60 protein-coding genes and 2 tRNA genes (1 of these 62 cut by a window edge) are annotated in these 55,852 nt (G+C 56.8%); 39 read left to right on the top strand and 23 right to left on the bottom strand.

Annotated features, from left to right (window positions below; all coding sequences use genetic code 11):
• Positions 1–199, top strand: the end of a protein-coding gene (locus B2590_RS18625) for a helix-hairpin-helix domain-containing protein (RefSeq protein WP_127401313.1). The gene continues 572 nt to the left of window position 1, outside the view; 199 of the gene's 771 nt are visible here — the last part of the coding sequence; its start codon lies off the left edge, out of view; it ends in the stop codon at positions 197–199.
• Positions 199–2,475 carry a selenide, water dikinase SelD gene (selD, locus tag B2590_RS18620; protein ID WP_127401315.1) on the top strand — a complete coding sequence of 759 codons (2,277 nt, stop codon included), beginning with the start codon at positions 199–201 and terminating at the stop codon, positions 2,473–2,475. Before B2590_RS18625 ends, selD begins: the two co-directional genes overlap by 1 nt.
• Here the strand turns inward: selD and senB are convergent.
• Entirely contained in the window at positions 2,465–3,442 is a 978-nt protein-coding gene (senB, locus tag B2590_RS18615) for a selenoneine biosynthesis selenosugar synthase SenB (RefSeq protein ID WP_036207298.1), read from the bottom strand. The two genes, selD and senB, sit on opposite strands and share 11 nt — an antisense overlap.
• A gap of 176 nt (positions 3,443–3,618) precedes the next feature.
• Between senB and B2590_RS18610 the strand changes: the two genes are divergently transcribed.
• The 4 genes from B2590_RS18610 to B2590_RS18595 all read left to right on the top strand — a co-directional run bounded on the left by B2590_RS18610 (position 3,619) and on the right by B2590_RS18595 (position 7,399).
• Entirely contained in the window at positions 3,619–4,488 is an 870-nt protein-coding gene (locus tag B2590_RS18610; protein WP_075194872.1) for a putative selenate ABC transporter substrate-binding protein, read from the top strand.
• Positions 4,488–5,138 (top strand): phosphonate ABC transporter ATP-binding protein, encoded by a 651-nt coding sequence (locus B2590_RS18605; protein WP_036207303.1) that lies wholly within the window; start codon positions 4,488–4,490, stop codon positions 5,136–5,138. The genes B2590_RS18610 and B2590_RS18605 overlap by 1 nt, the downstream gene beginning before the upstream one ends.
• A gap of 25 nt (positions 5,139–5,163) precedes the next feature.
• Positions 5,164–6,630: a PhnE/PtxC family ABC transporter permease gene (locus B2590_RS18600; RefSeq protein WP_085680623.1), complete on the top strand. Its 1,467-nt coding sequence runs from the start codon at positions 5,164–5,166 to the stop codon at positions 6,628–6,630.
• A gap of 163 nt (positions 6,631–6,793) precedes the next feature.
• Positions 6,794–7,399 carry a hypothetical protein gene (locus B2590_RS18595; RefSeq protein WP_286811745.1) on the top strand — a complete coding sequence of 202 codons (606 nt, stop codon included), beginning with the start codon at positions 6,794–6,796 and terminating at the stop codon, positions 7,397–7,399.
• A 19-nt stretch (positions 7,400–7,418) separates the two neighbouring features.
• Here the strand turns inward: B2590_RS18595 and B2590_RS18590 are convergent, their stop codons facing one another.
• Positions 7,419–7,736, bottom strand: a complete 318-nt coding sequence (locus B2590_RS18590) for a hypothetical protein (protein WP_286848040.1) — start codon at positions 7,734–7,736, stop codon at positions 7,419–7,421.
• A gap of 70 nt (positions 7,737–7,806) precedes the next feature.
• The gene (locus B2590_RS18585; RefSeq protein WP_286811743.1) at positions 7,807–8,289 is read right to left on the bottom strand and encodes a hypothetical protein; all 483 of its coding nucleotides are present in this window, start codon (positions 8,287–8,289) and stop codon (positions 7,807–7,809) included.
• 122 nt (positions 8,290–8,411) lie between these two features.
• On the opposite strand from B2590_RS18585, the gene B2590_RS18580 reads away from it, so the two are divergent.
• The 3 genes from B2590_RS18580 to B2590_RS18570 are packed head-to-tail and all read left to right on the top strand — an operon-like array spanning position 8,412 to position 10,594.
• A complete protein-coding gene (locus B2590_RS18580; protein WP_286811742.1) occupies positions 8,412–9,332 on the top strand; it encodes an ABC transporter ATP-binding protein in 921 nt (306 codons plus the stop codon).
• 27 nt (positions 9,333–9,359) lie between these two features.
• Positions 9,360–10,121 carry an ABC transporter permease gene (locus B2590_RS18575; protein ID WP_036207335.1) on the top strand — a complete coding sequence of 254 codons (762 nt, stop codon included), beginning with the start codon at positions 9,360–9,362 and terminating at the stop codon, positions 10,119–10,121.
• Entirely contained in the window at positions 10,118–10,594 is a 477-nt protein-coding gene (locus tag B2590_RS18570) for a DUF192 domain-containing protein (protein ID WP_286811741.1), read from the top strand. The genes B2590_RS18575 and B2590_RS18570 overlap by 4 nt, the downstream gene beginning before the upstream one ends.
• Positions 10,595–10,599: 5 nt before the next feature.
• Here B2590_RS18570 and B2590_RS18565 read toward each other — a convergent pair whose 3' ends face one another.
• Positions 10,600–11,391 (bottom strand): enoyl-CoA hydratase, encoded by a 792-nt coding sequence (locus tag B2590_RS18565; RefSeq protein WP_286811752.1) that lies wholly within the window; start codon positions 11,389–11,391, stop codon positions 10,600–10,602.
• Between the two features lie 40 nt (positions 11,392–11,431).
• On the opposite strand from B2590_RS18565, the gene B2590_RS18560 reads away from it, so the two are divergent.
• The 4 genes from B2590_RS18560 to B2590_RS19310 all read left to right on the top strand — a co-directional run bounded on the left by B2590_RS18560 (position 11,432) and on the right by B2590_RS19310 (position 16,646).
• Positions 11,432–12,898: a patatin-like phospholipase family protein gene (locus tag B2590_RS18560; RefSeq protein WP_286811740.1), complete on the top strand. Its 1,467-nt coding sequence runs from the start codon at positions 11,432–11,434 to the stop codon at positions 12,896–12,898.
• Positions 12,899–12,902: 4 nt separating this feature from the next.
• The gene (locus B2590_RS18555; protein ID WP_286811739.1) at positions 12,903–13,775 is read left to right on the top strand and encodes a DMT family transporter; all 873 of its coding nucleotides are present in this window, start codon (positions 12,903–12,905) and stop codon (positions 13,773–13,775) included.
• Between the two features lie 129 nt (positions 13,776–13,904).
• The gene (locus B2590_RS18550) at positions 13,905–16,088 is read left to right on the top strand and encodes an OsmC domain/YcaO domain-containing protein (protein WP_286811738.1); all 2,184 of its coding nucleotides are present in this window, start codon (positions 13,905–13,907) and stop codon (positions 16,086–16,088) included.
• A gap of 363 nt (positions 16,089–16,451) precedes the next feature.
• On the top strand, positions 16,452–16,646 hold the full coding sequence (locus B2590_RS19310; RefSeq protein WP_414673582.1) for an Arm DNA-binding domain-containing protein: 195 nt from the start codon (positions 16,452–16,454) through the stop codon (positions 16,644–16,646).
• On the opposite strand, the gene B2590_RS18545 is transcribed toward B2590_RS19310, so the two are convergent.
• From B2590_RS18545 to B2590_RS18530, 4 genes are all read right to left on the bottom strand, one after another.
• Positions 16,613–17,404: a hypothetical protein gene (locus B2590_RS18545; RefSeq protein ID WP_286811737.1), complete on the bottom strand. Its 792-nt coding sequence runs from the start codon at positions 17,402–17,404 to the stop codon at positions 16,613–16,615. The two genes, B2590_RS19310 and B2590_RS18545, sit on opposite strands and share 34 nt — an antisense overlap.
• Positions 17,405–17,703: 299 nt before the next feature.
• A complete protein-coding gene (locus B2590_RS18540; RefSeq protein ID WP_286811735.1) occupies positions 17,704–19,062 on the bottom strand; it encodes a hypothetical protein in 1,359 nt (452 codons plus the stop codon).
• 172 nt (positions 19,063–19,234) lie between these two features.
• Positions 19,235–19,321: transfer RNA gene (locus B2590_RS18535), tRNA-Leu, on the bottom strand.
• A 78-nt stretch (positions 19,322–19,399) separates the two neighbouring features.
• Positions 19,400–20,032, bottom strand: a complete 633-nt coding sequence (locus B2590_RS18530; RefSeq protein ID WP_286811734.1) for a class I SAM-dependent methyltransferase — start codon at positions 20,030–20,032, stop codon at positions 19,400–19,402.
• Between the two features lie 181 nt (positions 20,033–20,213).
• Between B2590_RS18530 and B2590_RS18525 the strand changes: the two genes are divergently transcribed.
• Genes B2590_RS18525 through cydC form a run of 4 tightly spaced genes read left to right on the top strand, consistent with a single transcriptional unit; the run spans position 20,214 to position 25,925 of the window.
• A complete protein-coding gene (locus tag B2590_RS18525) occupies positions 20,214–21,644 on the top strand; it encodes a cytochrome ubiquinol oxidase subunit I (protein ID WP_286811733.1) in 1,431 nt (476 codons plus the stop codon).
• A gap of 2 nt (positions 21,645–21,646) precedes the next feature.
• A complete protein-coding gene (gene cydB / locus B2590_RS18520; RefSeq protein WP_036207368.1) occupies positions 21,647–22,648 on the top strand; it encodes a cytochrome d ubiquinol oxidase subunit II in 1,002 nt (333 codons plus the stop codon).
• Complete coding sequence (gene cydD / locus B2590_RS18515) at positions 22,649–24,319, top strand: thiol reductant ABC exporter subunit CydD (RefSeq protein ID WP_286811732.1); 1,671 nt, start codon at positions 22,649–22,651, stop codon at positions 24,317–24,319.
• Entirely contained in the window at positions 24,312–25,925 is a 1,614-nt protein-coding gene (gene cydC / locus B2590_RS18510) for a thiol reductant ABC exporter subunit CydC (RefSeq protein WP_286811731.1), read from the top strand. The genes cydD and cydC overlap by 8 nt, the downstream gene beginning before the upstream one ends.
• Before the next feature lie 5 nt (positions 25,926–25,930).
• Here cydC and B2590_RS18505 read toward each other — a convergent pair whose 3' ends face one another.
• Positions 25,931–27,172: a saccharopine dehydrogenase family protein gene (locus B2590_RS18505; RefSeq protein ID WP_036207377.1), complete on the bottom strand. Its 1,242-nt coding sequence runs from the start codon at positions 27,170–27,172 to the stop codon at positions 25,931–25,933.
• A 27-nt stretch (positions 27,173–27,199) separates the two neighbouring features.
• Positions 27,200–27,625 carry a hypothetical protein gene (locus B2590_RS18500; RefSeq protein ID WP_036207380.1) on the bottom strand — a complete coding sequence of 142 codons (426 nt, stop codon included), beginning with the start codon at positions 27,623–27,625 and terminating at the stop codon, positions 27,200–27,202.
• Between the two features lie 125 nt (positions 27,626–27,750).
• Between B2590_RS18500 and B2590_RS18495 the strand changes: the two genes are divergently transcribed.
• Positions 27,751–28,080 carry a hypothetical protein gene (locus tag B2590_RS18495; protein ID WP_036207383.1) on the top strand — a complete coding sequence of 110 codons (330 nt, stop codon included), beginning with the start codon at positions 27,751–27,753 and terminating at the stop codon, positions 28,078–28,080.
• Positions 28,081–28,088: 8 nt separating this feature from the next.
• Positions 28,089–28,553, top strand: a complete 465-nt coding sequence (locus B2590_RS18490) for a hypothetical protein (RefSeq protein ID WP_036207386.1) — start codon at positions 28,089–28,091, stop codon at positions 28,551–28,553.
• Positions 28,554–28,594: 41 nt separating this feature from the next.
• On the opposite strand, the gene B2590_RS18485 is transcribed toward B2590_RS18490, so the two are convergent.
• Together B2590_RS18485 and B2590_RS18480 are read right to left on the bottom strand one after the other, a co-directional pair.
• Complete coding sequence (locus tag B2590_RS18485) at positions 28,595–29,536, bottom strand: electron transfer flavoprotein subunit alpha/FixB family protein (RefSeq protein WP_036207389.1); 942 nt, start codon at positions 29,534–29,536, stop codon at positions 28,595–28,597.
• Complete coding sequence (locus B2590_RS18480) at positions 29,537–30,286, bottom strand: electron transfer flavoprotein subunit beta/FixA family protein (protein WP_036207392.1); 750 nt, start codon at positions 30,284–30,286, stop codon at positions 29,537–29,539.
• 418 nt (positions 30,287–30,704) lie between these two features.
• On the opposite strand from B2590_RS18480, the gene B2590_RS18475 reads away from it, so the two are divergent.
• A complete protein-coding gene (locus tag B2590_RS18475; RefSeq protein WP_286810014.1) occupies positions 30,705–32,357 on the top strand; it encodes an electron transfer flavoprotein-ubiquinone oxidoreductase in 1,653 nt (550 codons plus the stop codon).
• Positions 32,358–32,424: 67 nt separating this feature from the next.
• On the opposite strand, the gene B2590_RS18470 is transcribed toward B2590_RS18475, so the two are convergent.
• From B2590_RS18470 to B2590_RS18445, 6 genes are all read right to left on the bottom strand, one after another.
• Positions 32,425–32,886 carry an FKBP-type peptidyl-prolyl cis-trans isomerase gene (locus B2590_RS18470; protein ID WP_007152117.1) on the bottom strand — a complete coding sequence of 154 codons (462 nt, stop codon included), beginning with the start codon at positions 32,884–32,886 and terminating at the stop codon, positions 32,425–32,427.
• A 203-nt stretch (positions 32,887–33,089) separates the two neighbouring features.
• Positions 33,090–33,659 carry a DUF1285 domain-containing protein gene (locus tag B2590_RS18465; protein ID WP_041333372.1) on the bottom strand — a complete coding sequence of 190 codons (570 nt, stop codon included), beginning with the start codon at positions 33,657–33,659 and terminating at the stop codon, positions 33,090–33,092.
• A 74-nt stretch (positions 33,660–33,733) separates the two neighbouring features.
• The gene (locus tag B2590_RS18460) at positions 33,734–34,183 is read right to left on the bottom strand and encodes a SixA phosphatase family protein (protein WP_036207403.1); all 450 of its coding nucleotides are present in this window, start codon (positions 34,181–34,183) and stop codon (positions 33,734–33,736) included.
• Positions 34,184–34,210: 27 nt separating this feature from the next.
• Positions 34,211–35,278 carry an NAD(P)H-dependent glycerol-3-phosphate dehydrogenase gene (locus B2590_RS18455; RefSeq protein ID WP_286810015.1) on the bottom strand — a complete coding sequence of 356 codons (1,068 nt, stop codon included), beginning with the start codon at positions 35,276–35,278 and terminating at the stop codon, positions 34,211–34,213.
• Positions 35,279–35,354: 76 nt separating this feature from the next.
• The gene (locus B2590_RS18450) at positions 35,355–35,846 is read right to left on the bottom strand and encodes an STAS domain-containing protein (protein ID WP_036207409.1); all 492 of its coding nucleotides are present in this window, start codon (positions 35,844–35,846) and stop codon (positions 35,355–35,357) included.
• Positions 35,847–35,860: 14 nt separating this feature from the next.
• Positions 35,861–37,069: a PP2C family protein-serine/threonine phosphatase gene (locus tag B2590_RS18445; RefSeq protein WP_085680588.1), complete on the bottom strand. Its 1,209-nt coding sequence runs from the start codon at positions 37,067–37,069 to the stop codon at positions 35,861–35,863.
• Positions 37,070–37,183: 114 nt separating this feature from the next.
• Between B2590_RS18445 and B2590_RS18440 the strand changes: the two genes are divergently transcribed.
• A complete protein-coding gene (locus tag B2590_RS18440; protein WP_036207414.1) occupies positions 37,184–38,650 on the top strand; it encodes an HD domain-containing protein in 1,467 nt (488 codons plus the stop codon).
• A 7-nt stretch (positions 38,651–38,657) separates the two neighbouring features.
• Here the strand turns inward: B2590_RS18440 and B2590_RS18435 are convergent, their stop codons facing one another.
• Entirely contained in the window at positions 38,658–39,671 is a 1,014-nt protein-coding gene (locus B2590_RS18435; protein ID WP_286810016.1) for an NAD(P)/FAD-dependent oxidoreductase, read from the bottom strand.
• A 117-nt stretch (positions 39,672–39,788) separates the two neighbouring features.
• On the opposite strand from B2590_RS18435, the gene B2590_RS18430 reads away from it, so the two are divergent.
• From B2590_RS18430 to B2590_RS18385, 10 genes are all read left to right on the top strand, one after another.
• Positions 39,789–40,745, top strand: a complete 957-nt coding sequence (locus tag B2590_RS18430; RefSeq protein WP_075195778.1) for an acyl-CoA desaturase — start codon at positions 39,789–39,791, stop codon at positions 40,743–40,745.
• Positions 40,742–41,209: a nuclear transport factor 2 family protein gene (locus B2590_RS18425; RefSeq protein WP_286810017.1), complete on the top strand. Its 468-nt coding sequence runs from the start codon at positions 40,742–40,744 to the stop codon at positions 41,207–41,209. The genes B2590_RS18430 and B2590_RS18425 overlap by 4 nt, the downstream gene beginning before the upstream one ends.
• Positions 41,206–42,006 carry an SDR family NAD(P)-dependent oxidoreductase gene (locus tag B2590_RS18420; RefSeq protein ID WP_286810018.1) on the top strand — a complete coding sequence of 267 codons (801 nt, stop codon included), beginning with the start codon at positions 41,206–41,208 and terminating at the stop codon, positions 42,004–42,006. Before B2590_RS18425 ends, B2590_RS18420 begins: the two co-directional genes overlap by 4 nt.
• The gene (locus tag B2590_RS18415) at positions 42,003–43,268 is read left to right on the top strand and encodes an NAD(P)/FAD-dependent oxidoreductase (protein WP_286810019.1); all 1,266 of its coding nucleotides are present in this window, start codon (positions 42,003–42,005) and stop codon (positions 43,266–43,268) included. Before B2590_RS18420 ends, B2590_RS18415 begins: the two co-directional genes overlap by 4 nt.
• Before the next feature lie 2 nt (positions 43,269–43,270).
• The gene (locus B2590_RS18410; protein WP_185906440.1) at positions 43,271–44,194 is read left to right on the top strand and encodes a DUF1365 domain-containing protein; all 924 of its coding nucleotides are present in this window, start codon (positions 43,271–43,273) and stop codon (positions 44,192–44,194) included.
• Positions 44,182–45,450 (top strand): SAM-dependent methyltransferase, encoded by a 1,269-nt coding sequence (locus B2590_RS18405; protein ID WP_286749015.1) that lies wholly within the window; start codon positions 44,182–44,184, stop codon positions 45,448–45,450. Before B2590_RS18410 ends, B2590_RS18405 begins: the two co-directional genes overlap by 13 nt.
• The gene (locus tag B2590_RS18400) at positions 45,447–45,968 is read left to right on the top strand and encodes a DUF2878 domain-containing protein (protein ID WP_151982263.1); all 522 of its coding nucleotides are present in this window, start codon (positions 45,447–45,449) and stop codon (positions 45,966–45,968) included. Before B2590_RS18405 ends, B2590_RS18400 begins: the two co-directional genes overlap by 4 nt.
• A complete protein-coding gene (locus B2590_RS18395; protein ID WP_036207432.1) occupies positions 45,965–46,696 on the top strand; it encodes a hypothetical protein in 732 nt (243 codons plus the stop codon). Before B2590_RS18400 ends, B2590_RS18395 begins: the two co-directional genes overlap by 4 nt.
• Before the next feature lie 107 nt (positions 46,697–46,803).
• Entirely contained in the window at positions 46,804–47,616 is an 813-nt protein-coding gene (xthA, locus tag B2590_RS18390) for an exodeoxyribonuclease III (protein ID WP_126812573.1), read from the top strand.
• Positions 47,617–47,638: 22 nt separating this feature from the next.
• Positions 47,639–48,268 (top strand): TetR/AcrR family transcriptional regulator, encoded by a 630-nt coding sequence (locus B2590_RS18385; RefSeq protein WP_036207437.1) that lies wholly within the window; start codon positions 47,639–47,641, stop codon positions 48,266–48,268.
• Between the two features lie 22 nt (positions 48,269–48,290).
• On the opposite strand, the gene B2590_RS18380 is transcribed toward B2590_RS18385, so the two are convergent.
• Entirely contained in the window at positions 48,291–48,710 is a 420-nt protein-coding gene (locus B2590_RS18380) for a phasin family protein (protein ID WP_036207441.1), read from the bottom strand.
• Positions 48,711–49,127: 417 nt separating this feature from the next.
• Between B2590_RS18380 and B2590_RS18375 the strand changes: the two genes are divergently transcribed.
• Genes B2590_RS18375 through B2590_RS18365 form a run of 3 tightly spaced genes read left to right on the top strand, consistent with a single transcriptional unit; the run spans position 49,128 to position 51,450 of the window.
• Positions 49,128–49,559 carry a TIGR01244 family sulfur transferase gene (locus tag B2590_RS18375; protein ID WP_036207444.1) on the top strand — a complete coding sequence of 144 codons (432 nt, stop codon included), beginning with the start codon at positions 49,128–49,130 and terminating at the stop codon, positions 49,557–49,559.
• Between the two features lie 45 nt (positions 49,560–49,604).
• Positions 49,605–50,714, top strand: coding sequence for a ferrochelatase (hemH, locus tag B2590_RS18370; protein WP_036207446.1), 1,110 nt, complete (start codon positions 49,605–49,607; stop codon positions 50,712–50,714).
• 1 nt (position 50,715) lies between these two features.
• Entirely contained in the window at positions 50,716–51,450 is a 735-nt protein-coding gene (locus tag B2590_RS18365; RefSeq protein WP_036207449.1) for a 5-oxoprolinase subunit PxpA, read from the top strand.
• A 57-nt stretch (positions 51,451–51,507) separates the two neighbouring features.
• Here the strand turns inward: B2590_RS18365 and B2590_RS18360 are convergent.
• A tRNA-Ser gene (locus tag B2590_RS18360) sits at positions 51,508–51,598 on the bottom strand.
• Positions 51,599–51,817: 219 nt separating this feature from the next.
• Here B2590_RS18360 and B2590_RS18355 point away from each other — a divergent pair.
• The 5 genes from B2590_RS18355 to B2590_RS18335 all read left to right on the top strand — a co-directional run bounded on the left by B2590_RS18355 (position 51,818) and on the right by B2590_RS18335 (position 54,034).
• On the top strand, positions 51,818–52,513 hold the full coding sequence (locus B2590_RS18355) for a Bax inhibitor-1/YccA family protein (RefSeq protein ID WP_007152095.1): 696 nt from the start codon (positions 51,818–51,820) through the stop codon (positions 52,511–52,513).
• 115 nt (positions 52,514–52,628) lie between these two features.
• Positions 52,629–53,045, top strand: coding sequence for a sulfurtransferase complex subunit TusD (gene tusD, locus B2590_RS18350; RefSeq protein ID WP_075195783.1), 417 nt, complete (start codon positions 52,629–52,631; stop codon positions 53,043–53,045).
• Between the two features lie 7 nt (positions 53,046–53,052).
• Entirely contained in the window at positions 53,053–53,403 is a 351-nt protein-coding gene (locus tag B2590_RS18345; RefSeq protein ID WP_091644653.1) for a DsrE family protein, read from the top strand.
• Positions 53,404–53,435: 32 nt separating this feature from the next.
• Positions 53,436–53,717, top strand: a complete 282-nt coding sequence (gene tusB / locus B2590_RS18340; RefSeq protein ID WP_091644655.1) for a sulfurtransferase complex subunit TusB — start codon at positions 53,436–53,438, stop codon at positions 53,715–53,717.
• Positions 53,717–54,034, top strand: coding sequence for a TusE/DsrC/DsvC family sulfur relay protein (locus B2590_RS18335; RefSeq protein WP_036207462.1), 318 nt, complete (start codon positions 53,717–53,719; stop codon positions 54,032–54,034). Before tusB ends, B2590_RS18335 begins: the two co-directional genes overlap by 1 nt.
• Here the strand turns inward: B2590_RS18335 and B2590_RS18330 are convergent.
• Together B2590_RS18330 and B2590_RS18325 are read right to left on the bottom strand one after the other, a co-directional pair.
• Positions 54,029–54,358 carry a hypothetical protein gene (locus tag B2590_RS18330; RefSeq protein WP_075195785.1) on the bottom strand — a complete coding sequence of 110 codons (330 nt, stop codon included), beginning with the start codon at positions 54,356–54,358 and terminating at the stop codon, positions 54,029–54,031. The two genes, B2590_RS18335 and B2590_RS18330, sit on opposite strands and share 6 nt — an antisense overlap.
• 48 nt (positions 54,359–54,406) lie before the next feature.
• Positions 54,407–55,573 (bottom strand): hypothetical protein, encoded by a 1,167-nt coding sequence (locus B2590_RS18325; protein WP_041336538.1) that lies wholly within the window; start codon positions 55,571–55,573, stop codon positions 54,407–54,409.
• Positions 55,574–55,852: the final 279 nt, after the last annotated feature.

The raw sequence follows: 55,852 nt of genomic DNA, 5'->3' as shown, positions 1-55,852 counted from the left end.
TCCAAAGCCGAAGGACAAGAGCGACCTGACCCAGGTTAAAGGTATTGGGCCGGCCACCGCCCGCAAAATGAAGGAAGCCGGTATCACCTCGGTTGACCAGATCGCCAATCCGTCTGACGCGGACAAAGAAAAGCTTCAGGCATTTTCAAGCGTGAAAGGCTTTAACACCTTCAGCGACGAAGCCAAGAAAGTTATTTAATGCAACAATCCGAACAGCCTGTTTTACGGGACATTGTCCTGATTGGCGGCGGACACAGCCACGTAGGCGTTCTCAAGCGCTTTGCCATGAACCCAGTGCCTGGTGTCCGCCTTACCCTCATCTGCAGGGATACCCATACACCCTACTCCGGAATGCTTCCCGGGTATGTGGCTGGGCATTATTCCTACGACGACGTCCATATAGACCTCAGCAAACTGGCCGAGTTCGCGGGCGCGCGCTTCTACCGCGATGAAGTTGTTGGCATCGACCGCCATCGAAAACGTGTGGTCTGCCGCTCCCGACCGGACGTGCCTTACGACATTCTGTCGGTGAATATCGGGTCCGCTCCCAAGGTCGGTGACGTCAGCGGCGCAACTGAACATGCAGTGCCCGTCAAGCCTATCAACGGATTCAACAATCGCTGGCTGTCATTATTGTCGCGGCTGGAAAACCATGACGGCCCGATGACCGTTGCTGTGGTCGGCGCAGGTGCAGGTGGCGTTGAACTCACACTGGCCATGCAGTTCCGGCTACGAAATGAGCTCGAAAAGCGCGGCCACGACCCGGACCAGTTGCACTTTCATCTGTTTGATGCAGACCAGCAGATCCTGCCTACCCACAACGCCAGGGTGCGTGCGGTATTCGCTGACACACTCGCAAGCCGTGGGGTGAAGGTCCACCTGGGATCCGCAGTCTCAGAGGTCGAGGCCAATCGTTTGACCACGGAGTCCGGCGACACCCTGTCGGTTGACGAAGTGCTCTGGGTCACCCGTGCCGGCGGCCCCGAGTGGCTGCGGGATACCGGCCTGGCCCTGGACGACGGTGGCTTTATCCGGGTGACGGACACCCTGCAGACAGAAACCGACAACGATATCTTCGCGGCGGGTGACATTGCCAACGTTGTAAATCACCCCCGGGAAAAAGCCGGCGTATTTGCCGTTCGTCAGGGCCGGCCACTGGCGGACAACCTCCGCCGCCATGCCCTCGGAAAGCCCGCGAAGCCATTCCGGCCGCAGAAAAAATGGCTGGCGCTGATCAGTACCGGCGACAAATTCGCAGTGGCCTCCAGAGGTGACCTGTCGTTGGCCGGTTCTTGGGTCTGGCGCTGGAAAAACAGCATTGATAGACGCTTCATGGCGAAATTCAATGATCTTCCCGCCATGGAAGAGAACGCCGCCCTGCCCGACACCGGCGCCGCACAAAACCCCGAGGAAGCGTCCCAGGCCATCTCCGCGGTGGCCATGCGTTGCGGTGGCTGCGGTGCCAAGGTGGGCAGTACCGTGCTGTCACGGGCCCTCGGCGAGCTGCGACCAATAGAGCGGGATGACATCCTGATTGGTCTACACGCCCCAGACGACGCCGCCGTACTGACCGTCCCACCCGGAAAGGCGGTGGTTCACACCGTCGATTTCTTTCGCGCCTTTATTGACGACCCCTATGTGTTCGGCCGGGTTGCCGCCAATCACGCCCTGGGCGACGTGTTTGCCATGGGCGCCGAAGCTCAGAGTGCCACCGCCGTAGCGACCGTGCCCTACGGCATAGAGTCCAAGGTGGAAGACGTGGTTTACCAGATGATGTCCGGCGCCGTGGAAGTGCTGAATGAAGCTGGCTGCGCGTTGGTAGGCGGCCATACGGGTGAAGGCCGTGAGCTGGCACTGGGCTTTGCCGTCAACGGGTTGATTGATCCGGATGACGTCATGAGCAAGGGCGGCCTGCGGGCCGGAGACGTTCTGCTGCTGACCAAGCCTATCGGTACCGGGACGCTCTTCGCTGCCCACGCCAAACTTGCCGCGAAAGGCCGCTGGATTGATTCTGCCCTGGCCTCAATGATGCAGTCCAACAAAGACGCGGCCCAGTGCCTGCGCCGATATGGTTCACGAGCCTGCACCGACGTAACGGGTTTTGGTTTGCTTGGCCATCTGGTTGAGATGACGCGCCCCTCTGGCGTTGATGCGGAGCTCGATCTCACGGCAATACCGATTTTGCCTGGCGCTGAGGAAACTGCAGCAGCAGGTATCCTCAGCTCCTTGCAGCCGGCCAACATTCGTCTCCGGCGTGGTATTCGAGACCAGGAAAAGTGGGTCAACCATCCTCGCTACCCATTGATCTTCGACCCGCAGACCGCCGGCGGACTGCTGGCCAGCGTGCCCGCTGACCAGGCGGATGCCTGTATCAGTGAGCTGAAAGCAATGGGCTATCCCCACACTGCCATTATAGGGCGGGTGTTGCTGCAGGATGAGAGCGGCCCCATCGAGCCCATCACACTCAGGGATTGAGACGGTCGCCTTTGGCCCTGGCCTTCTCAATCGCAGTGAGCAGGGCCGCTTGCTCAGCTTCAGGAACAAAGCAAGAGGCGAGTTCGGTGACGCGATCGGTCAGTTCCCCGAGATATTCGGGGGATTGTTCCGCCCACAGTAACACCTTCGCAAGATCAGCCTCGTCGCCTACACGGAAGTACCCCGGGTAATCTTCACCCAGTAGGCCAATATTGCCGGAGATGTCCGACGCGATAACCGGCAGCCCTGCACGACAGGCTTCGGATACGACATTAGCGCCTCCTTCCATCACCGAGCTGATAACCATGGCACGGCAACGGTTCATAAGCTGATGGGTGGACGGTCTGTCAATTTCGCCAAGCCACTGAAAACGCGGATTGGCCTCCTGTTCGGCTATGGCTCGCCGAGCCCAGTCATGGCTGTGAGCCTTGCCTGCATTCAGCACCCGGATGGTCGAACCTGGCGGCAATGTCCTCGCCGCGATTGCGGCCCTCAGAGGGTCCTTCTCCTCGCGCAGGTGTCCGATAACACAGACATCGAAATGCCTGGTATCGACGCCTGCATTACCCCCGGGCCGATCGGCGGACTGCAACACCGTCACCAGCTTTGGCACGAAACGCTCGGGAATATCCCGGCCAACACGATGGTGGAGCCCCACAAGGCAATCCGCGAGGGCCATGGAATGGAGGGTTTGCTCCGGGTAGCGGTACTGGTGGTCGTATATGTCCGTGCCCGTAAGCACAACGATTATCGGCGTTTCCGGGTTACGGTCACGGAAGCGAAGAACGGCCTCATGGCTCCTCCAGGCGTGCAGGGCAATGTACAGGTCGCAGGGCTCGTTGTTGTATTCGGTCACAACGAAAACCCGGTGTCCGGCCTGCTCAAGCAACCGGCACCATCGGTCCGCCGTGGCCCGATTACCAGCCCTGGAGCCCGGTAGCGCCGGGGTATTCAGGATGATTTTCATGAGTGTCGGTTTCCATCAAGATTTTCATTTTTTGCCGGATACCCCTAACCTGATTGGCTCATAGAATCGTATAGCTGTTCAGAGTTGCAGTAAATCACGGTATTCTGGATAGCTTCGGGCTTCCCGTCCGGACATGTGACCCCGCTAAATTCAGCTCCAGACACAAGGAAATTCAAATGGCTTTGAAATTGATACGGAAATTCGCTGTCGCCAGCTTACTGACCTTGCTCTCTTCAGCAACCGTTTCAGCCCAGACACTCGTCTTCACGGCCATTCCCGATGAAGACGAAACCAAACTGGTGGAACGCTTCAGGGGTATCGCCGATTACCTGGCAGGAGAGTTGGACGTAGATGTTCGCTATATCCCTGTCAAATCCTACGCCGCCGCGGTTTCAGCCTTCCGCAACAACCAGGTCCAGCTAGCCTGGTTCGGCGGGCTTTCCGGCGTGCAGGCCCGCGAATTGGTTCCCGGCTCTGAAGCGATTGCCCAGGGCGTGGAAGACAAAGCGTTCTACACTCATTTCATTGCCCACAAAAGTACCGGACTTGACGAGATGGAAACCCTGTCCGACGAACTCCGGGGGAAGACCTTTACCTTCGGTTCCAAGGGGTCAACCTCCGGTCGCCTGATTCCGGAGTACTATATTCGCGAATCCTTTGATGACAGCCCCGACGACGTCTTCAGCCGTGTAGGCTTCAGTGGCAATCACACCCGCACCCTTCGTCTCGTAGAGGCGGGCACCTACGATGTTGGTGCGATCAACTTCTCAGTGTGGGACAAGGAAATGGAAAACGGCAACATTGATACAGACGCGGTGAAGGTCATCTGGACAACGCCGTCGTACCCGAACTATCAGTGGAGTGTTCGCGGCGACGTCAACGAACAGTTCGGTGAAGGTTTCCAGAAACGGCTTCAGGAAGCCCTGCTTGCGATGGACGACCCTGAATTGCTTGAAAGCTTTCCCCGTAGTGGTTTCATCCCAGTCTCCAATGACGCTTACGAGCCGATCCGGGTAGTTGGAAAGCAGATCGGAATCATCGATTAATGTCGGGATTCGATCTATCCGGCCTGACGGCGTCTTTTGGTGGAGAGCGGGTGATTGGCCCGCTCTCCCTCAGTGTCAGGGAAGGAGAGCGCGTTGGCCTGGTGGGCCGCAGCGGCGCCGGAAAATCCACTCTGATCCGTCTTGTCTATGAGCAGGTGGAGCGCCTGGCAGCATTGGTCCCCCAGGACCTGGGACTGGTCAACGCGTTACCGGTATTCCACAACGTGTACATGGGCCGCCTCGATGCCCACGGCAACTGGTACAACATGGTTACCCTGGTTCGGCCATTCACCCGGGACAGCCGTGACGTCAAAAGCCTATTGTCGGAACTGGGGATGACCGAGAAAGCCTGGATGCCCACCGCATCGCTGTCCGGCGGACAGCGCCAGCGCGTGGCCATCGCCCGTGCCCTTTACCGGCAGTCAGGACTTTTGTTGGCGGACGAGCCTGTCTCTGCCCTGGATGGGCCGCTTGCCCACCAGGTTATGACGTTATTGAGAGAGCGCTTCAAGACCAGCGTTATCGCACTCCATGATGTCGAGCTCGCACTGGAATACTGCACCCGTATCGTGGGTATCCAGGACGGGCAGATCGCGCTGGACGAGTCGAGCGAAAAGCTCACACCGGCCGACATTGCGCCACTCTACTGACTCAACCGGCCCAGATTCCACTCCTATGCTGTCTTCGCCAACCGTCAAAACCAGCCTGATCTTTATCGCCATCGCCCTGGTAGGCCTGGTGTTTGCCGATATCGCTATCACGGCAGCCAATCCCTGGAAAGATCTTGGCCGGTTCTTCCTGGGCGTGATAACACCGGATTTTTTCAGTACCGAAGGGCTGGCAACCGCCCTGCTTCGGACGGTTGCCTTTGCCTTCGTTGGCGTCGCTCTCGGCAGTATCAGCGGCTTTCTTCTGGCGCTTGTTTATCGCTGGATGCCGGTTCGGATTCTGTGCGCGTTTGTGCGGGCGATACATGAGCTGTTCTGGGCGCTTATTTTCCTGCAATTTTTCGGCTTCCATCCGCTGACAGGCGTTCTAGCCATCGCTATCCCCTACGCCGGTATCTTCGCCAAGGTCTATTCGGAGATCCTGGAAGAAGCCGACCCGGAACCCGGTCGCCTGTTACCGCCCCGTACGGGCGTTGTTTCGGCCTTCCTGTACACCAAAATACCGGATTGCTGGGTGCAGCTGCGAACCTACACCGCGTACCGGCTGGAATGCGGCTTGCGCTCCAGTGCCATCCTTGGCTTTGTTGGCTTGCCAACCCTCGGCTTCTACCTGGAATCGGCCTTTTCTCAAGGCCACTATTCCGACGCCGGCGCCATGCTGATCCTTTTCTACGTGCTGATAGCCACCATGCCGCTCTGGGTAAAGCCGAAGCTGTTGCCCGTTTATATCGTTGGCGCACCGTTTTTTCTTGGCGAAGGTCTCCCGATTGTCTGGAGTAACGTCGGCCGGTTTTTCACCCAGGACATCGTGCCGTCACCACTGCGCGGAGAAGAAGGCTGGGCCGGCATGGGCGCGTGGCTGGGGGACATGTTTGTCAATCAGGCCATGCCGGGCATCTGGAACACGGTAATCCTCACCCAGGTGGCCCTGGTTGCAACCGGGATCATTGCACTACTGGCCTTCCCGTTGATATCGACTCACTTCGGCGGGCCTGTTCGCCGTACCTCGGGGCATGTCTTCCTGGTGATCATGCGTTCCACGCCGGAGTACATCCTGGCGTATATCCTTTTGCAGCTATGGGGCCCGTCCATGCTGCCCGCCGTTGTTGCGCTGGCATTGCATAACGGGGGCATCATCGGCCATCTGATTGGCCGGCAATCCAGCACCATCCGGTTACGCCCGGATGCGCCGATTGGTCTTAATCGGTATACCTACGAACTGGTGCCCAGGGTCTATCGTTCATTCCTGGCGTTCCTGTTCTACCGCTGGGAAATCATCATGCGGGAGACTGCGATCCTCGGCATACTGGGCATCTACACCCTGGGTTTCTACGTCGACAGCGCCATCCAGAACATCCAGTTTGATCGCGCGATGGTGCTGATCCTGATCACTGCATCCCTGAACATTGGTGTCGATATATTAGGCCGCTTTATCCGCAGGAAACTCGCCCTGCAGACCATGCCTACCTGCTAGCTGCCTACCGCGTCACAGTTCCATGGATTCCTGCCGCTTTTGGCCCGGCTTCCCTTCGTGCTCAGAATACATTTGGTTACACTTCAGATAACGGATGTAACAATCTCCACCAGAACACCGCTCATCCAGGGTTTGAACAGGGTTTGAGCAAGAGGGAACACCTATGATTAGCAGCTTTATTATGCTGTTCGAAGTCGGGCTGATCGCGCTGCTGCTTTTACTGGTCTTTCGCATGCTTACCCTGGCCCGGAACGATCCGTTCGTGCCGGCGTCCGTGGTGACAATGGTGGCTGGACACCAACATTCGGCCCAGCCTCCACTACCAGAGGCTCAACAGAAACGCTCCGTTGCCGCTCCGCAACCAACCCGCTCAGCTCCCTCAGACACCTGTGGATTGATCACCCAGATGCATATCCTGCTGAGTCTTCAGGACCGGGATTGCCGGGAACATGGGCTGGTTCTGGAAACCGCGCCCCATGCGGTTCGGGAATACGCCGTCGTCTGGTTGTATGGCGCTGCCTGCGCCCTGTGTGAAAAACCGCAACGGCATTCAGATGCGCTGCTTGATCTGGTCAGCAAACTGGCCAGCCGAAAAATCGGCATACGGCAACCCGAAGCCGTCCAGGCGCTATCAACGATGACCGGCAGTTCGACCTTGCTGGCCTTTTTCAGAGGTGGTGTAAGCGGTGCAGAGCACTGGAGCGGGCATCGCTATGTTCCGCAGGAACACAGCCTCTACTCAACGGTTACGTCGAACGCCTTTATTTGACGTTTACAGGAGGACCCGCTCAACCGCGGGCTTTGGGGCGGGTAGCAGACTCTTGCAGCGTCCAGTCAACGCCGAGGTTCACGGTGTCTGTGGTATCCGGGTTATCGGCCAGGCTGCCAGCCACCTCTGGCCGGGAAAAGCACCCGTCGTCCAGACGCTCCATCGACTCCACATCCACGGAACGTACTACATAGCTTATGCCATTGCTGATGACCCTGGTGCGATGGCTGAGCCCAAAGATGAAACGGCAATAATCCAGTTTGAGCTGAAGCAGATCCTGTTCCGCTTTCTGGATCTTTCTCAGCAGAACTTTCTGTACGCTATCACCGTAATCCATATACTCTTCCCTGGGCGATGTGTGGTGGTCTGCTGATTTTACACAATCCTGACACACTGTCATCCCATCGTCAGACGCGGCCCTTGGCTACAAACGTCAGTTTTACGGGCATCACGAAGGCGTGATCCATCCCGGCCTGAAGGTCGATCCGCCAGGTCATGCTAGGGTCGGTGGTGCAGAAAGGTGCGGTAAACCGCGCTTCCCAGAGCTGGCCCTCACCATCGGGCGACATCCCCGCCTTGGTCATGGGAACCGGATACTCCCCCAGGTACATGGACTCGCCCCGCAGCACAGCCAGCATCCGGGGCTGATTCCCGTTGGTCTTCACCGTTAAATGGTATTCCGTGCCCTGGGCCTGAACACCGCTTTTTTGCAACCGCGCATGCCAGCTCTTGCCCTTATGTGCCCAGTGGCACGTAGTATTGAGGAGATCGCACTCAACCGCGCCCTGATCGGCCTCGGCGACATCTTCAGACATCAACCAACGCGGGCCAAAAATGCCCAGCGCAACGACGCCAGCAATGGCAAGCACAGCAACAAGCGCTTTCAACACATCCACTCCTCCACGGTTAAGCGGGCATTATGGGGATAATCGCTAACAAGGCAAAGCTTTCTAAATCATCACCGGTCATGAGAAAATACCGCGCTTTGATTCACCACCAACAGGACAAGCCAGTGCAACCGGACATCTCCGTCAAGCACCTCAACAAAGTCTATGCGGATGGTTTCAGGGCCCTCAACGACATCAACCTCGACATCGAACGGGGAGAGATCTTCGCCCTGCTCGGCCCGAACGGCGCCGGCAAGACCACACTGATCAGCATTATCTGTGGCATTGTGAACCTCTCCGATGGCGAAGTGAACGCCGCCGGCTACGACATCGTGAAGGATTATCGCAAAGCCCGGGAGAGCATCGGCCTGGTTCCCCAGGAGCTCAACACCGACGCCTTCGAGACCGTTTGGGACGCTGTCTCCTTCAGCCGGGGCCTGTTCGGCAAGGCGCCTGCACCGGACCATATTGAGAAAGTCCTGAAAGATCTGTCGCTGTGGGACAAACGCAATAATCGCATCATGTCCCTGTCTGGCGGCATGAAGCGTCGCGTGATGATCGCCAAGGCGTTGTCCCACGAACCCCGCATCCTCTTCCTTGATGAGCCCACCGCCGGTGTAGACGTGGAGCTGCGCCGGGACATGTGGGAAATGGTGCGCAAGCTGCGGGAAAATGGCGTCACCATCATCCTCACCACCCACTACATCGAAGAAGCCGAGGAGATGGCCGACCGCATCGGCGTTATCCGCCAAGGAGAGATCATCCTGGTTGAAGACAAGTCCCGGCTGATGAGCAAACTGGGCAAGAAAGAGCTTCGCCTGCACCTGCAGAACCCGCTGGAGAAAATCCCCGGTGAACTCACGCTGGAGCCGGTGCACCTTTCCGATGATGGCTACGAGCTGATCTACACCTTCGACTCACAACAGGAGCAGGCTGGCGTAGCGCGCCTGCTGCGAACCCTGGGCGACCTGGGCATCGAATACCGGGATCTTCAGACCAGGGAAAGCTCCCTGGAAGAGATTTTTGTTGGCCTGGTGCATGAATAAAACCAACCGGTATGCGGGAGTAACGCAATGAACCTTTACGGTGTCCGAGCAATCTACAACTTTGAAATGGCCCGCATGCGCCGCACCCTGATGCAGAGTGTCGCCTCGCCGGTAATCTCCACCTCTCTGTACTTCGTGGTGTTTGGCTCCGCCATTGGCAGCCGCATGGGCGACATCGACAACATCAGCTACGGTGCCTACATCATTCCGGGCCTGGTAATGCTGTCGCTGCTGATGCAAAGCATTTCCAATGCCTCGTTTGGTATCTACATGCCGAAGTTCTCCGGCACGATTTACGAGCTCCTGTCGGCACCGGTCTCCTATCTGGAGGTCGTTCTCGGCTACGTCGGTGCCGCCGCCACCAAGTCGGTCATACTTGGCGTCATCATATTGCTTACCGCCAAACTGTTTGTGGACTACGACGTGCTGCACCCCTTCTGGATGTTCGCCTTCCTGGTGCTTACCTCCATCACCTTCAGCCTGTTCGGTTTCATAATCGGCATCTGGGCGGACGGGTTTGAAAAACTGCAGATTGTTCCGCTGATGATCGTGACACCACTGGTGTTTCTCGGGGGCACGTTCTACTCCATCGAAATGCTGCCGGAGATCTGGCAGACCATCAGCCTCTTCAACCCTGTGGTGTACCTGATCAGCGGCTTCCGCTGGGCGTTCTACGGCGTGTCTGACGTGCATGTGGGCATCAGTGTGGGTATGACACTGCTGTTCCTGACGGCGTGCATGGTCGCGGTGTGGTGGATCTTCAAGACCGGCTACCGGCTGCGTTCGTGAGAGCCCTGCTGGTTTGCCTGGCGCTGCTGTTCTCCGGTTGCCTGGCAGCACTCCCAGACAATGACGACCTGCCGGTGGAGAGGGCATGCCTGATCTCCGCCGGGCAGGCGGTGCCCATTACCGTTGAAGTGGCACGCACGCCGGCCGAACGCAGCCGCGGGCTGATGGACAGGGAGAGACTGGCCCCAAACGCCGGCATGCTGTTCGTCTATAACAACCAGCGCCGTGCCGACCACGGCTTCTGGATGTACCGAACGCTGATTCCACTGGATATTGCCTATCTGGACCGTGACGACACCATCGGTGCCATTCGCCCTATGGTGCCCTGCCCATCGGACCAGGGCCGGGACTGTCCAACCTATGAGGCCGGCGTCCCGTTTTATCGGGCCCTGGAAATGAACCTGGGCTATTTCGAAAGCCAGGGGATTGGCGTGGGAGATCGGCTCTCCCTGAATGCATCAGACTGCCGTTAGCCGCCCTACTCGTCTTTCCATTCCGGTTTGCGCTTGTCCAGAAACGCACAGATGCCTTCGTGGGCATCTGCAGCCTGCAGGTTCTTTGCCATCACTTCCGACGTAAAGTCGTAGGCCTCGGCCAGCCCCATCTCCAGTTGTTGATAGAACGCCTCCTTGCCAATCTTCAGGGTATGGCCGGATTTGCCGGCAATGGTCGCGGCCAGGCGGTAGACGGTTTCGTCAAGAACCTGCTCATCCACCACACGGTTGACCAGCCCAATCTGTTCCGCCTTCAGCGCACCGACCATCTCACCGGTCAACAGCATTTCCATGGCCTGCTTGCGGGATACGTTGCGGGACAACGCCACCATGGGCGTGGAGCAAAACAGGCCAATGTTCACGCCCGGCGTGGCAAAACGCGCGGTATCCGCTGCCACCGCCAGATCGCAACTGGCCACCAGCTGGCAACCGGCAGCGGTCGCCACGCCAGCCACACGGGCAATCACCGGTTTTGGCAGGTTCACAATCTGCTGCATCACCTTGCTGCACTGGTTGAACAGTTTCAGTTGGAACTCATGACTGTCGAGCTGCTCGCGGATCTCCCGCAGGTCATGCCCGGCGCAGAACACCTGCCCTGCAGCCGCGATGACCACCACCCGCGTGTCCACGTCATCCGCAACAGATTCCAGTTCGGCGGAAAGCGCTTCCAGCATGGCCATGGACAGGCTGTTTCGGCTCTCCGGCTGGTTCAGCGTCAGTGTGGTGATTCCGTTTTCGGAGTATTTCTTTACCAACACCTCGGTTTGCTCGATCATCATGCCCCCTACTTCGTTTTCCTGATGTATCCTTTATCCCATGAGAGATACAAAGAAACAACGCCGGGAACTGGAAAAGCAACTCACCGAAGCCTCCTCCTACAAGCACTGGCTCGCCACCGCCACAAACCTGGATGAACTGGAGGGAACACTGGCGTGGCGGGAAGAGGATGGCTGCGAACTGCTCCACGAAGCCCTGATTCGCGACCACATCACGGCCATGAAACGCTGCCGCGACAAAGGCGATACCCGAGCGCTGACGCGGGTACTGCAGGAAAGCCTTTATCGCCACCTGGGTGAGATTGGCAACCCTGACCTCTACGCCATCGCCTGGAGCGGTACCAAAGTTCTGGTCAGTGAGTTCCTTGATGAAGTGGAACGTTCCATGAACTTCCTCTGCGACAACCCCATGCCGGGCGTATCCGACCAGCAAAAGCTGCGCCTGTTCCGGGATGCCGAGCGAGTGTATGGCCGCCCGGCCCTTATGTTGAGTGGTGGCGCCGCCTTCGGGATCTATCATATTGGTGTCACCCGCGCACTTTGGCAGGAAGGCCTGCTTCCCGACGTGATTGCCGGCTCCAGCATGGGGGCGATTGTCGCCGGCGCCATCTGCACCCGCAACAATCGCGAGCTCGAACGCTTTTTCAACGAACCCGGGGAGATCCACCTGGATGCCTTTCGCTGGCTCGAACCCAAACGCATCTGGCGAAAGCGTCATGCCATGGACCAGTTCCAGCTGCTCCACCACATTCGCACCAACATCGGCCGTACCAGCTTTCAGGAAGCGGCTGAACGAAGTGGCCGCACCCTGAATATCTCCGTATCGCCGACCCGCACTCGCCAGAAACCCCGCCTGCTGAACAATCTGGCCTCACCGGAGGTACTGGTGGATTCCGCCATCCTGGCATCCTGTGCCGTGCCTGGCATCTATCCCCCGGTAACACTTCAGGCCAGGGACAAGGACAGGGGGAAAACCGGGGGCAAGCCCTATATGCCCACGGAGCGCTGGATCGACGGCAGCGTTCATGGCGACCTGCCGCTGATGCGCATGGCGCGGCTGCATAACGTTAATCGCACCATTGTCAGCCAGGCGAATCCCCACGTGTTGCCCTTTATCAGCCATCACCACCAGCGCGGCCCGGGCGCCTCTGCCAAACAGGCTGCCGCATCGCTGATGCACGCCCAGGTAGCGACAACGCTTCAGCTCACCCGCAACAGCTGGTCATCAACGGTACTGCGGCCTTTACTGGAGCAGGCCCACGCCATGGCCACGCAGACCTACCTGGGGGACATCAACATACAGTTCCCGTTCAAGCCGCTGCTGTATCGCAAGATATTGTCCAACCCCAACAAGGAAGACCTGGAAATGTTCATCCGGCTTGGAGAACAGGCTACCTGGCCGAGAATGGCCATGATTCGAGATCAGACACGCATCAGCCGCACCTTCAGCGACTGCATCACCCGGCTTGAGAAAGCCTGCGCCGCCAACGACAACGCAGCGGGGTAGCGGCTTGCAGACGACCCGACTCAAAGGCCTGACCATTGCCACACTGGGTGTGCTGTTCATAGTGCCGGACGCCCTTCTGGTGAAAATCACCTCCGTGGAGCCGGTGGTGTTTCTGTTCTGGCGCGGGCTGCTGCTTGCGTTCAGCTTCCTGGTGATCAGTTCGGTACGCTATCGCGCCCGCCTGGGGACGGAGATCCGTCGATGCGGCTGGAAAGGGGTGTTCTGCGCGGTCGCCTTCGGGTTAAGCCAACTGGGTTTTGTGATGGGCATGAAAAACACCGCCGCTGGCAACGTGCTGGTCATCCTCAACACCTCACCGGTCATTGCCGCACTCATCGCCTGGCTGGTCTGGAAAGAAGCCCTGCCGTGGCGAACCTGGGTGGTCATCCTCGTCTGCGTGGCGGGCGCCACCCTGATGGCCCTGGGCGAATGGGGCCGTGGTGACCCGTTAGGGCTGATCATGGCGGGCGTTGCGGCGACCGCTCTGGCGCTGAATCTCAACGTGGCACGCTCAAAGCCGGACAGCGATATGAGCCTTGTACTGATGTTCGGCGCGCTGCTCGTTGCCGGCGCAGCAGCCCTGGCGGGCGGCGCAGTGATGCTCTCACCCAGGGATGCCGTATTCATCGCCCTGCTCTGCCTGTTCTTCCTGCCGGTGGCCTGCGTGCTCATCCAGATTGGCCCACGCTACATACCGGCCGCAGAAGTCAGCCTGATGCTGTTGCTGGAAACCATACTGGGCTCTTTTCTGGTGTGGCTGTTCCTCGGTGAGGTTCCCACCACCCTGAGCCTGATCGGCGGCGCCATTGTCTTCTCCGCACTGATGGTCCATGGCTGGATAGAGGTGAAACGGTATCGGCAAACCCGTTTGGCTTGACACATCCGTTGATGTACGGACATTCCCATCCGATTTGTAAGCCACCCAAGACGCAGGGCGGCAAAAACTGGATAATGGCCCTCCGGCTTTTGAAAGCCCGCTCAATTCTGCAAACCCGGTACGCTGTTCATGGAAATCAAAGTTAATTTTCTCGAAAACCTCAGGCTTGAAGCCAAGTTTGACGATTTCACCGTGGTCACGGACCAGCCCATTCGCTACAAAGGCGACGGCTCGGCCCCCAGCCCGTTCGATTATTTCCTGGCGTCATCGGCGCTCTGTGCGGCGTACTTTGTGCGGGTTTACTGCAAGGCGCGGGACATTCCCACGGAAAACATCCGCCTGTCGCAGAACAACATTGTCGACCCGGAAAACCGCTACAACCAGATTTTCAGAATTGAGGTGGAACTGCCGGAAAACATTTCCGACAAGGACCGCCAGGGCATCCTGCGCTCGATTGACCGCTGCACCGTGAAAAAAGTGGTGCAGACCGGCCCCGAGTTCCAGATTGAAACCGTCGAAAACCTCGACGAAGACGCCCAGGCCCTGCTGATGGCCCCGGATGGCGACACCAGCACCTACATCGAGGGCAAGGACCTCCCGCTGGAACAGACCATCGCCAACATGAGCGGCATACTGGCCGACTTGGGCATGAAGATCGAAATCGCCTCCTGGCGCAACATCGTGCCCCACGTGTGGTCGCTGCACATTCGCGATGCCGCCTCCCCGATGTGCTTCACCAACGGCAAGGGTGCTACCAAGGAAAGCGCGCTATGCTCGGCATTGGGTGAGTTCATCGAGCGCCTGAGCTGCAACTTCTTCTACAACGACCAGTTCTTCGGCGAAGACATCGCCAACAGCGATTTCGTCCACTACCCCAACGAAAAATGGTTCAAGCCGGGACCGGACGACGAGCTGCCCGACGGCATCCTCGACGACCACTGTCTGGCCATCTACAACCCGGAAGGCGAGCTCTGCGGGTCTAACCTGGTCGACACCAATTCCGGCAAGACCGACCGGGGTATCGTGTCGTTACCGTTCGTACGCCAGTCCGACGGCGAAACGGTGTATTTCCCCTCCAACCTGATCGAGAACCTGTTCCTCAGCAACGGCATGAGCGCGGGCAACACCCTGCCAGAAGCCCAGGTACAGTGCCTGTCTGAAATCTTCGAGCGCGCCGTCAAGAAGCAGATCATTGAAGAGGAAATGGCGCTGCCGGACGTGCCGCAAAGTGTGCTGGATAAATACCCGCACATTGTTGAGGGCATCAATGCTCTGGAAGCACAGGGCTTCCCGATCCTGGTGAAAGACGCCTCCCTGGGCGGCCAATTCCCGGTTATGTGCGTGACACTGATGAACCCGCGAAACGGCGGCGTGTTCGCCTCTTTCGGCGCGCATCCGAGTTTCGAGGTGGCGCTGGAACGCAGCCTGACCGAACTGCTGCAGGGCCGCAGCTTTGAAAACCTCAACGACGTACCGGCGCCCACCTTTAGCACCCAGGCAGTGACGGAGCCCAACAACTTTGTCGAGCACTTTATCGATTCCACGGGCGTGGTGTCCTGGCGGTTCTTCAGCGCCAAATCCGACCTGGAGTTCTGCGAATGGAACTTCTCCGGCACCAACGAAGAAGAAGCCAGCACCCTGTTCGGCATTCTGGAAGACCTTGGTAAAGAAGTGTACGTGGCGACCCATGAAGACCTGGGCGCGCCGGTATGCCGCATCCTGGTACCCGGCTATTCCGAGGTCTACCCGGTAGAGGATCTGGTGTGGGACAACACCAACATGGCCCTGGACTACCGCGAAGATATCCTCAACCTCCACGCCCTCAGCGATGATCAGCTGGCCGACCTGGCCGAGCGCCTGGAAGCCAGCCAGCTCGACAACTACATGACCATCATCAGCCTGATTGGCATCGAGTTCGACGAGAACACAATTTGGGGCCAACTCACCATTCTGGAACTGAAACTGCTGATCTGCCTGGCCCTGCAATGGCACGAAGAAGCCCAGGAATTTGTCGACATGTTCCTGCAGTTCAACGACAACACCGTGGAGCGCAACCTGTTCTACCGTGCCGTTAACACCGTTCTGGAAATCACCCTGAGTGACGAACTGGAACTGCCCGACTACCTGCCCAATCTGCAGCGCATGTTCGGCGAAGACACCATGGCCGCCGTGGTTGGCTCAGTCAGCGGCGAAGTACGCTTCCATGGCCTGACACCCACAAGCATGAAGCTGGAAGGTCTGGAGAAGCATCAGCGGTTGGTTGATAGTTATAAGAAGTTGCATGCGGCGCGGGCGGCTAAAGCGGGCTTGTAACAGGTGTCGATGTATGGTGCTCCGGGCCGGAATCGAATCGGCACGACCGTGAGGTCGAGAGATTTTAAGTTATTAGAGTTTTTCTTTGAAGAACTTAGATTAGGTTTGAATAAGCACTATAAAACAGTGCCTTGGGAAGCATTTCTAAAAATCGTTGTTTGCGGTTGTTTGAAGAAATCCACTAGAATTTGACCGATTTTGTCTACATAGTGTCGACATGAAGACACAAGGGACTTTCTGACGAATTCGAGTGGGGCCCCGACCTGTGCGAATAACCAAGAGCTTTGTCGATAAAGTGCCCCTCCCTGACATCGGCCAGGACGGCAAATCCACCCAAGCCTTTTACAGGGATTCGGTCTGCGAGTGACCAACGGCGGTGCAAAATCCTTCATCGTGGAAAAGCAAGTCGATGGCCGGGTGAAGCGAAAGACCCTGGGCCGGCATGGCAATCTGACCGTCGAGCAGGCCCGGAAGGAAGCCCAAAAGTTCCTTGGAGTTCTGTCAATAACTGTACGACTTAGACATCACACCGCAACCATCTTATGTTCTTTTTTCTGATGAGCATCCATGAAGTGGCCGATAATCTTTTTGTAACACGTGAGGAAGGGATCGCCAACTGGTTCCTCGGTTACTGGTTTCTCATTGTAAACGTTACCAGGCTCAGCTTGGCTTGCTACAACCAGTATTAGCCCGTCAATGGCTAAATCAATTGAATCCAAAAGATCGGGCGAGAGGAGAGATACCAAACCTACCTGATCTCTCAAGTTTTCAAAACCATCGATAAATTCTTCTAATTCTTTTTGAGAAAGTTTGGAAAAATCTTTGAACCTAAGTTCATTTTCCAATATCGCTTTATCCAACGGCCCAATTGTTCTTGGGAAAATAATCTCTCGAAGCCAAAAATTATCCCGTTTCGAGCTCCTTTTTTCACTTTTCTTAGCCAAAATATCGTAAAAAATTTTGCAAATAGATAGGACGAATCCCATTAGCCCCAGAAAGCTCGTTAACGAAATCCCTTCTTCCTTCTGTTTAGATTTTCCAGAAACTGCTTTTTCAAGACTAGCGAGAACCTTATTGTTCTGCTGAATGACGGATACCAAAGATTTTGATTCTATAGCCTCTCGCTTAAAAATCCCACCGCTCGGCATATCATTTAAATCACTAATCATGCTAGAAAGAGAAGGAACTCCCTTCAACTTCTCGGCGCTATCGATTTCAATATCTACAGGACCAGCAACTACGTGCGTTTGAAAAAAAACCAAAAAACATGCAAACCAAATTACTGCGAGCTGCTTATCGACTGAGTCCGTAATCATTTTGACTTAAAGTCCTTTTCACTGCGCTTTTTAATTGGTTTTGAAATCTCGGAGGTAAATTTGAGATATCGACATATTCGAAAAACTTATCATAATCTCTGATCTTCAAAATATCTTGCGCGAACAGCCCTAAGAAAAACGAGCTATTCACTGAAATCGTATTTTCAGGGACCTTAAAGATAATCCTAGCAGTTTCGGGATCTAACCTGTCTATCTTAAAATATTCCCGCGCTGCTCGACCGTTAGGCCTACCTATAAAAACTTTGCCGCTAAGTTTCGTCAAATCAACAGGAACCGACTTAGTCATTTTCGAGTTCTTCCGTAGCTGTATCTGGTAATATAAATTGAATCGCTATCAACGTGCCGGGAAAATAAGCTTTTTTTAGCTTTTTTACATAATTCGGATCTGGGGGCAGTGAAAGATTATTTTCTCTATTGAAAGCGATTATCGGTTGACCTCGACTTTCCACCAGACGATATTTACCGTCAAACCTTATATGATTGTGTCCGGATAGAATGCACATTTTTGCATGCTCACCACCTCTCTTATTACCTTCTTCTGATATCATTTGGAAAAATTCAATTAGATCGACAGTTCCCTGACCACGAGTACTATCATCTTCGCTATTTTTACTACTAACCCTGCCCTGCAATGCAAATAGCGTTGTTAGACTATCCTTATCCCAATTTTTTCCGAATAGGGCTTTATTCTCATGTTGCGCAATATATTTGTTCAGACTTCCACGTGCGTAATCGTCTTCGGGTAACTGATCAAAAGTGTCTGAAATAGTATTTCCAAAATTGTATATTACGGCCTCGCACATTCGTTCTTCGTTCTGCTTATCCAAGTAACCGTAGATCTCCCATTCTCCGGTTCCTGAGTGCTCTTGAGCATTGGCTAAGATTTCACCAACATACTCAACGAGCTCCTGCGAGGCATCTTCGGTAAGTTGATAATCCGCCTCCATCAAGCAGTCGTTGATGTGGTCAACAAACCCTTGAGTCGCTCTCGTTTTACTGTCTAGTGAGCCAATTCGTATTGAGTCTTCTTTTGCTCCTCGTTTGTGAAACAGTACAATTTTCTCCGCTTCAGCTGCATCGTCATCAATTTTCTCCCCGTCAACCTCCAGCGCTTTAACAAGACCAATAGTTTTCACCTTCCGCGCCAAACAATCTTGACTGGGGTAGTTGCCTTTGATTTCAAAACTTTTCCCGTGGGCGCTATGGAGATCCATGCAATATTTTCCAATTCTCCCCAGCAAAATCTCTGCTGCTAGGTCATGCTCACAGATATCCGAGTGCCGTACTCCTGCCCATTCAACATCGGTATCATACAAGGCAGGTTCCAAGCCTTTAAAAACCTGAATGCTTTCCTCTGGATTATCAATGATGGAAAACACTTGGGGTAATCTTATCTCTGTAGAAAGCATGCCCGACGATTTATCCAGATGTCCCCTGCTTGGCGCATCAGAGCCAGTTACTAATTGAGAAATGTAGTGGCCTTCTTTTCTCAGCTGTGTAGTCATTTCATCCCTGGTCTCGAAAAACTTCGCCCGTTTTTTTCTTGATTTATCCTTACGGTATCGGGACAAGCGTCGCAGATGCTTTTCCGAGCGTTTCTCGTGATAGAACCGATCAAGGTCTTTCCTTTTTTTCATTCATGCTTCCAGGCTGTGAGTTTCAGGACCGCCGCCACCCATTCGATGATGATCGTTAAGTCTAAGGTCTTTGTCTAGGAGCAACTAGAGGGATTTGTCTACATAGCGTCTACATAAACCATCGGAGAAGTTAGCAGGCGACTCCTAACTTGGCATAAGGCATTGAATTAGCTGGTGCTCCGGGCCGGAATCGAACCGGCACGACCGTGAGGTCGAGAGATTTTAAGTCTCTTGTGTCTACCAATTTCACCACCGGAGCATTCGGAGGGAGATTTTAGGGGCAGGATTGTATAAGGCCGCGCCCGGTAACGCAATTGGGATTGCGGTGGAGGTGTTTTTAGCTAGGTTGCTGAGGCTTCCGCGCCCTGCCCTTGTAGATATAACCAGCGAATTTCGGGGCCTTAGGCACGTATAGGTTTTCCAGTTCGGTGATCTCAAACCCCGCTTCCCGGATCAGTTCCGCAATCGGTCGGTTAAGGTGGCAGCCGCCGGCGATTTTCTTCCAGCCTGGGGTGATGCGGTGTTGCCATTTGCACACGCCCTCGTCCGGCGATTCTCCGTGTTCCAGGAATAGCAATTCGCCGTCGGGCTTGAGTACCCGCTTCATTTGATCCAGCGCGGCTCGCCAATCGGGGATGGTGCATAGGGTGAACGTAAGCAGTACCGTGTCGACGCTGTTGTCTGGTAGCGGAATTTGCTCGCCCGGTAAGTCCAGCCATTCCACGGCCACCCTGGATTTGGCCAGGTTGGCCTGTGCCTTTCGCCGCATGCCTTCGGACGGCTCCAGGCCGTAGACGAGGCTAACGGTATCCGGGTTGTAGAACTCCAGATTAATGCCCGAGCCCATACCCACTTCCAGCACAGTGCCGTTTGCCTTCGGCACCACTTGGCTGCGCAGCTTCATTACCTGCCCTACTGAGCAGGAGTAATCGATCAGGTGTGGCAGTATTCGCTCGTCGTAGAAACCCATGGAGCCTTCCTATACTTGTTTTAAATCAAGGGGTGCGACATTCTGTCCCTTGGTTTTCCCTGTGCTACGGGTAGCATGGCTACTATCTGCCGGTAAAACAACACTACAACCCAGCCAAGGCAGCGGCCAAGCGGGCGCCAAGCTCGTTTATTCTGTTCACTGTAGTGTCCGGAGGTTCCGCATGGAACTTGATCCCGTCCTTCTGTCGCGAATCCAGTTTGCGTTCGTGGTGTCCTTCCACGCTATCTTTCCGGTGTTTACCATCGGGCTTGCGTCCTACATTGCAGTGCTCGAGGGCCTGGCGTTTAAAACCAACAACCCTTCCTGGGTAAAACTCTCTGCCTTTTGGACCAAGGTGTTCGCGGTGGTGTTTGGCATGGGCGTGGTATCGGGCATTGTGATGTCCTTCCAGTTCGGCACCAACTGGAGCAACTTTGCCCAGGCGTCCGCCAACTTCCTGGGGCCGATGCTGAGTTATGAAGTGGTTACCGCCTTTTTCCTCGAAGCGGCGTTCCTGGGTGTGCTGCTGTTCGGGCGCGACAAGGTACCTGCCGGGGTTCATCTTTTTGCGGCTGTGATGGTGGCCACGGGCACCTTTATATCATCGTTCTGGATCCTGTCAGCCAATAGCTGGATGCATACCCCCGCCGGTACGGAATTCAGGGATGGGGTGTTCTTTGTCACCTCCTGGAGCGAGGCGATATTCAATCCGTCCTTTCCTTATCGCTTTTCCCACATGGTGGTGGCCTCGTTCCTGACTGGCTCGTTCGTGGTGGCGGGTGTCAGTGCCTGGTATCTGCTTCGCAAACGTGAGGTTGAGGCGAACCGCCGCGCGTTGTCCATGAGCCTGTGGCTGATTCTGGTTCTTGCCCCCACCCAGGCGGTTATCGGGGATTTCCATGGCCTGAACACGCTGGAACACCAGCCCATGAAGGTCGCCGCCATGGAAGGCAACTGGGAAACCTCGCGTAATGTGCCGCTGCTGTTGTTCGCGATTCCCGACCAGGAAAACCAGACCAACCGGTACGAGGTAGCCATTCCCAGCCTGGCCAGCCTGATCCTCACCCATGAGTGGGACGGCGAAGTGCCCGGGCTGAACGAAGTCACGGTGGACGAGCAGCCGCCGGTCGCAATCGTGTTCTGGTCATTCCGGGTGATGGTTGGCCTGGGCATGCTGATGATCCTCTTTGGCCTGGCCGGCCTGGTATTGCGGGCCGGTGGCCGATACTGGCAAACCCCCTGGTTCCTGCAAGGGTTGCGCTTTATGAGCCTGACACCCTTTGTGGCGGTACTGGCCGGCTGGTTTGTCACGGAAATTGGCCGCGCGCCCTGGCTGGTGTATGGGCTGATGAACCAGAGCGAGTCGGTTACGCCGTCATTAACCGGCGGTATGGCGCTGTTCTCACTGATTGGCTACATCGTGGTCTATGCTTTGGTGTTCAGTTCCGGTGTCTATTACCTGATGCGGGTGCTGTACGTGGGCATGGAAGACGAAGACGCAGAGGAAGGCCATGAAGCCGAACGGCCGAAACGTCCCTTCTCGGCCACCCATGTGCCGTTTGAGATTGATGATAACGGTCGTCAAAAGCCACTGAACCAGGGAGGCCACTGATTATGGAACTGTTCGATCTGGCCCTGATCTGGGCGTTTATTATCGGTTTCGGCATTATTATGTATGTGCTGATGGACGGGTTTGACCTGGGCATTGGCATTCTCTTTCCCTTCGCGCCGAAAGAAGAAGACCGGGACACCATGATGAACACGGTGGCACCGGTCTGGGATGGCAACGAAACCTGGCTGGTGCTTGGCGGGGCGGGCCTGTTGGCGGCGTTTCCACTGGTTTACTCCACCATTCTGCCGGCGCTGTACATTGGTGTATTCCTGCTGCTGGCCGGTCTGATCTTTCGCGGGGTGGCGTTTGAGTTCCGCTTCAAGGCCAGAACCTCGCGCTATCTCTGGAACTGGGCCTTCGCCGGTGGCTCCACGGTGGCTTCGTTTGCCCAGGGCGCCGTGGTGGGTGCCTATATCCAGGGCTTTGAGATTACCAACCGGGTCTATACCGGCGGTGCGCTGGATTGGCTGACCCCTTTCACGGTGCTGACCGGTTTCGGTCTGATGGCCGGCTATGCGTTGCTGGGCTCCACCTGGCTGATCATGAAAACCGAGGGCCGCCTGCAGGACTGGGCGTATCGGATCACCATTCCGCTGCTGCTGGGTGTGTTGGTCGTGTTCGCGATGATCAGCGTCTGGACGCCGTTTGTGGATGAAGCGGTGAAAAACCGCTGGTTCTCCAATCTGAGCATTATCTGGATATTGCCCGTGCTCGCCCTGCTCTGTGCCTTTCAGATCTTCCGGTCAGTTCGGAACCGGTTTGAAGGCATGCCGTTTGTCGCCACGGTGGGGCTGTTCATCTTTACCTACCTGGGCTTGATCGTCAGCCGCTGGCCCTATGTGGTGCCGCCGGAATACACGCTCTGGGATGCCTCCTCCGCGTACGGCTCACAGTTGTTCCTGCTGCTGGGGCTGCTGTTCGTGATTCCCATTGTGCTGGTCTACACCGCCTGGACCTATTGGGTGTTCCGGGGCAAGGTACGGGCTGGCGAGGGATACCACTAGGTGGCTGAACAAGCCGAGTCAAAACGTTGGCTGGGGGCACTTGCCGCCCACAGCCGGCGGCTGATCCTGGCCACGGTTTCGGCTGGCGTTGTGGTGGCCCTTGCCACCATCGCGCAAATGGCGTTCCTGGCGGGCATTGTTCACCAGGGTATTGTCGATGAGATACCGGTGGCCGAGCTGTCGCTGCTGTTCACCGGTGCCATCGTCGCCATATTGGTCCGCGGTGTGGCTCAGGGGCTACAGGCCCGATACGCAGCCCGCTGCAGCCGCGAGGTGCGTAGCGAGGTTCGCCATAGTATCAACCGGTGCTGGCAGGCCAGCGGGCCGGTTTCGATGAGCCAGACCTCCGCCGGCACCCTGGCGCGGGAATGGCTTGACCACACCGACGCCCTGCATGGGTATTTCGCCCGTTTCCTGCCCCAGATGATGCTCGCGGTGGTGGTGCCGCTGATGATCCTGGTGGTGGTGTTTTCACTGGACTGGCTCGCGGGGATCTTCCTCCTGCTCTCCGCCCCATTGATACCACTGTTCATGGCACTGGTCGGGATGGGCGCCGAAAAGCTCAACCAGCAGCATTTCCAGACCATCGGCCGTTTGTCCGGCCAGTTTCTGGATAAAGTTCGGGGGCTGACCACTTTGCAGTTGTTTGGCCAAACCGCTCCCGCTGCGGAAACCCTGCGCAAGCGCTCGGATGAATACCGCCGCATCACCATGAAAACCCTCAAGATCGCGTTCCTGTCTTCGGCGGTACTGGAGTTCTTTTCCTCCGTAGCCATTGCCGTCGTGGCCATTTACATCGGCTTCGGGTTGCTGGGGTACATCACCTTTGGGCCGTCCAGCGACCTGACACTGTTTTCCGGGCTGTTGATCCTGCTGCTCGCCCCGGAGTTCTTCCAGCCATTGCGATTATTGTCCCAGCATTATCATGATCGCGCTGCGGCGATGGGTGCCAGTTCTGAAATCGTCGATCGGTTGCAGGGTGTTGATAAACCACAACCGCAAGCAGAGCCCCGTCACCAGCCGGAATCTCCCGATATTGTGGCCATTCGTGATGTTGCTCTTGCCTACGATGCCGCCAGGCCGGTTCTGGACGGCGTGTCTCTGGTGATCAACAAAGGCGATGTTATCGCCCTCACCGGGCCTTCTGGTGGCGGTAAAACCTCGCTCTTGCATCTGCTGGCCGGTTTTATGCGACCAGACCGGGGGCGTATTTCAGTGTTTGGAGACCGTGCCGGCGATGAGGCGTTTGGCTGGCTGGGGCAGTCCCCCTTCCTGGTGCATGGTACCTGGGCCGACAACCTGCGCCTGACCACACCGGACGCGACTGACATTGCCATAGAAACGGCCTTGCATCATGTTGGCCTGGAAAGCCTGATAAAAGGCCGGGAACGCGGAATCTACAGTGCTATCACCGAAGAGGGCCAGGGGCTCTCTGGCGGGCAGGCACGCCGCTTGAGCCTGGCACGGGTGTTTGTGGCCAGTTACGACCTGATACTGCTGGATGAGCCCACGGCGGGGCTGGACAGTGACAGCGAAATATACGTGCTGGAAGCGCTGCACAAGCTGGCGCTGGCCGGTAAGACTCTGGTTTTCGCCACTCACCACCAGGCACTGCTGACACTGGCCAACCGTACTTTGCTGGTGACGGAAGGAGGCGTTGCAGATGCGTGAGCTTGGCCCCTGGTTCGCATTGATTTTCCGTCGCCCCGGTCGCCTGGTGACCGGCGGCTTACTCATACTGGCCACCCTGCTTGCGGGTATGGGGCTGCTGGCATTGTCGGGCTGGTTTATTACCGCCACGGCGCTCTCCGGCATCCTGTTGGCAGCCGGTGTGCAGGCGTCCATCAATCTGTATGTCCCTGGTGGTGGCATTCGCTTCTTTGCCGTGGCGCGAACGGTCGCGCGGTATGCCGAGCGGGTGTACAACCACGATACCGTGCTGCGCCTGCTGACGGATATCCGAGTGGCCCTGTTCGAGCGTTTATCCACCGCCGGCCGGGACCGGAGAACCCGTTTACGCGGCCCGCAATGGCTATCCCGCCTGACCAATGACGTGGATGCCCTGGACACGCTGTATCTGCGCCTGATCGCACCTACGGCCCTTGCTGCTTTGGTAACGGCGATACTGCTGATCGCCGCGTGGTTGATGTATCGCGGGGAACTGGCCGTCGGCCTTGCTCTGGTGCTGGTACCGGCATTTTTGGTAGCAACGCTGCTGGTTTACCTGCGAACCCGGCATCTGGTCTACCAGCAGACGGCGGCCCGCGAACGGGTAAGAACAGACGTCATCGAGCACATCGAGGGCTTCGGGGAACTCACCGCCGCAGGACGCATTGGCAAACATGCCGCCCTGTGCCTGCGCCAGGCGGGACAGATCACCCGCAACGAAGCCCGCACTGACACGCGCACCGGCTGGAACCTCGGGCTATCCCAGGTCATGGTGAACCTGTCGGTGGTGCTCGCGCTGTGGATGGGGCTAGAGTTGTTCCAGGCAGGGGCGGTGACAGGCCCGATGGTTGTGCTGCTGCCAATCGCCCTCCTCGGTTTACAGGAAATCTATTCGATGCTTCCGGATGCATTCGCGCGCCTGGGGGGCACGCTCGCATCTGCTGCGGCGCTCAACCGGGACTGCGCTCCAGAACCCTCCCAGGGTGCGCACGAACAACAGCCACATCGCAGTGACTGTGCCCTGGAACTCGAGCGTGTGACGATCCGTTTCAGCGACCATGCGCCGGTGCTCAGTCATTTCGATATGGCGGTCGCTAAGGGCGAATGGGTGGGAATCATTGGCCACTCCGGCGCGGGAAAATCCTCACTGGCGGATATCATCGCAGGCCTTGAGACGCCGGCAGTCGGGCGTGTTCACGCGTTACCGCTGGCCTATCTGACACAGAAAACCGTACTGTTCGATGACACCCTGAAAGCCAATCTGCTGATCGGCCGCCCAGACGCCACGGATGCGGACCTCTGGCGGGTTTTGGAGCTGGTGGCGATGGCAGACCGGTTTGTCCACGAACCGGCACAGCTGAACTCCTGGCTGGGCTCCATGGGTAGCCAGTTATCTGGCGGTGAAGCCCGGCGTATTGCACTGGCACGGGTGCTATTGAACAAAGCGCCGTTATTGATTCTGGACGAACCGTTCACCGGAGTGGACGCCGAAACCCGGAACAACATTGCGACGGGTATGAGGCAGTGGTTGGCAGGAAAAACGGTGGTGTCACTGGGGCACGCGCCGGAGGCCTTACTCGCCTCCGACCGTACCATCCGGCTGGCCTAGCGGCCTCAGCTGGTTTCCAGTACTTCGAAGGTCAGGCCAGCCTTGCTGGTCAGGCGCTCATAGAGCTTGCCATCAAGAAGCGACGATGGTGTCCAGAAACCGCCCTGTTTTTCGGCCGGTACATCAAACGCCAGGCTCATACCTGCCTCGCCCAGCATCTTGCCGGTTGAACCGTAACCGGGGTCGCGGTCACCCGTGACTTTGGTCTTGATGATCTTGCCGTCGGTCGTCTTGCCCACAAAGCGCAGATCGTAAAAGCCATTTTTCTGGGCTTCCGGGCTTGGGCCCTCGCCCGGCTTGGGCACGAACTTTTCCACCACCCAACGAGTTGGCTTGAACGCAGACGCGGTGAAGAAACCTCCAAGCGCGCCGGTAATTCCGTAAGCCGCGAGACGACCTTTCACACCACGACCAGTCATCATGGCCTCATCGTAGGTGAACTCCTTGCCATAACGAGCGTTCTGCAAAGCGTTGGAGCGATGGACGATCCGGGTGTTGATGGCCCCCATGACGAACGGCGCCAGCCAGACACCGAAGTCGTTATCGAACTCTGCGCCTTTCAGGCTCGGTTGACGGGTTTTGGAGCGGTGCTCCGGCGGGCAGATCGAAAACGGGTTGGCCAGCTCCTTACGCAGTTTCGGGTCGGCGGCCGCTTCCTTGGCGATGTTCATCATGCTGGCCACGGTGCCGCCGGAGAACTCGCCCTTGGCAATTTTGACCCGCATCCGCACGTCCTGGCACGGAGCGCCGAGGGTTTCCGCAGCTTTTTCCTGCAGGAACCATACCCCCATGTCTGATGGGATGGAATCAAAGCCACAACAGTGGACGATGCGGGCCCCGGAGGCCTTGGCTTTATCCTCGTAGGTGTCCACCATCTTGCGGATCCATTGCACTTCGCCGGTAAGGTCGCAATAGTCCGTACCGGTTTCAGCGCAGATTTTGACCAGCGGTTCGCCATATAGAGCATAGGGACCAACGGTTGAGATCACCACGCGTGTCTGGTCACACATGGCTTTCAGGGCGCTTTCATCGGCGGCGTCTGCCACAATGACGGGCAGCTCAGACGCCGACGGGCCCAGGCCCTGTTTGAGGGTGGCCAGCTTGCTTTCTGAGCGTCCGGCGATGGCCCAGCGAACGTCTTTGCCGATACCATAGGATTCCAACAGGTAACCGGTAAGGATCTGCCCCACGAAGCTGGTGGCACCGAATACCACGATGTCGTAGGTGGTGTCAGTCTTTGTGCTCATTCGTTGTCCTTAATCCATTTGGATCAATTATGAATTGGTGGCGGTCGACCGCGACGCTTTTGCACCCATCAATACCAGGAACAGCGCTACACCCAGGCCCCAGAAGCCGTTCAGTATCAGCCCGCCAACCCAGGTCTGGGCGGTGACAGCGATGCCCTTCAGCGGGAAGACCACCAGCATGGCGACGGCTGTCGGCCCGATGGCGCCTACTATTACATTACCCAACCAGAACTTAAAGCCGCCAAAGCGGCCAAGGATCGCCCAGAGCACGACTCCCCAAAGCCCGCCAAAGAAAGCCAGCGAGAAAACAGCGGGAATACCCAGCGGCGGAACCGCAGCCATGTTAAAGGGTGCGGATGGCACCATTCCCACGAAATAAAACACGGCAAACAGCCCCTGATGAAAGATCAGGGTGGCAAGAAGGCCACTGACAAATGCTTTTAACCAGATCATGTCACTATCCTTTCGTTTATTTCCCTGGAGGTTGCAACAAAACGTCGCATCGGCCAATCGAATCATCGTACCGATACTGCACACTCTGTCAGACTCAATGAACCCGAATCCCGGAGGTTAACCCATTGAACACCCTGCTTCTGGTACTGAGCCTCATACTTGCCACTCTCAGCGCCTGGCTGTTCTGGCAGGTACGTCTCCAGCAAAGATCCATTGGCAAGGCGATGGCTGAGAGCTATGGCCCTGATAATACACGGGAACCGGAGCTGATACTTACGCTGCGAGTAAAAGATCCGATTGCCCTGGCAAAACGCGAATCGAAGTCAGCCCGCATGTTGGCAGACCGTCTTCCGGTGATGGTGAAACGGCTGGTGTATCAGGAAGTCATGAAAGAGCTCGAACTGGAACTGGCCGAACGGGAAATCGACGTGGAAATGAAGCTCGAATACCGATAGGAGGCGCCATGGACATCGTATCACTGCTCAGTTTAAGCGCCATTGTGACCTCAACGGGGCTTATGGCGGTTGCGTTCCGACAACACAGCCGCAACACCCGAACTCTCCGTATCCTTCACTCCCAACGGATTTCGGCCAACAGCCATATCCAGAAAACCCGGATGGATCTGATGGAAACCCGAAACCGGGCCCGCTTGCTGGAGGAAACCGTCAAGAATGGCACCAGCGCGGTAGAGAAGGTTCACAAGGCCATTACCACCACAACGTTCAGCCTGATCGACCGCTTTTCAAGCAATGAGGAGTTCCGCGAAAACGCCCGTCGGGCGCGGGAAACCCACGACCAGACCAGTGACCAGATCTATCGCTCGGTGCACACCACCAACAAGGCGTTGCATATACTGGCGGACACCCTGTTTTTCGGTAAGAAGGAAAAACAGCTGACGGCACGAAAAAAGCCGAAAGACGAGCAATAAAAAAGGCACCCTAGGGTGCCTTTTTTAGTAGAGTCAGAAAGTTATAGGACTTTCTTCAACTCTTCTTCAAGCTGCGGAACCGCTTCAAACAGATCCGCGACCAGGCCGTAATCCGCCACCTGGAAGATCGGCGCTTCTTCGTCCTTGTTGATCGCAACGATCACCTTGGAGTCAGACATACCGGCCAGGTGCTGGATGGCGCCGGAGATACCAACCGCGATGTACAGCTGCGGTGCAACGATCTTACCGGTCTGGCCGACCTGCATGTCGTTGGGCACGAAGCCTGCGTCAACAGCCGCACGGGACGCACCAACAGCGGCGCCCATCAGATCGGCAACCTGCTCCAGCATCTTGAAGTTGTCGCCGTTCTGCATGCCACGGCCACCGGAAACCACGATACCCGCGCTTCCCAGGTCCGGACGGTCAGACTTGGCCAGCTCTTCGCCGACAAAGGTGGACAGGCCAGCGTCTTTAACCACGTCCAGCTGCTCAACGGCGGCGGAGCCACCTTCACCAGCCACCGGATCAAAGGCGGTCGGGCGTACGGTGATAACCTTGATGCTGTCAGCGGATTTCACCGTGGCAATGGCGTTACCAGCGTAAATCGGGCGAACGAAGGTGTCTTCGGACTCCACACGCATGATGTCAGAAACCTGGGCAACGTCCAGCAGCGCAGCAACGCGCGGCATGAAGTCTTTACCCGTGGTGCCGGCAGCGGCCAGGATATGGCTGTAGCCCTTGCCCACTTCGGCAACCAGCTCACCCAGGTTCTCGCCCAGGAAATGACCGTACGCAGCGTTGTCGGCAACCAGTACCTTGTTAACGCCTTCGGCCTTCGCAGCCGCTTCGCCTACAGCGCCGCAGTTCTCACCGGCAACCAGTACGTCGATGTCGCCGCCAATGGCCTTGGCAGCTGCGACTACGTTCAGGGTAGCCTGCTTCAGGCTGCTGTTATCATGTTCAGCAATTACAAGGATGCTCATTTAGATCACCTTCGCTTCGTTCTTCAGTTTGTCGACCAGCTCAGCTACGTCAGCGACCTTCACACCCGCCTGACGGGAAGCCGGAGCCTCAACCTTCAGGGTGGACAGACGCGGAGCAAGCTCAACACCCAGATCGGCCGGGCTCATGGCATCCAGCGGCTTCTTCTTGGCCTTCATGATGTTCGGCAGGGACGCGTAGCGCGGCTCGTTCAAGCGAAGATCGGTAGTCACAACCGCCGGCAGGTTCAGGGCCACGGTCATCAGGCCGCCGTCGACTTCGCGGGTCACGTTGACCTTCTCACCTTCGACAACCACTTCAGACGCGAATGTGCCCTGACCCATACCGGTCAGCGCGGCCAGCATCTGGCCTGTCTGGTTGTTGTCGGAATCGATGGACTGTTTGCCAAGAATGACGAGCTTGGGCTCTTCCTTCTCAACCACACTCTTGAGCAGCTTGGCCGCTTCGAGAGACTGAACCTCTTCGTCAGTTTCGATGTGGATACCCCGGTCAGCACCCAGTGCCAGAGCGGTACGGATTTGCTCCTGGCAGGCCTTCGGGCCGATGGATACCACCACGATTTCACTGGCAACGCCCTTTTCCTTCAAACGAACCGCTTCTTCAACAGCGATTTCGCAGAATGGGTTCATTGCCATCTTGACGTTGGCGAGATCAACGCCGGTGTTGTCCGGCTTGACGCGCACCTTCACGTTGTAGTCGATTACTCGTTTTACAGCGACCAGAACCTTCATAGATTCCTCGTTCTTCTACGATGAGTTTACAATTGAGAACAGCACATACTTGCAGGATCTGCTGTCTGTCAGGGCGTCATAATACTGCAGGCAAAGGCTACCGGGGTCAATAGTCCCTATAGACGCTGCACCGCCGCGTCAATGGCCAATGAACACCTGTTGACTCCACCTGAGCGTGAGACGATACTAAAAAACGATTCAAAAAACACGTTTTGGCCCAGTGCCACCAAACAATGCCAAAGGTAGACCCAAATTTCAAACAAACGTTTGTTTGATTATTCAATTGCGGTATCCTTTTACTCTATTAAGGCAGGTGCTTTCGCTTTGAGGGAGTCGTCTATACGAGCTTTTACCGGTATGATGACGCCCCTAAGAATTTGCCTGTTGGCATCACTATAAAACAGATGAGGAGACCAACGTGGAACGCGAATCGATGGAATTTGATGTTCTGATCGTCGGCGGTGGGCCGGCTGGCCTCTCGGCAGCCTGTCGTGTCATGCAGATGGCCCAGGAAGCCGAGCAGGAACTGACCGTCTGCGTCGTTGAGAAGGGGTCCGAGATCGGCGCCCACATCATGGCTGGCACAGTGTTTGAGCCCACGGCCCTCAACGAGCTGTTCCCGGACTGGAAAGAGAAAGGCGCACCGCTGAACACGCCGGTCACCCGTGATGACATTTTCCTGCTAAAGAACCAGGAAGGCGCCATCAAGATTCCAAACGCCTTTGTGCCCAAGAACATGCACAACCACGGCAACTACATCATCAGCCTGGGCAACCTGTGCCGCTGGCTGGCCGAGCAGGCCGAAGGCCTGGGCGTTGAGGTGTATCCCGGTTTTGCCGCTTCCGAAACCATCGTAGAAGATGGCCAGGTCAAGGGCATTGTCACCGGCGATATGGGTGTGGCCCGTGACGGCTCCGAAAAAGACGGCTTCATGCCGGGCATGGAACTACGTGCCAAGTACACCCTGTTTACCGAAGGCTGCCGTGGTCACCTGGGCAAGCGCCTGATCAACGATTTCAAGCTTGACGAAGGCAAAGACCCTCAGCACTACGGTATTGGTATCAAGGAATTGTGGGACATCGATCCGGCCAAGCATGAGCCAGGCCTGGTTATCCACACAACTGGCTGGCCGTTGAACGAATCCGGCTCTACCGGTGGCTCCTTCCTTTACCATCTGGAAAACGGCCAGGTATACGTTGGCCTGATCAGCGATCTGTCCTACAGCAACCCGCACATGAGCCCGTTCGACGAGTTCCAGCGCCTGAAGCTGCATCCGGAGATCAAGAAACACCTGGAAGGCGGCAAGCGAGTGGCCTATGGCGCCCGCGCCATCACCAAAGGTGGCTTCAACTCCCTGCCGAAGATGAGCTTCCCGGGCGGCCTGCTGCTGGGCTGTGACGCCGGCACCCTGAACAGTTCCAAGATCAAGGGCTCCCACACCGCCATGAAATCCGGCCTGCTGGGCGCAGAGGCAGTGTTTGAGGCGTTGAAGGACGGCAAGAGCGGTGAGGAGATCACCAGTTTCGAAGATCGCTTCAAGGATAGCTGGCTCTATAAAGAGCTGTATGCCGAGCGCAACTTCAGCCCGGGCATGCACAAGTTCGGTAACTTCGTGGGCGGCGCGATTGCCTACTTCGAGCAGAACATTCTTCGGAGCAGTCTGCCGTTTACGTTCCACGACACGACTCCCGACTATGCCACGCTAAAGCCTGCGGACCAGGCCAAGAAGATCGATTATCCGAAGCCGGATAACAAACTGACCTTCGACAAGCTGTCCTCTGTGTTTATCTCCAACACCAACCATGAGGAAGATCAGCCGGTTCACCTGAAGCTGTCCAACCCGGACATCCCAATTAAGGATAACCTGCCGAAGTACAACGAGCCTGCGCAGCGCTACTGCCCGGCCGGCGTGTACGAAGTGGTTGAAGCGGATGACGGCAGTGGCAAGAAGTTCCAGATCAACGCGCAGAACTGCGTTCACTGCAAAACCTGCGACATCAAGGACCCGGCCCAGAACATCACCTGGGTGACGCCGGAAGGTGGCGGTGGTCCGAACTATCCGAACATGTAAATAGTTCTGGATAGCAAAAAAAACGGCCCCAACAGGGGCCGTTTTTTTATGAACAACTATGACGAGATCAGTGAGCGTGACCGTGCTCTTGCTCTTCGTCAGTTGCTTCGCGCGCTTCAACCACTTCCACGTCGAAGTGCAGGGTCTGGCCTGCCAGCGGGTGGTTGGCATCGATGGTGACGGTTTCGTCGCCTACTTCCACGACACGAACGACCTGGGGGCCACCCGGAGTCTGTGCCTGGAACTGCATGCCCGGCTCGATGGTGTCGACACCTTCAAACGCAGAACGTGGGACCGGCTGGACCAGTTCTTCGTTGACTTCGCCGTAACCTTCACCCGGCTCAACAGATACTTTAACCTGATCGCCAGCGTTCTTTTCGTTCAGCGCATTTTCCAGTCCGCCGATAATGTTCTGAGCACCTTCCAGATAGGACAGAGGCTCGCGACCTTCTACACGGGAGGAGTCCAGCTCTTCTCCCTGGTCGTTGGTGAGCGTGTAGTGGATGGTGACAACACGAGGTTGGGCCATGTGATCTCCTTGCGTGTCGCAATGACTGTTTGATGTAAATTTGGGCAATCGAAAGTGATCTTGAACAGCCAGACTGCACAGAGGGACTTACGACCACCGGGCCTCGTTAGAGAGCCAGGCTCGGTAACAAGTTCGAAAATACAGTTTAACAAGTGTCAGACTGCGTTTTCTACCGTGAGTTAGTTGGGACGGCGGCTGGTAATTCAACCGTTATCGGCAATTTTATAGAAATTTCCGCTACTCCAGACACCTATAACGGTATCTTCTCCGGAACTTTCTTCAGTCACCCGGTCGGCCAGATCGTAATAAGCGGCCGTTACCAGCCTTGCCTCCACACCGTGGCGTAAACCGATGACCGGGCGTGGTTCGTTGGTTCCTTCATAAACCCCAATGTGCAGAGGGTGCTCGTCCCCAACTAACAGTGTCTCTCCTGTGTTGGTAGTTACTGACAGAACCTGATCCTTTCCACTGCCAGAGACTTCAAGAGAATGAGCAAGAATGGCCGTATCTTCGACAGTGATCCGCCACTTCTCAACCGGCGTCACCAGATAATGGTGCCCGTCACTTTCCTGCCGCAGAATCGTCGAGAACAGCTTAACAATGGCGTCCCGGCCGATGGGCTTGCCCTGATACAGCCACTGCCCGTCACGGGCAATCACGATATCAATGTCTCCGGACAGCTCCGGGTTCCATGTTTCGAGCGGTGGCAGGCCTTTTCCGGGAGCCTGTGCACTTTCCACTTGTTGCGCAATTGTCTCGGGCTTCTGGCTCATAAAGGTTATTCCTGTGTGGTTTCACAGAAACTATGGGCGCTGGGGCACCGATTTTAAAGGTCTTATGAGAGATTTCAGGGTAGGAATTGTGCCCGCAAGTCGGCGCAGCCCGGACCCGCTACGGGCATTTCGAGAACCACTGCCTGAGCGGTCATAAAGGGGATGCCCTTACGATGACCATCCACCAGGAGTGTCGAAAGGCTGCCAACAAAGGGCATATGAGAAATCAGCAATAACGGAGAGGGAGCGGATTCGATCAACTCATCCAGACAACGGCCGGGATCATCATCCGGCGTAATATAATCCTTTTCCGTGACCGGGCAATTCAGAATCTCAGACGCAATCGCAGCGGTTTGCCGGGCCCTGACCAATGGGCTGCACCAAATAAATTCAGGGCGCCAGGGCGACTCCGCAATCTGAGCGGCTACGTCCGCCACCCCGTGGCGACCAAACTCCGTCAGCTCACGCTCCCTGTCGAGAGTGTGCCAACCGGCCTCACCATGGCGCATGACGATCAAGTGCACTGGCTTTCCCTCCGGCTAACCCGAACCTTACTGACTGATGGTTCGTGGAAGAATGAATTCCACATCTGAATTCTGGACCGACATCATCAGACTGTTGATCACTGCACTGATGGAGGCGCCATCGTAAAGAATCTCATAGAGCCCTCGAACCAAAGGCATGTAGATACCAATCGCCTCGGATTTCTCCTTGACCAGTTTCAGGGTATAGATGCCCTCGGCCACCTGGCCCAACTCCGAGACCGCCTCATCCAGCGCCTGGCCGTTACCTACGGCGTAACCAACACGGTAGTTCCTGCTTTTCGGAGACGTACAGGTCACGATAAGATCCCCTACCCCCGCAAGGCCCATAAACGTCATGGGGTTGGCCCCCAGGCTGACCGCAAACCGGCTCATTTCCGCCAGCCCGCGGGTAATCAGCATCGCTTTGGCGTTTTCTCCCAGATTCCGCGCTGACGCCAGCCCGGCAACGATGGCGTAGATATTCTTCAGTGCACCGGCCAGCTCGACGCCATACACATCCACATTGGCGTAGACCCGCAGATATTCGCAGCCAAGCAGTTCCTGAACCGTGCGGCGCACGTCAGGGTCCTTGGCTGCGATAACGGTTGCCGTGAGGTCCTGACTGACGATTTCACCAGCCAGATTGGGACCGCTGAGCACACCAATGCGGGAACGCGGAATTTCTTCCTGAAGGATTTCGCTCATCAGCTTGAAGCCATGCTCTTCGATGCCCTTGGTCAGGCTGACAACGATCTGCCCTTCCCGGAACTCAGAGCTGTTTTCACGAATGACGGAGCGGAAGGCTTTGCTGGGAATGGCCACAAAGACAATTTCAGCCTTACCGACCGCTTCCGGCAGGCTGGTAGTCGGTTGAATATCACCAGTTAGGGTGACATCCGGCATATAGCGGCTGTTGATACCGGTGTTGCGGATTTCATCCGCCTGGGCTTCGTCCCTCATCCAGAAATGGACGGTATGGCCATTCTCCCCCAGCACTTTGGCCATGGCAGAACCGAAACTGCCACCGCCGAGAACCGCTACATCATGGCCGGTCTGGGAAACGTCGGTGGGCCCACGGTTATTTTTCTCAGGCATAGTCGTTCCGTTATGTTTTATGGTTCAGCCCGGTAAACGGCCGGCAGGAATGGAGAACGCAGTGATGACCCCGGGCTCAGCCGGACTCTTCGCATTCCAGGGCACGCACCAGGTTCTTGAATTCTTCCCGGTTACGGCTGTTCAGGCCCATCAGCACACGGTGGGCTTCCAACACCTTATCCCTGACCTGCTGCTCGCTCGCGCGCAATACGGGGATTTCTTCCAGTTCTTCGATGCGGGACGCAGGCTCGCGAACAATGATGAAAATCTTGTCGAAACCCATGGAGGTGATGATTCGGGTTATATCAGGGTTGGTGGATATCATCGTGGGCAGGAAATTACTGCGTTTCTGGGCAGCCATGGCAATCTTGGCCAGCAGCCCAAGGGTGGTGCTGTCGATGATCTCGGTTTCGGTAAGATCAATAACCACCGTCTTGAAGTCAGGATCCTGGGTAATGGACTCAACCAGATTGTCCAGCGTCGAACACAGGTTCAGCCGGATTTCTCCAATAAACTTAAGGACATAGATGCCCTGTTTTTCAGCTTGCAGGATCTTGTAACCAGCCATTGAATCCACTGCCACTATGTCGACGTCGGGCCATTGGTATCAGGATCGGTATCCGTTACTGATACGATAGCAATATCGTCAGGTAACTCTGTGATCTCGTCGAGATTCAGAGCGTCGCCCAGGGAAGCAATAGTGTGACTACCTCCCGAGACGAGTTCAAGTAGTGTCTTTTCCTTTTCATCCAGGCTTTTGGCCTTGATGACCTCCAGTATACCGTCTGAGAAAAGAATCAGGTGGAACGGCTTGTCCAGTGGAACTTCGTAAACCTCCCATTCCGGCGTCTCGAACAGCCCTACCGGCAAGCCACTGCCTTCGAGGAACTCTGTCCTGCCGCCCTCCAGGGAAAGGATCGGCATCGGGAAATGGGCGCCCACCGAATAGCGAAGGCTCCTGTCAGACGTTGATATGATGCCTACGAACACCGTTACATGCTTGCCCAACCCGGTATCGAGCAGTTCGGAATTAATCCGCTCAAGGAAACGATCGGGAAACAGGATGTCATCACTGGAGCCACGCCTGAGATTGCGCTGGAGGCGGTTGGTCAGGTTTTTCAGCAACACCGTTACGAACGCTGAGCTGGCACCGTGGCCAGACACGTCGGCGATATACACCAGCACCTTGTCTTCGGTTATTCGGAAATAGTCCAGGAAATCCCCGCTAAGAAACAGCGAGGGCTTGATGAGGTGATTGACGGAAAAGCCGGAAAGCACCTGTTCCCGGTCTGGCAACATTCTGAGCTGGACCTTACGGCCGGCGCGCTGGTCGGCGCGTAATTCCGCAATGCCATCCCGCAAGTCCCGGTTCGCTTCTTCCAGTTCCTGGCGGTAAAGCTGGTTGAGCCGGTTCACACGCACCCGATCAAACAGCTTGCCAATAACGTCATCGAGGGCGCCACGATCATCGGAACAGGGTTTAAGCACGATATCGGCCGCGCCCGCTCTCAGCGCATTGACGATTTCGGAGGCATCTGCGGTGGAATAGCAGGCAACGATGGGGGTGAAGGTTTCCGCGTCTTCCAGTCGACCGGCAAGCTCACCAATGGCGTCCGGCGACAGGTCGGCAAAAATGATGTCCGGAATATTATCGTCGAACAGGGAACGGGCGGAAGCCAGGTCCGAATAACCGGTAACGTAGAATCCCCTGGCCTCAAGGTATCGACCCAGTTCCGAGCGGGCACGTTCATCCGAATCGATAATAAGAATGCGCTCGGTGCGCGATGTCATGGCGATTGCCCTAAACTACCATCGGTAAACAGGAAATTGGGTTTCTGATACCTATTCTGGCACGCCCCTGTGATATAACAAGACATGTTTGATGTTTTTGGGAGGTTGTAATCTATGAGAAGTGCCGTCAATGACCTGCTCGGGGCTTATGACAAGCTGATCATGGACCCGGTCCATGGCGGAATTCCGCTTTACCGGCATGAAATCAAGGTTATCGACCATCCCCTGTTCCAGCGCCTGCGCAACATTTGCCAGAACGACATCCTCAGCCTGGTTTTCCCGGGGGCGACCCACTCACGCTTCCTTCACAGTATTGGCGTGATGCACGTGGGCACGCGGATGTTCCGCTCGATGATCGACGCCTACCTGCGGGAACGCCAGCTCAGCGACCAGACAGACCTTAGCCTCAGCCAGCTTGATGCCATTGACTACCTGGCCAAGACCATCCGCCTGGGCTGCCTGCTGCACGACAGCGGACATTCCAGCTTCTCCCACCAGTTCACCCAGGCGCGGCGCATCCACGACCTTATGTCGCGGCCCGACCGGTTTGATGACCTTTGGAGCGGTGTCGACTATTCCGTGTATCACAGTGAACGCCCGGAAGAACTGGAGCACGAGCACTATTCCGTGAGGGTTGCCCACGAAGTGCTGTCGTCCATTGACCTTGAGACCGCCGGCCTCGATCCAAGAGACGTGATCGGCATCATGGAGACCACGGATGTGCGGCCCAGCGATGCGTTCTGCCGCCACGCACGCACCTTCTGGAATTTCATCGCCGGTAACGACGCGGACTCCGGTGTTCTAAGCGAAGCCGACACCCCCCGGCTGGTGATGGACCTGATGTCGTCCATTGTCTCCGGTGAAATCGACGCCGACCGGGCCGACTACATGCTTCGGGACGGTTTTCACTCCTCAGTCACCATCGGTGGTTTCAACCTTGACCACCTGCTGAGCAACCTGCGCTTCGGCTGGGACGTGCGCGAGCCCTGGCTCGGCCTGGCCATCACCCAGAAGGGTCTTGGCGCCTTGGAGGACTTCGTCTACAGCCGCCACCAGATGTACCGCAAGGTCTACGCCCACAAGACGGCCCTGGGTTTCGACTGGCTGTTGCGGGAAGCGATCAACGAAGTGCTTGAAGACCCGGAAATATTTGATTGGGTGGATACCTGCCTGAGCGACATGCGTTACTTCGCAGAACTGACAGACAGCTTCTTCTGGGAGGCTTTTCGCAAAGTGGCGCGGAAAAAGTCTGGCAGTTATTCACGCTGCATTGTGGACCGGGCCAAACTGAACCACCTGGACACCCGGGAAGATCTCACTGTCGCCGGCATCGAGGATCACAGCCGTTGGCTGGCCCGGGAGCTGGACCTGGACCCGGGCGAGGTTGTGACCTGCTCCATGCGGGCACGGTTCTCGAACATCCAGGACAATTTCAACGGCATCAAGGTACTGGTGCGTGATCCGATCAACCGTGCCCGTTCCCTGCGCAAGATTACCGATATCAGCGCCTTCTTCAGCAAGTTCAGCGACGGTACCATCACCCACTTCTACGTTCGGCCAACCGTACTGACCGGCAAGTAAGTTGGGTTTAGTCCGCCAGCATATGCGCGACCAGGCCACTGGCACTGTTGAACGCGCCCTCCACGCGGCCGCCGCTCAGCCAGTCCCCGGCCAGCCCGATGCGCTGGTCGCCATACCAGCGAAAACCGGGTTGCTCCGTGGGCGAGGATTTCGCATAAAGCCACCGGTGCGAAATCCAGTCGTCAGGGCAGACAGTAACACCGGTTACCTTCTTAAACGCCTCAATCATGGCAGCCGACACCCTGTCCGCCGAGGTATTTTCGTGCTCCCGAGACCATTGAGGCGTTGCATGGAGAACCCACCACTGGCCGGAATCGTCCCTGCCCGGTTTGCTCGAGTTATTCGCAATCCAGTCGAGTATCGGGTTCTGGCACCGCATCCCGTCATAGGGCTGTTCCAGCGCCTGCCGAAAATAGACAGCGGTTGCCCAGCACGGCTGGATATGGCTAACGTGGCCCTGCATCTGGTCCGAGAGCGCTGTGAGTGCACTGTTGCTGAACAGATCCCGGGTCTGAGCCGGAGGTGCCGTGACGATAACCGCGTCAAAGGGACCATAAGACTCGCCGTCTGTATCGTTCAGCAACCACTGTTGACCCTGGCGAACCAGGCTATCAATGCGCGTTTGCGCCTGGACGTCTGCAGCGGTGGAAAACCCGCGGGTGATGGCGGTCATCCGGGGAACGCCGACGTAGCGGGTCTCTTGCGGGAACGGCTCCCATTGCCCGGAGGTGGTCTGGTAACCAAACCGCCCGGGCCACGGCCTGAAACTGCCTTCGGCATAGCGGTTCAGGAAGGCGGAGAACGCAGGATTCCTGATCGTAAAGTATTGCGCCCCGATGTCCACGGAGCCACCCGCAACACGCTTTGCGGCCATGCGACCGCCCGGGCCGCGGCTTTTCTCGAAGATCGTCGCTTCATGGTTCTGCTCCTGAAGCAGAAGTGCTGCACTCAGGCCGGCCATGCCTGAACCAACAATGGCAATCCGGCGTATAACAGGCATCTGATCGGTTTGGTTAAACATCGTATAACGTGCATCCAAATTCGGTTGTTGGAACGTAGAACCCGTCAAGCGTCTGGTTGAGATTCTTCAACGCCCAGGCTTTACAGGTTAAACCACGAACGAAAGGGCAATCAGGGTATGACCCGAGTGCAACACTGGCTGACAAACATTCTGAGATGGTTCGACTCCGCTGCGGGTTCGGATCACCTCGACACAAGCTCGCGGGCTTTCAATTTTCTCAGGGTGGTTCCCTTTATAGCACTTCATCTGGCCTGTCTGCTGGTCATCGTCACGGGCACCAGTACCTTTGCGGTCATCTTTGCAATTGGCTTTTTCGCCGTGCGCATGTTTGCCATCACCGGCTTCTACCATCGCTACTTTGCCCACAAAACCTTCAAGACCAGCCGTGTTGCACAGTTTTTCTTCGGCGTCCTGGGCGCCAGCGCAGCCCAACGTGGGCCGCTGTGGTGGGCCGCTCATCATCGGCACCACCATCAACATTCGGACGACGAGAAGGACTTGCACTCACCACACCAAGGCGGGTTCTGGTGGTCCCACGTTGGCTGGTTTACCTGTGACGCGGGCTTTGCCATGGATGAGCGCCGGGTGAAGGACTGGATGAAATTTCCCGAACTCCGCTTTCTCAACCGCTTTGACTCATTGGTACCGGCGGCAGCCGCGGTCGGTATTTATGCCTTGGGTGAAGCTCTGGCGGCGTGGGCGCCCGGCCTGGGCACCAATGGTTTGCAGCTGCTGACCTGGGGCTTCTTTATATCGACGGTGTTGCTGTTCCATGCCACGGTGTCCATCAATTCCCTGTCCCACGTCTGGGGAAAACGCCGTTTCGAGACTTCCGACGACAGCAGGAACAACGTCTGGCTCGCGCTTATCACGATGGGCGAAGGCTGGCACAACAACCACCATCGCTGGCCTCAATCCGTGCGCCAGGGATTCCGGTGGTACGAGGTGGATATGACCTGGTACGGACTGTGGCTACTCGCACGCCTTGGCATCATCTGGGACATGAATCCTATTCCAGAGCACATTCAGGAAGAAACCCGCCAACTGGATTCCATGAGGAGGAAACACTCATGAGTACCGCCTCTGTCATCGAAATGGGCAACCAGAATTCATCCGTCCAGGAAACTCTTGGGCGCTTCACGCAACTCTTCAACAACCTCTGCGCCGGCAACATGGCGGAGCTGTCCAGCGTGTACAGCGAAAACGTGACATTTACCGATCCGTTCACGAGCGTGCGGGGAATTGGTGAACTGACAGAATACTTTTCCGGGGCCTACGCCAACGTGATTTCCTGCGGTTTCGACTTCGGCGAGCCCGTGGTCAACGGCGAGGATGTGTGCATTCCCTGGGTGATGCACCTCCGACACAAGCGTATTCGGAAGGGCAACCCGGTTGCGGTGGAAGGCATTAGTCAGTTGGTTATTCGTGAGGCGCGCGTTCTCTCCCATCGGGATTATTTCGACATCGGCCAGTTACTCTACGAAAACCTTCCGTTACTGGGTGGCGTGATCCGTTGGATAAGGAATCAGGCGGGATGAGTGAACGGCTTGGAACAGCATCCAACATCTGGATTACCGGGGCCAGTTCAGGGATCGGCGAAGCCGTTACCCACGCGCTGGTAGACCAGGGGCACCGTTTGGTGATCACCGGTAGACGACAGGAAGCGCTGGATGGCCTGTGCGCGCTGGCGCCGGAGAGAGTCGTGGCGGCGCGGGCCGACACCACGAGCCAGGAGGACCTGCAGGGTATTGCCGCAAGCCTGGAAACCCATGGTGACCTGAATATGGCCATCCTCAACGCCGGCACCTGTGAATACCTGGAAATCGCCAACTACGACAGCGCTGTGATCGAAAACAACATAAACACCAACGTGGTGGGCACCGCACGCTGTCTGGATATTGCCTTGCCGGCTCTGCGGCGCACTGTCGCGAAGGGCCAACCGGCGACGCTGGTGATTGTCAGCTCATCGGCGTGGTGGTTTCCCTTCGGCCGCGCCGAGGGGTACGGAGCCTCCAAGGCCGCGCTCACCTACTTTGCCCACGCGCTACGAGCGGATCTGGCGCCCGAAGGCATCGACGTGGTGGTGGTTTCGCCGGGGTTTGTGAAAACGCCGCTGACCGACAGAAACGATTTTCCGATGCCGTTCCTGGTCTCAGCGGAAGACGCTGCAGGCCGTATCGTCAAAGGACTGCGTCAAGGCCGGAACGAAATCGCTTTTCCGAGGCGATTCACCTGGACACTGAAGGCCCTGGGCGCCCTGCCCCAGGGGTTGATTGATCGCATGGCCGCCAGCATGAGCCGCAAAAGCAGGAATGAACAGGAAACCAATGGATGAGTAACGAACGTCAACGTATTGCAGTCATTGGCGCAGGGGTCTCAGGCCTTACCACGGCCTGGCTCTTATCCGAAAAGTACGATGTAGAGCTGTTTGAAGCCGGCGACTATGCCGGAGGCCACACCAACACAGAGATGGTCACCGCCGGTGGTCGGGAGTGGCCGGTCAACACCGGTTTTATCGTCTTCAATGACTGGACGTACCCCAATTTCATGAAGCTGATGGACCGCTTGGGCGTTGCGTCGGAGGTCAGCGACATGAGTTTCAGTGTTGACTGTCATTCCTCCGGGCTACAGTACAACGGCACCAGCCTGAACACCCTGTTCGCCCAACGCAGAAACCTGCTGAATCTACCATTCCTTCGTATGATCCAGGAGGTCCTGCGCTTCAATAAGGAATCCCGGGCAGACCTGGCCGCTGGCAACATCGCAGACACCGAAACCCTGGGCGAATACCTGAACCGCAACGGCTACTCGCGCTACTTCCGCCAATACTACATCGTCCCCATGGGGGCCGCGATCTGGTCGGCGCCGGAGATTGTACTGGAACAGTTCCCGATCCGATTCTTTCTCCAGTTTTTCAATAATCACGGCATGTTGTCGGTAGACGATCGTCCGACCTGGCGGGTGATTTCCGGCGGCTCCGCGCGCTATGTCGATGCGATGATGGAACGCCTGGGCGAACGCACACATTTGAACAGCCCGGTCAGTTCCGTCGTCCGTGAGCCGGACCATGTGGTGGTCACCGTCAATGATGAGCACCACCACTTTGACCAGGTAGTGTTTGCCTGCCACAGCGACCAGGCCCTTGGCATGATCGCCGATCCTTCCGCCGAAGAACTGGATATTCTTGGTGCCATTACCTATCAACGCAATGATGTGGTGTTGCACACCGACAGTTCGGTACTGCCATCAAATCGCAGGGCGTGGGCGGCGTGGAACTATTTCATACCGCAACACAGCACCGAGCCTGTGTCTGTGACCTATAACATGAACGTACTGCAGAATTTCGATGAGGCACCGGAAACCTTCTGTGTCACCCTCAACCGCAGCCAGGACATTGATCCGGAGCGCATCATAAAACGCTTCGACTACGCACACCCCGTGTTCACCCTGGAGGCCGTGGCTGCCCAGAAACGCTATGACGAAATCGGCGGCCACAACCGCAGCCACTTCTGTGGCGCCTACTGGTTCAATGGCTTTCATGAGGACGGTGTGAGCAGTGCGCTCCGCGTTACTCAGGCTTTGGGAGTGGAGCTGTAGCCATGAACGCTGCCCTACCGCAAAACATGGTCGCCAATCAGCTTCACAGCCAATGGCTGGAGGGCACGATTCGGCATCGTCGCAAGGCACCGGTCCGCCACGAATTCAGCTACAGCACCGGCATGCTGGCCCTGGACCTGCGCGAGTGGCCATCCATAACCCATATCAGCCGCCTGTTCTCCCTGGAACGCTTCAACTGGTTGTCCCTGTACCGCCGTGACTATTTCCGGCCCGAGACCGACAACCTCCTGCAGGCCGTGAGCGATCAGGTACAACAGGCGACGGGATGGCGCCCGGACGGCGCGGTGCAACTCATTACTCATCCCCGTTATTTCGGGTATGTGTTCAATCCGGTCAGTTTCTACTTCTGCTACCACGCCGGCGACCGCCCGGATCATGGAGCCGTGCCCCGGGTCATCATGGCTCAGATCACCAATACACCCTGGAAAGATCGCCATGTGTACTGCCTCGAAACCACAGGCGCGGAACCAACCAGTGCCGGCTGGCGCACTGAGCGCTTCGATTTCAGCAAACGCTTTCACGTATCGCCCTTCAATCCCATGGATCAGCATTACCAGTGGACGTTCAGTTTCCGCGGCCCTGAACTTCGAATCCACATGGGTGTAAAACAGGACGAACGCAAGCATTTTGATGCCACATTGGTGGTCCGACGCACCCCCCTGGATCGTAAAGAACTACACAGGAGCCTTAGGCAATTTCCACTGGAAGCGCTGAAGGTGGTGGGCGGTATTTACTGGCACGCCCTGAAGCTCAAGCTCAAAGGGGTGCCGTTCTTTACCCATCCAAACAAGCTGCCTGAAAACGACCCGGCGCACCGGCGCGGCGCAGAAGACTCAGGCCAGGATGTCACCGAACCCACAGCCCAGAACAAGACAACCGGAAAGGTAAGCTCATGGAGAACCTAAACACCTCGCTTGAATCCACTGGCACTGGCCAGGCGCCGCTCACCAGCCGGTGGGCGAAAGTCCTTGTGTGCCAGCAGCTTTCGCTTCTTGAAGCGGGAACACTGACGATTCGTGAAGCCGGGGCGGAAACCCTGACCTTTGGAGACAATGACAGCCGATTCGCACCGGCGGAGCTGGTCATCCACGACCACAGCACCTGGAAGGATCTGCTAACGGGCGGCAGCGTGGGTGCCGCTGAAGCCTATGTCGCAGGTGACTGGTCAACGCCGGACCTGGTGGCCCTGTTGCGGTTCTTTACCCGAAACGTTGATCGAATGAACGCCTTCGAGGACCGATTCAGTTGGGTCACCAAACCGGCCTTGAAGGGCCTGCACTGGCTGAATCGCAATACGAAGGAAGGTTCCCGCAAGAACATCAGCGCCCACTACGACCTGGGTAACGACCTGTTCGAGACCTTCCTTGACCCCACGATGATGTATTCCTCCGCCATCTACCCAGGCCCAGAGGCGACGCTGGAGCAAGCGGCGGTTCACAAACTGGATACCATCTGCCGAAAACTGGACCTGCAACCGGGCGACCGGGTGATCGAAATCGGCACCGGCTGGGGTGGATTCGCCGTGCATGCGGCCAAACATTATGGCTGTCATGTGACGACCACGACGATTTCCGCCGAGCAGCTGGAACTGGCGAGAAAAAAGGTCAGCGACGAGGGCCTGGAAGCGCAGATCACCCTGCTGTTTGACGACTACCGCGACCTGAAAGGCCAGTTCGACAAGCTGGTGTCCATCGAAATGATCGAGGCGGTCGGCCCGCAATTTCTGGACAGCTACTTTTCTCAAATCAGCCGCTTGCTGAAACCGGACGGCCTGGCCCTGGTTCAGGCCATCAATATGCCCGAACAGCGCTACAAACGCGCCCTGAAGAACGTCGATTTCATTCAACGATTTATTTTTCCAGGCAGTTTCATTCCCTCTTTTGGCGCGATGCTGGACTCCGTCCGCACCGGTTCGGACCTGGTAATGACCCACGCAGAAGATATCGGCTTCCATTACGCCCGCACGCTGCGGGACTGGTGCGACCGCTTCATGGCGAACCGGGACACGCTCGACAGCCTTGGCTACGACAAGGCCTTCCGCCGCCTGTGGCATTTCTACTTCGCCTATTGCGAAGCCGGTTTCAGTGAACGTGCCATTGGAGTTTCCCAGATCCTGTTCGCCAAGCCAGGTAACAAGCGTGAGAACATCCTGAGCGTATGATCCACAATGATACCCTGCGCAATGTCGTGAACTTCGCCCTGTTCCAGGCTGGCTGGTTCGTATGCGTGCTCTATCCGGGCCTGATGGCTGCCGGATTCGTGGTCCTGCTATTGGTTTTCCACATGCTGTTTGTCAGCCAGCACCGCTCCACCGAACTGCAGTTTATCGGCGCCGGCACGGTTCTGGGCGGTGTACTGGACGGCATCTGGTTCCAGACCGGCATCCTTGATGATGGCACTGGCAGCGTACAGATCACACCGGTCTGGCTGGTCGGCATCTGGGCCATATTCATGACCACCCTGAGCCATTCCCTGTCATGGATTGGCAGCAAACCCTGGCTGCCCTTTGTGTGTGCCCCCATCGCCGGGCCTTTTGCCTACTGGTCCGCCAGCGCGCTGGGCGCCGTGCAACTTCCGAATCTCACACTTTCTTTGGCTGCGCTGGCATTGGGCTGGCTGGTTGTATTCCCGAGCCTTCTCTATCTCCGCAAGGCCCTCTATCCGGAGCTGATACGATGAGGTCCAGCGCCCTTTTGCTCGCCTGCGCCCTGCCCCTGTCGGCCGCGGCCGCCGAGATGCGCTTTACCGGCCAGGCGATGCCGTTGAACGGCGACAACCTGCTCTATGAAGAGCAGCACGTGGTCACAGGCAAGTGCACCGATGGCCTTTTCCGACCCGCCTCCCACAACGTGACTTACCTTCGCAGTAACGGTGAGCCATTTGCTGAAAAGACGCTGTCTTACGAACAATCGACGTTGCGTCCAGCGATGACCTTCCGACAGCCGGGTTTCAATGAAGTCATGGAGATCCGCAACCGGGATGACGCGACGCTGGAAATCGAGTGGCAGACTCCGGAAGGCGACACGGAAAACTCGACGGTGGAGGTCACCCGGAAACTGGTGGCAGATGCGGGCTTCGACAATCTGGTCCGCAACCACTGGCCCGAGGTCACTTCCGGTGACCGCATCGAATTCAACTTTCTGGCGCCCACACGGGGCAAAGCCTATGGCTTTGTACTGGAGCCTGCGAAGGACGACCGCATCAACGCCACACATACGGTGCTGATAGAGCCCTCGAGCACAATCCTGAGCTTTCTGGTTGACCCGATCCTCTTGGGCTATAACGACAACGGCGCGCTGACGGACTACCTTGGGTTGACCAATATCCGCAAGGATAAGGACTCAAACTACACCGCCCATATCCGCTATGCTGTGGACACCGCTCCGGATTGTGAACTGACCCGCTGAATCCGTCCTTGCAGCCAAGGCGGACACACCGACCTGTTGTGGTAGACTTGCGGTTTCCTGACACACCCTGACAATCGCCAAAACTGCAAAACAGAAGGTTTCCGCCGATGATGTTTGTCTCATTCAACGTCAACAGTATCCGCACGCGGCTGCACCAGCTTGAGGCCGTGATTGATAGCCTGAACCCGGATTTTATCGGCCTGCAGGAAACCAAGGTGACCGACGAGGAGTTCCCGGAGGACGCCATTCGCGAACTCGGCTACCACGTTCACTTCCATGGCCAGAAGACTCATTACGGCGTTGCTCTTCTTTCCCGCCAGGCGCCGGACAGCGTCCAGAAAGGCTACCCGTGGGACGGAGAGGACTCCCAACGCAGGCTGATTACCGGCCACTTCACGGTCAATGGCCGCAAACTTACGGTGATCAACGGTTATTTTCCCCAGGGCGAGAGCCGAGACCACCCGATAAAGTTTCCCGCCAAGGAAAAATTCTACGCGGACCTGATGCGCTACCTGGACGACCTGAAAGCCGCCAACGGTGAGATTGTGGTAATGGGCGATATGAATATCTCGCCTACTGATCAAGACATCGGCATCGGTGCCGACAATGCCAAGCGCTGGCTGAGAACCGGTAAATGCAGCTTTCTTCCGGAAGAGCGTGAATGGCTGGGACAGGTCGAAAGCCGTGGTTTCACGGACGTGTTTCGACACCTGCACCCCGAGGAATCTGACACCTTCAGCTGGTTTGATTACCGCAGCAAGGGCTTTGACAGAGACCCACGCCGCGGCCTGAGGATCGACCTGATCATGGCCAGTGACCCGCTTCTACCCAAGGCGGAAGAAGCAGGCGTCAGCTACGATATTCGCGCCATGGAGCGGCCTTCGGACCATTGTCCGGTGTGGGCTCGTTTCTCGCTTTGAACCCACCTCGCCGGGCCGCGACATGAAAAAAATGAAAACCCGCGACCGTATACTTGAGGCCAGCCTGATGCTGTTCAACAGCATCGGCGAGCCCAACGTAACCACCCTGTTGATTTCGGACGAACTGGAGATCAGCCCCGGCAACCTCTATTACCACTTCAAGAGCAAGGGCGATATTGTCGGGGAACTGTTTGCCAGCTATGAACACGAAATGCACGACCTGCTGGCGGTTCCGGAAGACGCGACCATCAGCCTGGACCAGCAGAGTTTTTTCCTGCATCTGTTGTTCGAAACCGTCGCCCGCTACCGATTCCTGTATCAGGACCTGGTGAACGTCCTGTCCCGATACGAGCAGCTTCAAACCCGCTTCCGGCGCATTCTGAAAAAGAAAACCCATGGTTTCAGGGTCATCTGCGAGAGCTTTCGCCGCCAGGGCGTCATGGAGATTACCGATGGGGAGCTGGATGCACTCTGCGACCAGTTGACGCTCACCGCCTGCTATTGGAGCAGCTTCGACAGTCTGTCGCATCTGGATGACCGCGACTCCATGGACCCGGGCCGCGGTGTTTACCAGATGATGCACTTGCTATTGCCCTACCTGGGCCCGGATGAAAAAGAACAGATTTACCTGATGAGCCGGGATTACCTCTGACATCAATGGCCGGAAGCGAGCATCATTCCTCTTCGGAGCGGTCCTCGGTCTGCTCCCTGAGGCGTTGGAGTTCCGCTTCCAGGGCCTGAATCCGGCGTTCCATGGCTTCGATTTCGTCCCGACGGTGAATACCCAATCGACGCAACGCGCCGGACACGCGCTCATCAAACATGTTCTCGAGGCGGTCCCAGGTGCCAGTGGCCTTTTCCCGCACATCGTCCACACGGTCTTCCACAGTGCGTACGTGCTTTTCAACCACGCCGCGGGTCTTACTCTCCAACTGCTCGCCTTCCTGAACCAGACGCTCAAAGAAGCGACCAGCGTCCTCCTCGGCCTTGGTGTAGGCACCGAGCCCGGCCAGCCAGATCTGCCGCGCAGACCCTTTTATTTTACCCGCCAGCTGCTCGTCGTTTTCCGGCGTGTTTTCGTTTTCGTCAGACATGCAAAACCTCGGAGGCGTTGGACTCTCAATGGCTCATTATTGTATTACAGCGGGCACTGAATTTCAGTCAACAGGCCAATATCTCTGCGTCAGGGCTGAAACCAAATCGCCTGAAAGGCCCACAGCGAGCGGCTTTAGTATAAGCACACTTTCAATATGAAAAAATGTGATCAAACGAATCGCTCACTGGCTTGAAGTGTTCAAAATATGGTCAATACTTCACTGTACCGGTGTCCCTGCTGATGCCGGTTTGTCTGGAAGTCTTTCATGGATACTACTCGCACGCCTCTGCCCGGCCACCAGTGCCGGGCTTTTTTTATCTCCTGGATTAAAACTTCCCATGGCCCGGGCTCTGACAGCGGCTATGTCCTGTGGCATTATGCTGAGGCATTTATGTGACCGGCAAAAGGATCGCTTATGGACATCAGACGTATCGACGACACGATTTCAGTCTCGCCCCAGCTCACTGTGGAGGACGTTAGCGAAGCTGCAAAGCTCGGCTTCAAAACACTCGTTGCCAATCGCCCCGATGCCGAAGAGCCCGGCCAGCCGGGCATGGCCGACATTGAGGCCGCAGCGCGCGCAAACGGGATGGAGTGGGTGTATCTGCCGGTCGAGTCCGGGAATATCTTTGACAACGACGTTGACCGCTTTGATGCAATGATCCGTCAGGCGGACAAGCCCGTACTTGCTTTCTGCCGCTCCGGAACTCGCTGCACCGTGCTCTGGGCACTGAGTTCGGCACGCACCGAGCCGGCCCACGACATCGTCAACAAGGCCCGTAAAGCTGGTTACGATGTTGGCGGACTGGCGCCGCGGATGGCCCAGCAGGCAGGGAAACGCTCCTGAGCCACTTTCTGAACGGACACCCATCATTCTCCAGGATCCAGAACCATGCCGTACAAGGGTACCGCCGATTTTCGCCATGACCATCCCGAAAAAACCGGAGTACTGATCACCAATCTGGGAACACCGGATGCCCCAACCACGTCTGCCCTGCGCCGTTATCTGGGGGAATTCCTCTGGGATCCCAGGGTGGTTGAAGTGCCGCGCCCGATCTGGTGGCTGATACTCCATGGCATTATCCTGCGGCTGCGTCCCAGCCGGTCAGCCAAAGCCTATGCTGGCGTGTGGCAACCGGAAGGGTCACCGTTGTTGATCCACACCGCCAGGCAAGCCGAAGCGATTCGCAAACAGCTGCAGGCGAAACACGGAAACAACCTCCTGGTGGGATTTGCCATGCGATATGGCAACCCGGGAATCCCCAAGGTACTTGATGAAATGCAGGCCCAGGGGGTTCGCCGGTTGCTGGTACTGCCCCTGTACCCGCAGTATTCCGCCTCGACCTCGGCCTCGACATTCGATGCCATTGCCCATAATTTTACCCGTCGGCGCTGGCTGCCCGATCTGAGGTTTGTGTCCCACTACCCGGACTACCCACCTTACATTGAGGCTATGGCCAGCCATATCCAGGCGCACTGGGACAAGCATGGGCGCAACCAGAAACTGATCCTCTCCTATCACGGAGTTCCCCTGAAGTACCTTGAGCGCGGCGACCCGTACCACTGTGAGTGCCACAAGACTTCCCGCCTGCTGGCAGAACGGCTTGGCCTTGGAAAGGATGAATACCTGACCACCTTCCAGTCACGTTTTGGCCGGGAAGAGTGGCTGCAGCCCTATACTGACGAAACCCTTAAAGCACTCCCCCAAAAAGGCGTAACATCTATAGATGTGTTCTGCCCCGGCTTTTCGGCGGATTGCCTCGAAACCATCGAAGAGATTGACGAGGAAAACCGTGAATACTTCATGGAAGCCGGCGGCGAGGGTTTCAGCTATATTTCCGCCCTCAATGCCACACCGGGACATATCGACGCCCTGACGCAGCTGATTGAGGAGAACCTGCAGGGCTGGCAGGTGCCGCGCAATGAACCCGAAGAACTGGCAGAGAGGGTCAGGCTCGCGGAGGAACAGAGACAGGCCCAGTACCCGGGCCGGGAGCTGTGAGATGAAACTGAATTGTGACTTGGGGGAAAGCTACGGTGCCTGGCGTATGGGCCAGGACGATCAGGTGATGCCCCTTATCGATATGGCCAACGTTGCCTGCGGCTTTCACGCCGGGGACCCTTCGGTCATGCAGAAAACCGTGGCTCTGGCAGCGAAGCACGGAGTAGAGATCGGTGCCCATCCCTCCTATCACGACCTCGCCGGTTTTGGCCGCCGCTCCATCAGCCACAGCCCCGAGGAAATTCACGCCCTGATCCTCTATCAGCTTGGCGCGCTACAGGGACTATGTCGGGCCGAGGGCCTGACACTGTCTTACGTAAAACCCCACGGTGCCCTGAACAACGACATGATGCGGGACATGAGCACCCTGGAAGCCGTTATGACCGCGGTTAGAAGCTATCAGCAGGATCTGCCGCTGATGCTCCCGGTGACGGTCAAACACGAACAACACCGCAAACTGGCGGACTATGTTGGTCTCCCCATCCTGCTGGAAGCCTTTGCCGACCGCGCCTACGACGACGAGGGCCAGTTGGTGTCCCGTCGCCTTCCAGGGGCGGTACATCAGTCTGCAGACAAGATTGTCAATCAGGCGGTATCGTTCGCTAAAAACGGTGGAGTCTACAGTTCATCCGGTAACTGGCTGACACTGCCGGCCGACAGCCTGTGCGTACACGGTGACAATGAGGCAGCGCTGAGTGGCATTCGGGCGATTCGCAAAGCATTGGCCACGAATTAGAAGCACTAACGAAACAGTTTGAAAGGATACGGGAAATATCAGGGAAGGAAGAGAAAGTGGCGGTGGGCCAGGGATTCGAACCCCGGGAAGGCTACTAACCTTCGGCGGTTTTCAAGACCGCTGCATTCAGCCGCTCTGCCAGCCCACCGTTTTCTCCACAGCCGTCATTGCGACAGCGGGGAGCATGATACCGGAATTCCGTTTCCTGTCAACGCCCTGGCCACATCGTCTTCCTTTCGATTCAACATTAACTCTATTTAATGGAATCCGCGAGGCCGTTTTCTGTCGTAAATGATTGAAAGTTGTGTATCTGGCATTATGATGAGTGTTAGATTCAAACGGTTGTGACACACAGACGGAGAAGACAATGGAAGACAGACGATTTGGCGTCCAGCAAAACCAGGGAGCCTATTCGACCACAGAAAAAGGTCGGGCGACGGGTATCAGCGCAGATGCCATGAACGTGCTGCGCAATACCTACATGCTGCTGGGAATGACTCTGGCATTCTCCGCACTGACTGCGTTCCTGAACATGAACGGCACGCATCCCGGCTTCCTGATCACGATCGTAGGCTACATCGGCCTTCTGTTCGCGACCTACAAGCTGAAGAACAGCCCCTGGGGTATCGTAACCACGTTCGCCCTTACCGGCTTCATGGGCTTCACCCTCGGCCCGATCATCGGCCAGATGGTGGCAGCGGGCGCTTCCCAGATCGTCGCGAATGCCCTGGCTCTGACAGCGACCGCGTTTGTGGGTCTGTCGGCAACGGCCATTATCACCAAGAAGGACTTCAGCTTCCTGTCCAGCTTCCTGACAGCGGGCGCCTTCGTGCTGATCGGCGCGATGCTGCTGGCGTTCTTCATGCAGAGCTCCATCCTGCACCTGGCGGTGTCTGCTGGTTTCACCATCTTCGCTTCCATCATGATCCTGTTTGAAACCAGCCGGATCATCAACGGCGGAGAGCGCAACTACATCATCGCTACTGTTGGCCTGTATGTGGCCATCTACAACCTGTTCGTCAGCCTGCTTCACCTGATGATGGCGTTCAGCGGCGACGACTGATCGCCTTGGCATCATCCAGATGACAGGCAACTGCCAGAGAACCCCGACCTCGGTCGGGGTTTTTTCATTCATGAGGTAAACTGTACTCTGAACTCCAACAGGCAAACAGGCACATATGAGTCCGCACACACCCTGCTCCTTTACCCTGGTCATTACCGGAGCGCCCTACTCCTCCCAGGCGCCACAAACAGCGCTCGCCTTCGCCAGGGCAGTACTGGCAAGCGGCCATCGAATTGACCGGGTATTCCTCTACGGTGATGGCGTTCATCTGGCGTCGGCACTGACCAGCCCACCCTCGGACGAGGTGCACTGGTCGCGGGCGTGGCATGATTTCCTGGAAAGCCACAACATAGCCGGCTTTGCCTGTATTGCGTCGGCGCTTCGGCGGGGCATTGTGGACCAGAGCGAACAGCAGCGCTACGAACTGCCCGCCAGCAATCTTGCCGCACCATTCACCATTGCCGGTTTGGGCGAGTGGGTTGACAGCGTGGCGCATTCTGATCGCGTTATCTATTTTCACAGTGGGGGTTGAGCCAGGTATGGAGACGTTGGTGATCATTAGCCACGCGCCGTATTGCGACTGGACGGGCCGTGAGTCGCTGGATATGGCCTTTTCCCTGGCCGCGTTCGACCAGCCGGTGACGTTGCTGTTCACCGGAGAGGGCGTTAACTGGCTTCGCAAGGCCCAACAGGCGGACGCCGTGCAGCAGAAATCGGTGGAGAAGAACCTGTCAGCCGCGCCCATTTTTGGCGTTTCCGCCCTGATGGCTGATCACAAGGCCTGTAAGCGGTATGGCCTCAACGAAGAGAATATGATGCCGGGCATTACCACGACAGATCTGTGTGCCGAACTGCTCGAACACTACGCCCACGTGGTCAACCTGAGCTGAGCAGGCAACCCAAACACCCGGAGAGCGCATTGATGGCAACCATCCATACCCTGCACATCGTCAACAAACGGCCGGATCACCCGGCGTTTGTAGCGTGCCTGTCGAGCATCACAGACCAGGATGGCCTGTTGCTGACGGAATCAGGTGTGCTTGCCCTGGCGGACCGTGAAGCAACGCTGAAGGGTACCGTTTATGCGTTGGCCCCTGACCTGCAGGCCAGGGCCATCGCCGTCGATGGACTTGACGTACAATCGATTGATTTTGACACAATGGTGGCCCTGACCACCGAGGCAACCAGAGTGATCAGCTGGTAATGACGATTCCAACGAGAAACAACGAAGGGTTCCTGGAAGACGCCTGGACGTGGTCACCTGACGTGGCCCGTGACATTGCGGCGGACGACAATATTGAGTTAACCGATAATCACTGGGAAATCATCGAATTCCTGAGAGAATTTTACAAACAACATGAAATATCACCACCTTCAAACAGGCTGTTTGTAAAAGCGGTCAGGGAGGCGTTTAACGAAGAGAAAGGCAACAGCATTTACCTGATGCAGCTCTTTCCCGGTACACCGGCCAAAACAGCCTGCCGCATAGCAGGTCTGCCAAGGCCGACGAATTGTCTATGAATCGTTTCGGGGCTTTCGACCGGGGTCAGATACCTCTCCCAGAAAGCTACTGAGGCCGTTTTCGAACAGCCCCGAACCGAACCGGAGGAACTGGCGGGTAGATTCTTTCACCGTACTCTCCGGCAGCTCCCGAAGAGTTTCTTCCACGCCTTCCCGTACACCCTGCCTGACTCTGGGCTCTATCTCCCGCGACGCGTCGATAAGCTCCGCCACCTTGCGATCAAGATGTGGTCGCACAATGCCGAACCAGAAGCCTGCCAGCACTGAAAGTACGACGCATCCTGTTACCAGGGCCTGTATCGCGACTGCCCATCCAAATTCCATACTGCCCTCCTGGTCAGCTCATTACGCAGGGAACCGTGTCCCAGGCGCCTAGTTCAATACGTTGCTCATGATCAAAAACTGAAGCGCACCCGCCAGGGAACCCAATATTCCCCCAACCAGCATGAGCTGAATCTCTTCCTCTCGAAATGCCGGCCGCAGGATATCCTGAAACTCAGCCGGCGCCAGCGACTTCATCTGCCCGGCCAGCACCCCGGCCACCACCGGTGCCCTCTCTCGGTTGAATGCCGGGTCCCCGAAGACATCACGGGTGGCCAGCACCGCCTTATGGTTCATGGCTTTTTTAAGTTCCGTGTACCCGGTCATACCAACAGTAACCTGGGCGCCGAGCTTCATGACCATCGAGTTGTCCAGCAGTGGCCTCAGATGCTTCTGGATGATCGCCCGCGTGCGATCCCCACGGTTACCGTTGATCATGGCGTCAGCCACTTTCTCAACGGTGATCAGTTCCTCCGCCACCAACCTTGCCCATACGTCGCTGATCTCCGGCTGACGCTGCAGGAACAGACCCTGCAAACGCCAAAACAGGAAGCGCCGGGGTTTGAGCGGGCGAAAAATCAGGTTGATGGCAATCCAGTTGGTCAGGAACCCCACTGCAAAGCCGCCGACCGGCAACAGCCATGGTTCGGGGTAGCGCACCCAGGCAGGGGCCAACAAGGCACCCAGCAGGCCGCCAATGATCGCCCCTCGATTGATAACCGACCGTAGCTCGACTGAGCCCGCTTCCATGAAAATCCGGTTCATCAGGTCCGGATGGGTTTTCAGCTCCCGGCTCAGCAAAGCCTTCAGGTCAACGAGATCATTGAGGTCATCCCCGAAATCCTCCACCAGGGACTCTATCCTCGACGGGAGCTGTTCCCGCCCCCACCGATAGATGCGATTCTTCATGAACAGCGGGAGGTTGTCCCAGAGCACCGGTTGGATGTCATACATCACTTCGTCAATGTATTCGTCCATGCGGGGATTCACCTGGGAAATCACCTGTTCAACAATTCGTTGTGGTTCCAGCTGCTGGTAGACGGCGTTCAGATCACCAAACTGCTGCAGGGTGCGGTCAATACAGATGTGGGCCATTTTCTCGGCCTTGCGGGGAATCACTCCCTGCCAGCCAATAACGCCAATACCCACAAACTGGATGGGGTTGAATGACATCTGGATCGCCAGCCAATTGGTAAACCAGCCGACAATAGCTGCCATGAGTGGCACAGAGAAAAGTGCTACATCAACCAAGACAAACCCCAGTGTGTGATTGGAGGGCACGGTGATGAGGACGCGCCGTAATTTTGTATGACGGGTATCTTACCCATCGTTCGATTCAGATTATGTGACGGATAATGAGGTAAATCGAATTATCCAACATTGGCCGTTCCGCCACAGCAACGACGATAGCGCGGCACTCATGGCACTCACAAACCTGATACTGACAAACCGCGACTGACAAACACCCGCACCAAAATCGAGTAGGAGGGGGAGTTA

Origin of the sequence: Marinobacter sp. UBA3604 (assembly GCF_002375325.1) — a bacterium.
In the GTDB taxonomy this organism is placed as follows: Bacteria; Pseudomonadota; Gammaproteobacteria; order Pseudomonadales; family Oleiphilaceae; genus Marinobacter; species Marinobacter salarius.
This window is presented reverse-complemented; position numbering and strand designations above follow the sequence as displayed.

Bases quoted from the DNA above. Each gene is read 5' to 3' on its own strand.
- selD (WP_127401315.1), top strand. From the start codon at position 199: ATGCAACAATCCGAACAGCCTGTTTTACGGGACATTGTCCTGATTGGC.
- senB (WP_036207298.1), bottom strand. From the start codon at position 3,442: ATGAAAATCATCCTGAATACCCCGGCGCTACCGGGCTCCAGGGCTGGT.
- B2590_RS18610 (WP_075194872.1), top strand. From the start codon at position 3,619: ATGGCTTTGAAATTGATACGGAAATTCGCTGTCGCCAGCTTACTGACC.
- B2590_RS18605 (WP_036207303.1), top strand. From the start codon at position 4,488: ATGTCGGGATTCGATCTATCCGGCCTGACGGCGTCTTTTGGTGGAGAG.
- B2590_RS18600 (WP_085680623.1), top strand. From the start codon at position 5,164: ATGCTGTCTTCGCCAACCGTCAAAACCAGCCTGATCTTTATCGCCATC.
- B2590_RS18595 (WP_286811745.1), top strand. From the start codon at position 6,794: ATGATTAGCAGCTTTATTATGCTGTTCGAAGTCGGGCTGATCGCGCTG.
- B2590_RS18590 (WP_286848040.1), bottom strand. From the start codon at position 7,736: ATGGATTACGGTGATAGCGTACAGAAAGTTCTGCTGAGAAAGATCCAG.
- B2590_RS18575 (WP_036207335.1), top strand. From the start codon at position 9,360: ATGAACCTTTACGGTGTCCGAGCAATCTACAACTTTGAAATGGCCCGC.
- B2590_RS18565 (WP_286811752.1), bottom strand. From the start codon at position 11,391: ATGATCGAGCAAACCGAGGTGTTGGTAAAGAAATACTCCGAAAACGGA.
- B2590_RS18560 (WP_286811740.1), top strand. From the start codon at position 11,432: ATGAGAGATACAAAGAAACAACGCCGGGAACTGGAAAAGCAACTCACC.
- B2590_RS18550 (WP_286811738.1), top strand. From the start codon at position 13,905: ATGGAAATCAAAGTTAATTTTCTCGAAAACCTCAGGCTTGAAGCCAAG.
- B2590_RS18545 (WP_286811737.1), bottom strand. From the start codon at position 17,404: ATGATTACGGACTCAGTCGATAAGCAGCTCGCAGTAATTTGGTTTGCA.
- B2590_RS18540 (WP_286811735.1), bottom strand. From the start codon at position 19,062: ATGAAAAAAAGGAAAGACCTTGATCGGTTCTATCACGAGAAACGCTCG.
- B2590_RS18530 (WP_286811734.1), bottom strand. From the start codon at position 20,032: ATGGGTTTCTACGACGAGCGAATACTGCCACACCTGATCGATTACTCC.
- B2590_RS18525 (WP_286811733.1), top strand. From the start codon at position 20,214: ATGGAACTTGATCCCGTCCTTCTGTCGCGAATCCAGTTTGCGTTCGTG.
- cydB (WP_036207368.1), top strand. From the start codon at position 21,647: ATGGAACTGTTCGATCTGGCCCTGATCTGGGCGTTTATTATCGGTTTC.
- cydC (WP_286811731.1), top strand. From the start codon at position 24,312: ATGCGTGAGCTTGGCCCCTGGTTCGCATTGATTTTCCGTCGCCCCGGT.
- B2590_RS18505 (WP_036207377.1), bottom strand. From the start codon at position 27,172: ATGAGCACAAAGACTGACACCACCTACGACATCGTGGTATTCGGTGCC.
- B2590_RS18500 (WP_036207380.1), bottom strand. From the start codon at position 27,625: ATGATCTGGTTAAAAGCATTTGTCAGTGGCCTTCTTGCCACCCTGATC.
- B2590_RS18490 (WP_036207386.1), top strand. From the start codon at position 28,089: ATGGACATCGTATCACTGCTCAGTTTAAGCGCCATTGTGACCTCAACG.
- B2590_RS18485 (WP_036207389.1), bottom strand. From the start codon at position 29,536: ATGAGCATCCTTGTAATTGCTGAACATGATAACAGCAGCCTGAAGCAG.
- B2590_RS18480 (WP_036207392.1), bottom strand. From the start codon at position 30,286: ATGAAGGTTCTGGTCGCTGTAAAACGAGTAATCGACTACAACGTGAAG.
- B2590_RS18470 (WP_007152117.1), bottom strand. From the start codon at position 32,886: ATGGCCCAACCTCGTGTTGTCACCATCCACTACACGCTCACCAACGAC.
- B2590_RS18465 (WP_041333372.1), bottom strand. From the start codon at position 33,659: ATGAGCCAGAAGCCCGAGACAATTGCGCAACAAGTGGAAAGTGCACAG.
- B2590_RS18455 (WP_286810015.1), bottom strand. From the start codon at position 35,278: ATGCCTGAGAAAAATAACCGTGGGCCCACCGACGTTTCCCAGACCGGC.
- B2590_RS18450 (WP_036207409.1), bottom strand. From the start codon at position 35,846: ATGGCTGGTTACAAGATCCTGCAAGCTGAAAAACAGGGCATCTATGTC.
- B2590_RS18445 (WP_085680588.1), bottom strand. From the start codon at position 37,069: ATGACATCGCGCACCGAGCGCATTCTTATTATCGATTCGGATGAACGT.
- B2590_RS18440 (WP_036207414.1), top strand. From the start codon at position 37,184: ATGAGAAGTGCCGTCAATGACCTGCTCGGGGCTTATGACAAGCTGATC.
- B2590_RS18435 (WP_286810016.1), bottom strand. From the start codon at position 39,671: ATGTTTAACCAAACCGATCAGATGCCTGTTATACGCCGGATTGCCATT.
- B2590_RS18430 (WP_075195778.1), top strand. From the start codon at position 39,789: ATGACCCGAGTGCAACACTGGCTGACAAACATTCTGAGATGGTTCGAC.
- B2590_RS18425 (WP_286810017.1), top strand. From the start codon at position 40,742: ATGAGTACCGCCTCTGTCATCGAAATGGGCAACCAGAATTCATCCGTC.
- B2590_RS18420 (WP_286810018.1), top strand. From the start codon at position 41,206: ATGAGTGAACGGCTTGGAACAGCATCCAACATCTGGATTACCGGGGCC.
- B2590_RS18415 (WP_286810019.1), top strand. From the start codon at position 42,003: ATGAGTAACGAACGTCAACGTATTGCAGTCATTGGCGCAGGGGTCTCA.
- B2590_RS18410 (WP_185906440.1), top strand. From the start codon at position 43,271: ATGAACGCTGCCCTACCGCAAAACATGGTCGCCAATCAGCTTCACAGC.
- B2590_RS18405 (WP_286749015.1), top strand. From the start codon at position 44,182: ATGGAGAACCTAAACACCTCGCTTGAATCCACTGGCACTGGCCAGGCG.
- B2590_RS18400 (WP_151982263.1), top strand. From the start codon at position 45,447: ATGATCCACAATGATACCCTGCGCAATGTCGTGAACTTCGCCCTGTTC.
- B2590_RS18395 (WP_036207432.1), top strand. From the start codon at position 45,965: ATGAGGTCCAGCGCCCTTTTGCTCGCCTGCGCCCTGCCCCTGTCGGCC.
- xthA (WP_126812573.1), top strand. From the start codon at position 46,804: ATGATGTTTGTCTCATTCAACGTCAACAGTATCCGCACGCGGCTGCAC.
- B2590_RS18385 (WP_036207437.1), top strand. From the start codon at position 47,639: ATGAAAAAAATGAAAACCCGCGACCGTATACTTGAGGCCAGCCTGATG.
- B2590_RS18380 (WP_036207441.1), bottom strand. From the start codon at position 48,710: ATGTCTGACGAAAACGAAAACACGCCGGAAAACGACGAGCAGCTGGCG.
- B2590_RS18375 (WP_036207444.1), top strand. From the start codon at position 49,128: ATGGACATCAGACGTATCGACGACACGATTTCAGTCTCGCCCCAGCTC.
- hemH (WP_036207446.1), top strand. From the start codon at position 49,605: ATGCCGTACAAGGGTACCGCCGATTTTCGCCATGACCATCCCGAAAAA.
- B2590_RS18365 (WP_036207449.1), top strand. From the start codon at position 50,716: ATGAAACTGAATTGTGACTTGGGGGAAAGCTACGGTGCCTGGCGTATG.
- B2590_RS18355 (WP_007152095.1), top strand. From the start codon at position 51,818: ATGGAAGACAGACGATTTGGCGTCCAGCAAAACCAGGGAGCCTATTCG.
- tusD (WP_075195783.1), top strand. From the start codon at position 52,629: ATGAGTCCGCACACACCCTGCTCCTTTACCCTGGTCATTACCGGAGCG.
- B2590_RS18345 (WP_091644653.1), top strand. From the start codon at position 53,053: ATGGAGACGTTGGTGATCATTAGCCACGCGCCGTATTGCGACTGGACG.
- tusB (WP_091644655.1), top strand. From the start codon at position 53,436: ATGGCAACCATCCATACCCTGCACATCGTCAACAAACGGCCGGATCAC.
- B2590_RS18335 (WP_036207462.1), top strand. From the start codon at position 53,717: ATGACGATTCCAACGAGAAACAACGAAGGGTTCCTGGAAGACGCCTGG.
- B2590_RS18330 (WP_075195785.1), bottom strand. From the start codon at position 54,358: ATGGAATTTGGATGGGCAGTCGCGATACAGGCCCTGGTAACAGGATGC.
- B2590_RS18325 (WP_041336538.1), bottom strand. From the start codon at position 55,573: ATGGCAGCTATTGTCGGCTGGTTTACCAATTGGCTGGCGATCCAGATG.